This window comes from Halobaculum sp. D14 (assembly GCF_051195135.1).
Taxonomy (GTDB): domain Archaea; phylum Halobacteriota; class Halobacteria; order Halobacteriales; family Haloferacaceae; genus JBNTKA01.
On the sequence record NZ_JBNTKA010000002.1, the window covers coordinates 605,578 to 661,532 of the forward strand.

The 55,955-nt window shown below is 71.1% G+C and carries 53 protein-coding genes (2 of these 53 only partly in view); 43 read left to right on the plus strand and 10 right to left on the minus strand.

The annotated features are described in order from the left end of the window. The 5 genes from ACQUST_RS08895 to ACQUST_RS08915 form a co-directional block, all read left to right on the plus strand. Positions 1-554, plus strand: partial view of a LysE family transporter gene (locus tag ACQUST_RS08895; protein ID WP_435128160.1) — the 3' portion only. 106 nt of this gene lie to the left of the window's left edge; the window shows 554 of its 660 coding nt (coding positions 107-660); the start codon falls outside the window, past its left edge; it ends in the stop codon at positions 552-554. Between the two features lie 237 nt (positions 555-791). Further along, positions 792-1,838: an NAD(P)-dependent glycerol-1-phosphate dehydrogenase gene (locus ACQUST_RS08900; RefSeq protein WP_435127435.1), complete on the plus strand. Its 1,047-nt coding sequence runs from the start codon at positions 792-794 to the stop codon at positions 1,836-1,838. A 65-nt stretch (positions 1,839-1,903) separates the two neighbouring features. Continuing rightward, entirely contained in the window at positions 1,904-2,545 is a 642-nt protein-coding gene (locus tag ACQUST_RS08905; RefSeq protein WP_435127437.1) for a DUF420 domain-containing protein, read from the plus strand. Between the two features lie 82 nt (positions 2,546-2,627). Then, positions 2,628-3,974, plus strand: a complete 1,347-nt coding sequence (locus ACQUST_RS08910) for a M28 family peptidase (protein WP_435127439.1) — start codon at positions 2,628-2,630, stop codon at positions 3,972-3,974. Positions 3,975-4,052: 78 nt separating this feature from the next. Then, positions 4,053-4,436: a DUF5611 family protein gene (locus ACQUST_RS08915; RefSeq protein WP_435127441.1), complete on the plus strand. Its 384-nt coding sequence runs from the start codon at positions 4,053-4,055 to the stop codon at positions 4,434-4,436. A 39-nt stretch (positions 4,437-4,475) separates the two neighbouring features. On the opposite strand, the gene ACQUST_RS08920 is transcribed toward ACQUST_RS08915, so the two are convergent. Beyond that, a complete protein-coding gene (locus tag ACQUST_RS08920; protein WP_435127443.1) occupies positions 4,476-5,210 on the minus strand; it encodes an SDR family NAD(P)-dependent oxidoreductase in 735 nt (244 codons plus the stop codon). A 170-nt stretch (positions 5,211-5,380) separates the two neighbouring features. Between ACQUST_RS08920 and ACQUST_RS08925 the strand changes: the two genes are divergently transcribed. The 4 genes from ACQUST_RS08925 (at position 5,381) to ACQUST_RS08940 (ending at position 8,834) form a co-directional block, all read left to right on the plus strand. Continuing rightward, the gene (locus ACQUST_RS08925) at positions 5,381-5,821 is read left to right on the plus strand and encodes a universal stress protein (RefSeq protein WP_435127444.1); all 441 of its coding nucleotides are present in this window, start codon (positions 5,381-5,383) and stop codon (positions 5,819-5,821) included. Positions 5,822-5,925: 104 nt separating this feature from the next. Then, complete coding sequence (locus ACQUST_RS08930) at positions 5,926-6,903, plus strand: ROK family protein (protein ID WP_435127446.1); 978 nt, start codon at positions 5,926-5,928, stop codon at positions 6,901-6,903. 43 nt (positions 6,904-6,946) lie between these two features. Next, entirely contained in the window at positions 6,947-8,422 is a 1,476-nt protein-coding gene (locus ACQUST_RS08935; protein ID WP_435127448.1) for an LVIVD repeat-containing protein, read from the plus strand. Positions 8,423-8,513: 91 nt separating this feature from the next. Next, positions 8,514-8,834 (plus strand): NifU family protein, encoded by a 321-nt coding sequence (locus ACQUST_RS08940; RefSeq protein WP_435127450.1) that lies wholly within the window; start codon positions 8,514-8,516, stop codon positions 8,832-8,834. A gap of 112 nt (positions 8,835-8,946) precedes the next feature. On the opposite strand, the gene ACQUST_RS08945 is transcribed toward ACQUST_RS08940, so the two are convergent. Together ACQUST_RS08945 and ACQUST_RS08950 are read right to left on the minus strand one after the other, a co-directional pair. After that, positions 8,947-10,458 carry a DUF402 domain-containing protein gene (locus ACQUST_RS08945; protein ID WP_435127452.1) on the minus strand — a complete coding sequence of 504 codons (1,512 nt, stop codon included), beginning with the start codon at positions 10,456-10,458 and terminating at the stop codon, positions 8,947-8,949. Beyond that, positions 10,455-10,829, minus strand: a complete 375-nt coding sequence (locus ACQUST_RS08950) for a DUF7532 family protein (RefSeq protein WP_435127454.1) — start codon at positions 10,827-10,829, stop codon at positions 10,455-10,457. The genes ACQUST_RS08945 and ACQUST_RS08950 overlap by 4 nt, the downstream gene beginning before the upstream one ends. 144 nt (positions 10,830-10,973) lie before the next feature. Between ACQUST_RS08950 and ACQUST_RS08955 the strand changes: the two genes are divergently transcribed. Further along, a complete protein-coding gene (locus ACQUST_RS08955) occupies positions 10,974-12,014 on the plus strand; it encodes a PrsW family intramembrane metalloprotease (protein ID WP_435127456.1) in 1,041 nt (346 codons plus the stop codon). A 64-nt stretch (positions 12,015-12,078) separates the two neighbouring features. Here the strand turns inward: ACQUST_RS08955 and ACQUST_RS08960 are convergent, their stop codons facing one another. Continuing rightward, positions 12,079-12,435, minus strand: coding sequence for a cell division protein SepF (locus ACQUST_RS08960; protein WP_435127457.1), 357 nt, complete (start codon positions 12,433-12,435; stop codon positions 12,079-12,081). A gap of 199 nt (positions 12,436-12,634) precedes the next feature. Between ACQUST_RS08960 and ACQUST_RS08965 the strand changes: the two genes are divergently transcribed. The 18 genes from ACQUST_RS08965 to ACQUST_RS09050 all read left to right on the plus strand — a co-directional run bounded on the left by ACQUST_RS08965 (position 12,635) and on the right by ACQUST_RS09050 (position 32,735). Further along, positions 12,635-13,183, plus strand: a complete 549-nt coding sequence (locus ACQUST_RS08965) for a CDP-2,3-bis-(O-geranylgeranyl)-sn-glycerol synthase (RefSeq protein ID WP_435127459.1) — start codon at positions 12,635-12,637, stop codon at positions 13,181-13,183. 68 nt (positions 13,184-13,251) lie between these two features. Beyond that, positions 13,252-13,731, plus strand: coding sequence for a hypothetical protein (locus ACQUST_RS08970; RefSeq protein ID WP_435127460.1), 480 nt, complete (start codon positions 13,252-13,254; stop codon positions 13,729-13,731). A gap of 72 nt (positions 13,732-13,803) precedes the next feature. Beyond that, a complete protein-coding gene (gene pyrE / locus ACQUST_RS08975; RefSeq protein ID WP_435127462.1) occupies positions 13,804-14,376 on the plus strand; it encodes an orotate phosphoribosyltransferase in 573 nt (190 codons plus the stop codon). Positions 14,377-14,463: 87 nt separating this feature from the next. Then, on the plus strand, positions 14,464-15,177 hold the full coding sequence (locus tag ACQUST_RS08980; protein ID WP_435127464.1) for a phosphoribosyltransferase family protein: 714 nt from the start codon (positions 14,464-14,466) through the stop codon (positions 15,175-15,177). Between the two features lie 299 nt (positions 15,178-15,476). Then, the gene (locus tag ACQUST_RS08985; RefSeq protein WP_435127466.1) at positions 15,477-16,928 is read left to right on the plus strand and encodes an NCS2 family permease; all 1,452 of its coding nucleotides are present in this window, start codon (positions 15,477-15,479) and stop codon (positions 16,926-16,928) included. Between the two features lie 240 nt (positions 16,929-17,168). Continuing rightward, positions 17,169-18,587 (plus strand): aryl-sulfate sulfotransferase, encoded by a 1,419-nt coding sequence (locus ACQUST_RS08990; RefSeq protein WP_435127468.1) that lies wholly within the window; start codon positions 17,169-17,171, stop codon positions 18,585-18,587. A 102-nt stretch (positions 18,588-18,689) separates the two neighbouring features. Next, the gene (locus tag ACQUST_RS08995; protein ID WP_435127469.1) at positions 18,690-21,491 is read left to right on the plus strand and encodes a heavy metal translocating P-type ATPase; all 2,802 of its coding nucleotides are present in this window, start codon (positions 18,690-18,692) and stop codon (positions 21,489-21,491) included. Positions 21,492-21,599: 108 nt separating this feature from the next. After that, positions 21,600-21,932: an ATP synthase archaeal subunit H gene (gene ahaH / locus ACQUST_RS09000; RefSeq protein ID WP_435127471.1), complete on the plus strand. Its 333-nt coding sequence runs from the start codon at positions 21,600-21,602 to the stop codon at positions 21,930-21,932. Further along, the gene (locus ACQUST_RS09005) at positions 21,919-24,186 is read left to right on the plus strand and encodes a V-type ATP synthase subunit I (protein ID WP_435127472.1); all 2,268 of its coding nucleotides are present in this window, start codon (positions 21,919-21,921) and stop codon (positions 24,184-24,186) included. Before ahaH ends, ACQUST_RS09005 begins: the two co-directional genes overlap by 14 nt. A gap of 158 nt (positions 24,187-24,344) precedes the next feature. Further along, a complete protein-coding gene (locus ACQUST_RS09010; RefSeq protein WP_435127474.1) occupies positions 24,345-24,596 on the plus strand; it encodes a F0F1 ATP synthase subunit C in 252 nt (83 codons plus the stop codon). A gap of 20 nt (positions 24,597-24,616) precedes the next feature. After that, positions 24,617-25,201 (plus strand): V-type ATP synthase subunit E, encoded by a 585-nt coding sequence (locus ACQUST_RS09015; protein WP_435127476.1) that lies wholly within the window; start codon positions 24,617-24,619, stop codon positions 25,199-25,201. Then, positions 25,194-26,243: a V-type ATP synthase subunit C gene (locus ACQUST_RS09020; protein WP_435127478.1), complete on the plus strand. Its 1,050-nt coding sequence runs from the start codon at positions 25,194-25,196 to the stop codon at positions 26,241-26,243. The genes ACQUST_RS09015 and ACQUST_RS09020 overlap by 8 nt, the downstream gene beginning before the upstream one ends. Continuing rightward, a complete protein-coding gene (locus tag ACQUST_RS09025) occupies positions 26,240-26,566 on the plus strand; it encodes a V-type ATP synthase subunit F (protein ID WP_435127480.1) in 327 nt (108 codons plus the stop codon). The genes ACQUST_RS09020 and ACQUST_RS09025 overlap by 4 nt, the downstream gene beginning before the upstream one ends. Positions 26,567-26,572: 6 nt before the next feature. Next, complete coding sequence (locus ACQUST_RS09030; protein ID WP_435127482.1) at positions 26,573-28,336, plus strand: ATP synthase subunit A; 1,764 nt, start codon at positions 26,573-26,575, stop codon at positions 28,334-28,336. Between the two features lie 3 nt (positions 28,337-28,339). Continuing rightward, a complete protein-coding gene (locus ACQUST_RS09035; protein WP_435127484.1) occupies positions 28,340-29,770 on the plus strand; it encodes an ATP synthase subunit B in 1,431 nt (476 codons plus the stop codon). 246 nt (positions 29,771-30,016) lie between these two features. Then, the gene (locus ACQUST_RS09040; protein WP_435127486.1) at positions 30,017-30,862 is read left to right on the plus strand and encodes a lycopene cyclase domain-containing protein; all 846 of its coding nucleotides are present in this window, start codon (positions 30,017-30,019) and stop codon (positions 30,860-30,862) included. A 41-nt stretch (positions 30,863-30,903) separates the two neighbouring features. After that, complete coding sequence (locus ACQUST_RS09045) at positions 30,904-31,908, plus strand: Brp/Blh family beta-carotene 15,15'-dioxygenase (RefSeq protein WP_435127487.1); 1,005 nt, start codon at positions 30,904-30,906, stop codon at positions 31,906-31,908. A gap of 119 nt (positions 31,909-32,027) precedes the next feature. After that, entirely contained in the window at positions 32,028-32,735 is a 708-nt protein-coding gene (locus ACQUST_RS09050) for a V-type ATP synthase subunit D (RefSeq protein ID WP_435127489.1), read from the plus strand. Between the two features lie 106 nt (positions 32,736-32,841). On the opposite strand, the gene ACQUST_RS09055 is transcribed toward ACQUST_RS09050, so the two are convergent. Beyond that, positions 32,842-33,756, minus strand: coding sequence for a sodium:calcium antiporter (locus tag ACQUST_RS09055; protein WP_435127491.1), 915 nt, complete (start codon positions 33,754-33,756; stop codon positions 32,842-32,844). A 126-nt stretch (positions 33,757-33,882) separates the two neighbouring features. Here ACQUST_RS09055 and ACQUST_RS09060 point away from each other — a divergent pair, with 126 nt between their 5' ends. Next, positions 33,883-34,326 carry a DUF6276 family protein gene (locus ACQUST_RS09060; RefSeq protein WP_435127493.1) on the plus strand — a complete coding sequence of 148 codons (444 nt, stop codon included), beginning with the start codon at positions 33,883-33,885 and terminating at the stop codon, positions 34,324-34,326. A gap of 58 nt (positions 34,327-34,384) precedes the next feature. Here ACQUST_RS09060 and prf1 read toward each other — a convergent pair whose 3' ends face one another. Further along, on the minus strand, positions 34,385-35,641 hold the full coding sequence (gene prf1, locus ACQUST_RS09065) for a peptide chain release factor aRF-1 (protein WP_435127495.1): 1,257 nt from the start codon (positions 35,639-35,641) through the stop codon (positions 34,385-34,387). Between the two features lie 110 nt (positions 35,642-35,751). Between prf1 and ACQUST_RS09070 the strand changes: the two genes are divergently transcribed. From ACQUST_RS09070 to ACQUST_RS09080, 3 genes are all read left to right on the plus strand, one after another. After that, positions 35,752-36,099 carry a hypothetical protein gene (locus tag ACQUST_RS09070; protein ID WP_435127497.1) on the plus strand — a complete coding sequence of 116 codons (348 nt, stop codon included), beginning with the start codon at positions 35,752-35,754 and terminating at the stop codon, positions 36,097-36,099. Between the two features lie 171 nt (positions 36,100-36,270). Beyond that, a complete protein-coding gene (locus ACQUST_RS09075) occupies positions 36,271-37,479 on the plus strand; it encodes a P-loop NTPase (RefSeq protein WP_435127498.1) in 1,209 nt (402 codons plus the stop codon). Positions 37,480-37,548: 69 nt separating this feature from the next. Further along, positions 37,549-37,701 carry a hypothetical protein gene (locus ACQUST_RS09080; RefSeq protein WP_435127500.1) on the plus strand — a complete coding sequence of 51 codons (153 nt, stop codon included), beginning with the start codon at positions 37,549-37,551 and terminating at the stop codon, positions 37,699-37,701. A gap of 130 nt (positions 37,702-37,831) precedes the next feature. On the opposite strand, the gene argS is transcribed toward ACQUST_RS09080, so the two are convergent. Further along, positions 37,832-39,598, minus strand: coding sequence for an arginine--tRNA ligase (gene argS, locus ACQUST_RS09085; RefSeq protein ID WP_435127502.1), 1,767 nt, complete (start codon positions 39,596-39,598; stop codon positions 37,832-37,834). A 223-nt stretch (positions 39,599-39,821) separates the two neighbouring features. Here argS and ACQUST_RS09090 point away from each other — a divergent pair, with 223 nt between their 5' ends. The 6 genes from ACQUST_RS09090 to ACQUST_RS09115 all read left to right on the plus strand — a co-directional run bounded on the left by ACQUST_RS09090 (position 39,822) and on the right by ACQUST_RS09115 (position 45,430). Continuing rightward, positions 39,822-40,841, plus strand: coding sequence for a WD40/YVTN/BNR-like repeat-containing protein (locus ACQUST_RS09090; protein ID WP_435127504.1), 1,020 nt, complete (start codon positions 39,822-39,824; stop codon positions 40,839-40,841). A gap of 132 nt (positions 40,842-40,973) precedes the next feature. Then, on the plus strand, positions 40,974-42,005 hold the full coding sequence (locus tag ACQUST_RS09095) for a hypothetical protein (protein ID WP_435127506.1): 1,032 nt from the start codon (positions 40,974-40,976) through the stop codon (positions 42,003-42,005). A gap of 139 nt (positions 42,006-42,144) precedes the next feature. Continuing rightward, positions 42,145-42,918: a DUF120 domain-containing protein gene (locus ACQUST_RS09100; RefSeq protein WP_435127508.1), complete on the plus strand. Its 774-nt coding sequence runs from the start codon at positions 42,145-42,147 to the stop codon at positions 42,916-42,918. Next, on the plus strand, positions 42,915-43,589 hold the full coding sequence (gene ribB, locus ACQUST_RS09105) for a 3,4-dihydroxy-2-butanone-4-phosphate synthase (protein ID WP_435127510.1): 675 nt from the start codon (positions 42,915-42,917) through the stop codon (positions 43,587-43,589). Before ACQUST_RS09100 ends, ribB begins: the two co-directional genes overlap by 4 nt. A gap of 129 nt (positions 43,590-43,718) precedes the next feature. Further along, complete coding sequence (locus ACQUST_RS09110) at positions 43,719-44,414, plus strand: hypothetical protein (protein ID WP_435127512.1); 696 nt, start codon at positions 43,719-43,721, stop codon at positions 44,412-44,414. Between the two features lie 80 nt (positions 44,415-44,494). After that, positions 44,495-45,430 carry a branched-chain amino acid transaminase gene (locus ACQUST_RS09115; RefSeq protein ID WP_435127513.1) on the plus strand — a complete coding sequence of 312 codons (936 nt, stop codon included), beginning with the start codon at positions 44,495-44,497 and terminating at the stop codon, positions 45,428-45,430. A gap of 475 nt (positions 45,431-45,905) precedes the next feature. Here the strand turns inward: ACQUST_RS09115 and ACQUST_RS09120 are convergent, their stop codons facing one another. Then, positions 45,906-46,613 (minus strand): DsbA family oxidoreductase, encoded by a 708-nt coding sequence (locus ACQUST_RS09120; protein WP_435127515.1) that lies wholly within the window; start codon positions 46,611-46,613, stop codon positions 45,906-45,908. Positions 46,614-46,717: 104 nt separating this feature from the next. On the opposite strand from ACQUST_RS09120, the gene ACQUST_RS09125 reads away from it, so the two are divergent. The 3 genes from ACQUST_RS09125 to mutS all read left to right on the plus strand — a co-directional run bounded on the left by ACQUST_RS09125 (position 46,718) and on the right by mutS (position 50,749). Then, entirely contained in the window at positions 46,718-47,128 is a 411-nt protein-coding gene (locus ACQUST_RS09125) for a DUF7575 domain-containing protein (protein ID WP_435127517.1), read from the plus strand. 136 nt (positions 47,129-47,264) lie between these two features. Next, positions 47,265-47,624, plus strand: a complete 360-nt coding sequence (locus tag ACQUST_RS09130) for a hypothetical protein (protein ID WP_435127519.1) — start codon at positions 47,265-47,267, stop codon at positions 47,622-47,624. Positions 47,625-47,869: 245 nt separating this feature from the next. After that, positions 47,870-50,749 (plus strand): DNA mismatch repair protein MutS, encoded by a 2,880-nt coding sequence (gene mutS, locus ACQUST_RS09135; RefSeq protein ID WP_435127521.1) that lies wholly within the window; start codon positions 47,870-47,872, stop codon positions 50,747-50,749. Positions 50,750-50,764: 15 nt separating this feature from the next. Here mutS and ACQUST_RS09140 read toward each other — a convergent pair whose 3' ends face one another. Together ACQUST_RS09140 and ACQUST_RS09145 are read right to left on the minus strand one after the other, a co-directional pair. Then, positions 50,765-51,430, minus strand: coding sequence for a LiaF transmembrane domain-containing protein (locus tag ACQUST_RS09140; RefSeq protein WP_435127523.1), 666 nt, complete (start codon positions 51,428-51,430; stop codon positions 50,765-50,767). Between the two features lie 139 nt (positions 51,431-51,569). Continuing rightward, entirely contained in the window at positions 51,570-52,607 is a 1,038-nt protein-coding gene (locus ACQUST_RS09145; protein WP_435127524.1) for a TSUP family transporter, read from the minus strand. A 228-nt stretch (positions 52,608-52,835) separates the two neighbouring features. Here ACQUST_RS09145 and mutL point away from each other — a divergent pair, with 228 nt between their 5' ends. Together mutL and ACQUST_RS09155 are read left to right on the plus strand one after the other, a co-directional pair. After that, positions 52,836-55,286, plus strand: a complete 2,451-nt coding sequence (gene mutL / locus ACQUST_RS09150; RefSeq protein ID WP_435127526.1) for a DNA mismatch repair endonuclease MutL — start codon at positions 52,836-52,838, stop codon at positions 55,284-55,286. 143 nt (positions 55,287-55,429) lie between these two features. Further along, positions 55,430-55,955, plus strand: partial view of a type 1 glutamine amidotransferase domain-containing protein gene (locus tag ACQUST_RS09155; RefSeq protein ID WP_435127528.1) — the 5' portion only. Its footprint extends 26 nt past the window's final position; 526 of the gene's 552 nt are visible here — the first part of the coding sequence; the start codon lies at positions 55,430-55,432; the stop codon falls past the right edge of the window.

Genomic DNA, 55,955 nt, shown 5'->3' on the forward strand with positions numbered 1-55,955 from the left:
CCGCGACGGCCGACGCGACGTTCTTCGTCCTCGCGTTCGTCGGCGTCGTCAGCGTCGTCGAGCGCGCGCCGCTGCTGCGGGCGCTCATGGTCGGCGTCGGCGGCCTCTTGATGCTGTACTACGCCTACGGCGCCGCCCGCGAGGTCCGCGGGACGTTCCTCGGCGTCGACGCCGCGGTCGACGTCGACGAGGAGTCCGCCGGGTTCCGGAAGGCGTTCGTGCTGGCGCTCGCGAACCCCTACCAGATTCTGTTCTGGCTCACCGTCGGCATCGGGCTGCTCGAACCCGGGAGCGTCGACGTGTTCGCCGAGGCGGGCGTCTCGCGGTTCGCCGGCGCGTTCGTCGTCGAGACCGGAAGCCCGGCGCTCATCGTCGGGTTCTTCGCCGGCATCGGCCTGTGGGTCACCGGCTTCCCGGCCGCGCTGGTGTTCGCTCGGCGGCGCGTGGAGGCGCTCGCGCCGGCGGTCGCCGCCGTGTCGGCGCTCGTGCTCGGCGGGTTCGGCGTCGCGTTCATCGCGGACGCCGTCGGGACGCTGGCTCCGCTGGCTGGCTGAGGGCGAACAGGCGGCCCGGACCCGAACCGACGCGTGTGGCCGCACAGCCGCGGACGCGCCGGAGCGACACTCAGTTCACGCGCGGTCTGGCCTCGTCATCACTTTTGAACGTTCGTCGCCCGCGTCGACTGACTGCGCTCGGACGGATGACGCGAAATGGGGAACCGCCTAGCGGGTCGGCTGCGCACCGCGGCCGACACGGGAAACCCTTTCACGTCCGGCCGTGTCGCCGGGGACATGTTCGGGAAAACGACGTGGATCAAGCTGCCACGGAACGTCCTCGTCGGGCACGGCGTCGTCGACCGGGTCGGCGACGCCGTCGCGGAGCTGTCGCTCGCCGGCCGGCCGCTCGTCGTGACGAGCGAGACGCCGTCGGCCATCGCGGGCGAGCGCGTCCGCGACCAGTTCGACGACGCCGCGATGACGACCGTCGACGCGGCGAGTTTCGAGGCGGTCGCGCGGGTCGTCGAGGCGGCCGAGGACGCCGAGGCGACGTACCTGGTCGCGCTCGGCGGCGGGAAGCCCATCGACATCGCGAAGATGGCGGCGGACGAACTCGGCGTCGGCTTCGTCTCGGTTCCGACCGCGGCGAGCCACGACGGCATCGTGTCCGGCCGGTCGTCAATTCCGGAGGGCGACACGCGCCACTCCGTCGCCGCGGACCCGCCGCTCGCCGTCATCGCCGACACGGAACTGATGGCGGACGCGCCGTGGGAGCTGACGACCGCCGGCTGCGCCGACATCATCTCCAACTACACCGCCGTGAAGGACTGGCGGCTCGCGAACCGGCTGAAGAACGTCGAGTACAGCGAGTACGCCGCGGCGCTCGCCGAGATGACAGCCGAACTGCTCGTCGACGACGCCGACTCCATCAAGCCCGGCCTGGAGGAGTCCGCCTGGGTCGTCTCGAAGGCGCTCGTCTCCTCCGGCGTCGCGATGTCCATCGCCGGGTCGTCCCGGCCGGCCTCCGGCGCGGAGCACCTGTTCAGCCACCAGCTCGACCGAGTCGCCGACGACCCGGCGCTGCACGGACACCAGGTCGGCGTCGGCGCCATCATGACCGAGTACCTCCACACCGGCGCGAACGGCGAGTGGCGCGCCATCCGCGACGCGCTCGAACACCTCGACGCGCCGACGACCGCCGCCGACCTCGGCATCGACGCCGACACCGTCATCGAGGCGCTCACGACCGCCCACACCATCCGTGACCGCTACACGATTCTCGGTGACGGCGTCAGTGAGGCCGCCGCCCGAGAAGTCGCGTCGTTCACCGGCGTCATCTGACCGGTCGGCCGCCGGGAGCGACGCGAACCCGAAGAGGGAAGCCCGCCCGGTCGAAACCTTCGCGTATGGCTTCAGCCGACGCTGACGGGGAGGGGGGCGTCGTGAAGGCGCATCCGCGCGCCGCCGTCGCGGTGCTGTCCGTCGTCGGATACGGACTCGTCGTCGGGACGTTCGCGGGCGTCGTCCCCGATTCGGTGTTCCCGTCGCTCACGGAGGCGCAGGTGAACCTGCTCAGCCACGCCATCGCCGCCGTCAACTTGGTCACGACGGTGCTGCTGGTGCTCGGGTGGCGGTGGATTCGGGAGCGGGAAGTGCAAAAGCACGCCGCGGCGATGTCGACGGCGTTCGGGCTCATCATGGTGTTCCTCGTCATGTACCTCGTGAAGATCGGCGGCGGCCCCGGAGAGAAACACATCGTCATCCGCGAGTCGATGTTCCTCGGCCAGTACGCCGGCGCCGTCGAACTCGTCTACTTCGCGATGCTGGCGATACACATCCTCCTCTCGGTGCTCACGGTCCCGGTGGTGCTGTACGCGGTCGTGCTCGGCTGGACGCACACGCCCGCCGAACTCCGTATGGAGACGCCGCACGCCCGCGTCGGCCGCGTCGCCGCCGCCACCTGGATCGTCTCGCTGACGCTCGGCGTCGTGACGTACGTCCTGCTGAACTGGGTGTACGCCTACGAGTTCGCGCAGGTCAGCTACTGACAGCGGACGCCAGCGGCTCGCTACCCGAACCGCCGGCTCCCGAACCTCTTTCCGGCGCGCCGGGCGACCGAGACGCGGGACGATGACTGACCTCTCGACGCGGACGGAGTGGATCGGCGAGACGTTCACGAGCGACACCGGCTGGGACCACCTGGAGTCGCTCGTCGACATCGGCAACCGGATGGCCGGCCAGCCCGGCGAACGCGAGGCGCTGGAGGCGACGCGGGACGCGCTCGCGGACGCCGGCTGCCGGGACGCCCGCGTCGAGGAGTTCGACCTGCAGGGGTGGGAGCGCGGCGACGCCGAAATCGGCACCGACGCCGGCGCGCAAGACTGCATCGCGCTCCCGCGGTCGCCGGCCGGCGACGCCGCCGGCGAGTTCGTCGACCTCGGCTACGGGCTGCCCGAGGACTTCGAGGCGGCCGACGTCGAGGGCGCGGTCGTGATGGTGTCTTCGACGGTGCCGGACCACTACGAGCGGTTCATCCACCGGCGCGAGAAGTACTACTACGCCGTCGAGCACGGCGCCGCCGCGTTCGTCTTCCGGAACCACGTCGAGGGCTGCCTGCCGCCGACCGGCTCCGTCGGCACCGCGGACTCGCCCATCGGCGACGTCCCGGCGGTCGGCGTCTCCGCGGAGGTCGGCGCGCGGCTGAACCGCCGCGTCGCCGGCGACGAAGTCACGGTGTCGGTCGACTGCGAGACGCCCGAGGCGACGAGCGGGAACGCGATGGCCGAACTCGGCCCCGACACCGACGAGGAGCTGTTGGTGACCTCCCACGCCGACGCCCACGACGTCGCGGAGGGAGCCATGGACAACGGCGCCGGCACCGCCTCCATCGTCGAGGTCGCCGCGGCGCTCGCGGCGAACGAGGACGCGCTCGACACCCGCGTCCGGTTCGTCGCGTTCGGCGCCGAGGAGGTCGGGCTCGTCGGCTCCTCGGTCGAGGCGGACCGCACCGACCGCGACGCCGTCAAGGCGGTCGTGAACGTCGACTCGAACGTCTTCGGCCGGACGCTGAAACTCCACACGCACGGCTTCGACGACCTGACCGCGGCGGCCGAGCGCGTCGCGGACCGCTTTTCGCACCCCGTCGAGTGCATCCCGGAGCAGAACCCGCACAGCGACCACTGGCCGTTCGTGCAGGCCGGCGTCCCCGGCTACATGGTGTCCGGGAAGACGGAGGGACGCGGCCGCGGCTGGGGGCACACCTTCGCCGACACCTTCGACAAACTGGAGGTGCGGAACCTCCGCGAACAGGCCGTGCTGCTCGCCGCGCTCGTCGCCGACCTCGCGGACGCCGACACCGATGTCGCCCGGCAGGACCCCGCCGACGTCGCCGCCGCGGTCGAGGCGCAAGACCTCGCCGAAGGCATGAAAATCACGGGCGACTGGCCGTACGCCGACGACGGGTCGCTCGCGGAGTAACGCCGGCGTCCGTGTCAGCGGGCCACGAGCGTGGCGTCTGACGAAACTGGTATACCGCCCCCTGCCAAACGCCCGGCCATGAAGGAGTACAAGATGCGCCGAGGTGAGCACCTCGAAGACCGGATGCCGGACCTGAAAGCGGAGATCGAAGAGCGGTTCGGCCCGGTGTCGGGGACCGAGGAGTTCGACGGCCACGAGCTGTACGTCGTCGAGAACCCGGACAACCCGGTGTTCGAACGCATCGTCGCCGGCGCCGCCGACTACTCGGGGAAGAAGGACAAGCTCGCGGTCCACTTCGAAGAGCGGCCCGCCGAGGACGTCATCGCCGAGGGGAACGCCGACGCCGCCGCCGACGCGGTGGACGCGAAGAATCAGTTCCTGCTCGACGCGACGGGCCGGGACGCGAAGTCCCGCCGCGACTCGCTGAAGCGGCAGGTCGAAGACGAAGCGCCCGACTACTGAGCCGGGCCGCGGTTCTGCGGCGGCCGGGGCGGCCGCCGGCTACAGTTTCTCGGGGAGGAAGCCGCCGTCGACTTCGATGTTCTCGCCGGAGACGTACTCCGCGTCGTCGCTGAGGAAGAACAGCAGCGCCGTCGCGAGGTCGTCGACGGTGGCCCAGCGGCCGCGCGGCGCGGCGTCGGGGAAGGCGTCGGAGGTGTCGACGACGTACGGCGAGACGGCGTTGACGGTGACGCCGTCGTCTTGCGTGTCGGCGGCGAGCATCCGCGTGAACATCAGGACGCCGGTCTTCGCGATGAAGTACGGCGTGTTCTTCGGGTGGACGAGCGCCTGCTCGCTGCCGGCGTAGCCGACGTTGACGATGCGGCCCCAGCCCTGCTCGCGCATCGCTGGGAGCGCGCGCTTCGAGCAGAGGTACGTCCCGTTGACGTTGGTGTGCAGCACGGTCTGCCACATCTCGAAGTCGATGTCGGTCCAGTGTTGCGGCGCGAACGCGCCGACGTTGTTCACGAGCACGTCGACCGCGCCGAGTTCGGCCTCCACCGAGTCGAACAGCGCGTCGACGCTGCCCGGGTCGGTGACGTCGCCCTGCACCGTCGCGGCGTCGACGCCGCGGTCGCGGACGTCCGCGGCGGTCGCTGCGGCTTCGGCGTCGCTGCTGCGGTAGTGGACCGCGACGTCGGCGCCGTGGTCCGCACAGGCGAGCGCGAAGCCGCGGCCGACGCCGGACGCGCTGCCGGTGACGAGCGCCACGCGGCCGGAGAGGTCCGTGTCCATGCCGCGTCGGTCGCGCTCCGCCCGCATAACGGTGGCTCTCGCCGGCGGCCGACTCGGCGCCGCGGCCGACGCCGTCGCCGTCCACCGGGCCGCGCTGCCGGCCCGGTTCGGTGCGGCCGAGGAGGAGGACCGGCAGCATACTTTTGCGGCTGCGAGTAAACCGTGCTCGCATGGCCATCGACACAATCCTCGTCGCGGTCGGCCGCGACGACGAGGCCCGGGTGAACCGGCTGATGGAGGTCGCAATCGAACTCGCCGAGGAGACGGACTCGGACGTCGTCGTCGGGCACGCCTTCGAGACCCAGGGCGACGTCGACGACGCGCTCGACCGGCTCGACCTCGCGGACGGCTCGCCGACGGACGTGGCGCGCCGGCTGGAGTCCGTCCGGCGGGCGTCGCGCGCGCTCGACGACGCCGGCGTCGACTACGAGGTGTCCGGCGTCGTCGGGTCGGCCGGCGAGGCGATCTCCGGGCTGGCCGAGCGGGTCGGCGCCGACCGCGTCATCGTCGGCGGCCGGAAGCGCTCGCCGACCGGGAAGGCGGTGTTCGGCTCCGCCGCCCAGCGCATCATGCTGTCGTCGCCGTGCCCGGTGACGTTCGTCCGCGAGTAACCCCGACGAGGTCCCCGGCTTCTGGCTCGGCTCGGCCCGGAATTGGTACTCGGTTCCGGGTGAGAAACGGCACCGGTAAGTAGCGCGGCGGCAAGCCTCCGGTGATGGCTTCGTACGTCGGCGTCGACCTCGGCGCGACGAACGTCCGTGCGGTCGTCGGGGACGAGCGGGCCCGCATTCTGGGCCGCGCGCGCCGCTCGACGCCGCAAGGCCCGACGGGAATCGCGGTGACCGAAGCGATACTGGGCGTCGTCCGCGACGCCTGCGCCGACGCCGGCGTCGACCCGGCGGACGCGGTCGCTGCGGGCGTCGCCTCCATCGGTCCGCTCGACCTCGCGAAGGGGCTCATCGACGGCCCCGCGAACCTCCCGGAGGACGTCGGGCAGGTCCCGATAACCGGGCCGCTCTCGGAGCTGCTCGGCACCGACCGCATCCACCTGCACAACGACACCGTCGCCGGCGTCATCGGCGAACGGTTCAACAGCGACCGAAACCCGGACGACATGGTGTACCTCACGATTTCGTCCGGCATCGGCGCCGGCGTCTGCGTCGACGGCCACGTCCTCGACGGCTGGGACGGCAACGCCGGCGAAATCGGCCACAACATCGTCGACCACGACGGCGCGATGACGTGCGGCTGCGGCCGCGACGGCCACTGGGAGGCGTACTGCTCCGGCGAGAACATCCCCGAGTACGCCCGCCACCTCTACCGCGAACACGACGTCGAGACGGCGCTCCGGCTCGACGACGACCTCGGCGCCGCCGACGTGTTCGACGCCCACGGCGACGACCCGCTCGCGGACCTCGTCGTCGACCGCGTCCAGCAGTGGAACGCCATCGGCATCACGAACCTCGTGCACGCGTACGCGCCGCTGGTCGTGTTCGTCGGCGGCGCCGTCGCGCTCAACAACCCCGAACTCGTCGTCGACGGCGTCCAGGAGACGCTCACCGACACCGTGTTCACGAACGTCCCGGACGTCAAACTCACTTCTCTCGGCGACGACGTCGTCGTGAAGGGCGCGCTCGCCTCGGCGCTCACCGGCGGCACCGGCGACAGCAGCCGAATCCGCAGCGCCGACTGACCGGCGTCGTCACGGCTTTCAGCGTCCCGCCCGTTCACCGGCCATGCAGCGACGCGAGGCCCTCCGCGCCGGCGCGTCGGCGGTCGCCGCCGGCGTCGTCGGAACGGGCGTTCTCACCGGCCGCGGCTCCGCCCGCAGCGACGCCGACACCGACTCGTTCGCGCCGCTCGGCCGACTCCCGCTCCGCGGCGCGAAGGAGGCGGTCGTCTCCGCCGACGGCGACACGGCGTACGTGGCGCTCACCGACGGCTACGCGACCGTCGACGTCTCCGACCCGGCGGCTCCGACCGTGCTCGCGGAGCGCCGCGGCCTGCTCGCCGAGCGCGACGACGGCCCGCTCCGGCAGGTGTACGACGTGAAAGCGGACGGGGACACGCTCGTCGCCGTCGGGCCGGCTCACGCCGGCGCCCCGGGGCCGCGCGGCGCGGTCGTCGTCGACGTCTCCGACCCGACGAACCCGGAGCGGCGCGGCGTCTACGACACCGACTTCCCGATTCACAACTGCGACCTCGTCGACGGCCACCTCTACCTCACCGGCAACGGACTCCCCGGGAATCCGCTCGTCGTCGTCGACGTCGCGTCCCTGTCGGCAGTCGGCCGGTGGGCGCTCACCGACCACGACGAGGACTGGGCGGACGTCCGCTCCGCGCTCCGCGTCGTCCACGACGTCGTCGTCCGCGACGGCGTCGCCGCGCTCGCGTACTGGGACGCCGGCACGTACCTGCTCGACGTCTCCGCCCCGTCGGCGCCGTCGCTGCTCGGCCGCGTCCCGGCGCAGTCGCCCGCGGAACTGCGCGACCCGCCGGCGAACGAGGTGTTCGCGCCGCCCGGCAACCACCACTACGCCGAGGTCGACCCGGCGGACGACCTGCTCGGCGTCGGCGTCGAGTCGTGGGCGGTCCGCCGGGACGGGTCGCTCGTCGGCGGCCCCGGCGGCATCGACCTGTACGACGTCTCCGACCCGGCCGCGCCGCGGCACCTGTCGCACGTCGCGCCGCCGGCGAGCCGCGACGCGACGTACGGCGGCGTCTGGACGACCGCGCACAACTTCGAACTGCGCGGCGGGACGCTGTACTCGTCGTGGTACCACGGCGGCGTGAAGCGCCACGACGTCTCCGACCCCGCGGCGCCGACGCAGGAGTCGTGGTGGGTCGACCCGGACGCCGCGCGGTTCTGGACGGCGCGCGCCGCCGTCGACGGCGACTGCTTCGTCGCCTCGTCGATGGGGACCGACGGCGCGTCCGCCGGGCTGTGGACGTTCCCGGACACCGCCGGCACGGGCGGCACGCCGGACGCGCTCACCGCGCCGCCGACGCCCGAACCGGGCACCGAACCGTCGCCGCCCCCGGCAGCGACGGGCACGCCGGCGGGAACGTCGCCGGCGGGCGAGCCGCGGACCGAGCCGCCCGGCACGTCCGGGTCGACCGCCGCGACGTCGCCGGGATTCGGGGCGCTCGGCGCGCTCGGGTCGGTCGCCGGCCTCGGCGCCTGGGCGTGGCTGCGTCGTCGCCGCCGCTGACCCGTGCGGAACCGTGACACAGTTCGGTTCGCGCCGCGTCGCGACGGGGGGAACCACAAGCTTTCAATCCGTCGGGCTCCAACCACGGGTAATGAGCGACCTCGCAGAGCGCGTCGAGAAGTGGATGGTCGGGCAGATGCCGATCATCCAGATGCACGGCGGCACCAGCGTCGTCCGCGAGGCCGACCCGGAGGAGGGCGTCGTCGTCGTCGAACTCGGCGGCACCTGCTCGGGCTGTGGCATCTCGAACATCACCGCCGACAACATCCGACGCGACCTCATCATGGACTTCGACGAAGTCGAAGACGTCCACGTGAAAGTGCCGGACACCGGCGACATGGGGTCGAGCACCGTCGAGGGCGGCCGCGGCGGCGACCTCCAGTACTCCAACGAGTCCTCCGACCACTTCTGAGCCGCGCCGCCGACGTTGACGTCGACGCCCCCGTCGACGACACGCCGTACCGGACGTCGTCGTCCCCGTCGACGCCGCCGCGGGCGCTGTCGTTCGCGTTCCCCGCCCGTCGCTACAGCGCTTTTTCGATTGCGGCGGCGACGCTCCGCGCCTTCTCCGCGAGCGCCGGCGAGACGAGCCCGCGCGCTTCGGCGTCGTCGAGTTCGTCGTCGTCGACGCGCTCGACGCGGCCGTCGCCGTGTTTCACGACGTCGACGTAGAGGTCGACGTAGCGCAGCGAGTCCGGGAACGCCTCGACGGGCGTGCAGACGTTCACGTACGTGCCTTTCCGGTCGCCGTCGGCGTCGCGGTACACCGTCGGGTACCACCAGCGGCCCTCGCGGAACGTCGTGAGCGCGGTGTCGCCGGACTCCCGCCGGGCGTCGAGCGCGTCGTACGTGCCGCCGGCGGTCATCTGCCGCTCGACCGAGACGGTACCGTCGGCGCCGCGGTCGACCACCTCTCCGCGGCCGAGCGTGATGAGCCGCCCGGTCGGCTTCCCGTGGCCGATTTCGACCGTGTCGCCCTCCACCGGCCCGAACTGGTCCGTGGCGACGGCGAACGGGAAGTCGGTGTCCGCGTCGCCATCGTCGGCTCGGTCGCCATCGTCGCCGCCGGCGTCAGCGCTGCCGGCGTCGCCATCGTCGCCGCCGTCGCTGCCGCCGTCGTCACCTCCGAACTCGCACAGCGCCTCCGCGAAGTCGACGCCGGCCGAGGCCGCGTTCGACGCGGCTTTCGTCCGGTGGTGGCCCGGCATCGTCGCCGTGACGTCGCGGCGCACGTCGTCGAGCGCGAACCGGGCGGTGCGGCCAAACCAGACCCAGGCGCCGGACGACGGCGACGCGAGCAGCCCCGGCTCGCCCTCCGGTTCGTCGAGCAGCGGGTCGAGGTCGCGGGCGGTCGCGGCGGCGCGGCCGAGCGCGTCGCCGAGCGCGTCCATGTCCGCGTCGCGGGCGTCGCGGCTCCACTCGACGCCCCAGCCGTCCGGGACGTCGACGTCGAGCAGCTCCGTCATCCCGGCGAGTTCGCGCGCCGCCGCGTCGTCGGCGCCGGACACGCGGACGCCGTCGCGGCCGGGGACGAGCGTCGCCAGCCCCGCCATCGCGCGCACCTCGGTGCTGAGGGCGTGCCGGTCCCCGTCCCACGGCGCCGCCGGGTCGAGCACCTGCACGCGGACCGTGTCGTCCTCGCCGATGTAGCCGTCGGCGGCGTCGAACGGCAGGTAGCCCTCCACGTCGCCGGCGGGCGACTCCACGCCGAGGTCGACGACGGCGCCGCCGCCGAGCGTCTCCGTGACGGTGCCGTCGAACACGGCGCCGCGGGGCGCCGGGTCGTCCCACGCCATCGCGTCGACCGCGACGTCGACGAGGCGGTCGCGGACCGCGTCGACGGCCGCCGGCTCCCCGGTGAGCCCGACGCCCTGCCGGTCGGCTGTGGTGTCGACGGCGACGTCGTGGTTCGCGGCCGGGAGCGACTCGTCGAAGCGCCGCTGAATCGGCGGGGACGCCTGCACGACGTCGCGGCCGTCGTCGAGCAGCAGCCGGGTGAGCGCGGTCGCGTAGATGCCGCGGACCCGCGCGTTCATAGCGCGTCGGGGTCGCGAGCGAACCGCACCCGGCCGTCGATGGTCGGCCCGAGCGTCAACTCCACGACCTCGTCGGTCAGGACGCGGCCGTCCTCGACGGGGACGCCCCACGACGCGAACTTCAGGTAGCCGCGGAGGTCCGCCGCGTGCGTGTACAGGTCGACGTGGTCGACGTCGTGTTCGCGGGGGCCGCCGCTGCTGTGCGCCGTCTCCATGTCCGAGTAGTACGTGCCGCCGCCGTCGAAGAACGCCGCCAGGTCGTCGGCCGCCTCGTCCACGGCGTCGGCGACTGCGGCCGACGCCTCCTCCAGGTCGTCGGTGTCGAGACCGACCTCGCGGAGCGCGGCCTGTTCGCGCGGGTCGAAGTGCATACCGTTCGGTCCGTCCGCCTGCCATTTCAAGGATGCCGTTCGGCGGCCGGCGTGACGCGCCGCCGAACCCGGGCGCGGTCGGCCGCGTCGACGCCGCGGTTCCGCGACAAGAACCAAGTCGGGGGCGCCCGACGAACCAGCAGGATGACTGCGAAGGAGCGGACTGACCCGGTGGAGGAACAGGCGGGGTCGTCGATGGACCTGTACGACGTGGCGACGTGGGAGGAACGGACGTCGCTCGACGGCCTCGCGGTGGCGCTGTACGGACTGATGCGGGCGTCGGGACGAATCGTCATCGTCGGCGTCGCGGCGCTGCTGCTCGTCGGCATCGGCGGGTTCGCGGCGCTCACCGACCCGGCCGTCGGGACGCTGACGGTGCTGTCGGCGATTCCGGCGCTCGGGCTCGCCGCGTACGTCTACCGGTCCGACGTCACGTCGAACGAACCGCTGCACGTGCTGGTGGCGACGTTCCTGCTCGGCGTGCTCACCGCGAACTTCGCCGCCATCCTCAACTCGGCGTTCAAGCCGTACTTCGCGCCCATCGGCTTCCTCGGGTCGGTCGTGTTCTTCTTCGTCATCGTCGGCCCGGTCGAGGAGACCGTGAAGCTGCTCGCCGTCCGGCTGTACGCGTTCAGCGACGAAGGGTTCGACTCGGTGCTCGACGGCGCCGTCTACGGCGCGATGGCGGGGCTCGGCTTCGCGTTCATCGAGAACGCGCTGTACATCTCCCGGAACGTCGGCACCGGCGCCGGCGAACTCGACCTCGGACTCGAACTCATCGGCGCCGGCGCCGGCATCACGGCGACACGGGCGCTCGCCGGCCCGGGCCACGTCATCTACTCGGCGTTCGCCGGCTACTACCTCGGGCTCGCGAAGTTCAACCCCGAGCACCGCGGCCCCATCGTGCTGAAGGGGCTCATCATCGCGGCGCTCATCCACGCGACGTACAACTCCACCGTCGGCATCGCCTCCGGCGCCATCCACATGGTGCTGCAGGCCGTCGGCCTCCCGACGTTCGGCGGGCTGCTCGCGTTCTTCCTGTGGGTCGTCGTCTACGACGGCTTCTTCGGCCTGCTGCTCGTCAGGAAGATTCAGAAGTACCGCGCCGCCTACCGGTCCGCCCACGAGGACGACCTCGACCAGGAGGCGGCGAAGGAGTCGGAGCTCACGGAGTTCGACGCCTGAGGCGGCCGCGACGCTACGCGTCGCTGCGTCGGACGGGGCGGCTCGGAGAACCGCGGCGGCCGCCTCAGGAGTTGAGTTTCTCGCGGGAGACGGTGACGCCGGTCGGCGTGATGATGATCTGGTCGTCGCCCTTCTGGACGATGTCGCCGTCGACCTCGGAGGCGACCTGCCGGAGTTCGTCGATGATGCGCTCGACGGTCTGGTCGGTCGTCGAGTGCCGCGTGATGTCGGCGATGACGAAGTCGCCGTCGTAGACGGCGTCCTTGATGTCGATGACGTCCTGCTGGTCGCTGATCTCGGCGATGTGTACCTGCATGCCGGCGCCACCGCGGGCGCTCTCGACGTCGTCGAGGTCGAGCTCCACGTAGTCCTCGGAGCTGTGGGTGCCGCCACCGCCGAGGATTTTGCTCATGATGCCCATGTAGGGCTACTGTAGAGGCCCACGCATAAGTTTGTACGTCAGACGCACCGGCTCCGCGCGTCCGACGGGCCGTAGGTGATGGGTCGTCGCGGTCGCGGTGCGGTGTCGTCGCGGTCGCGGTGCAGTGTCGTCGCGGTCGCGGTGCGGTGTCGGCCCGGAACCCACGCTTCTAAACCGGAGCCACACGGACACCCGCGTAATGACGCCGTGGCTCGAAACCGTCGTGGTGGCGCTGTGGACGATGCTGCCGGCGTACGTGCCGAACAACGCCGCGGTGCTGTCCGGCGGCGGCCGCCCCATCGACGCCGGTCGGACGCTCAACGGCCGTCGCCTGCTCGGGGACGGGAAGACGTGGCGCGGCACCGCCGTCGGCACCGGTGTCGGCGTCGCGCTCGCGCTCGTCCTCGACGCGGCCGCGCCCGCGGTCGGCGACGCCCTCGGCGTCCCGCTCCCGTCGTTTCCGCTCCCGGCGGCCGTCGGGCTGGCGCTCGGCGCGATGCTCGGCGACATCGGCGCGTCGTTCCTGAAGCGCCGACTCGGCCGGGAGCGCGGCGCCGCCGTGCCCGGCCTGGACCAGCTCGACTTCGTCGTCGGCGCGCTGCTGCTCGCGGCGCTGCTGGCTCCCCAGTGGGTCGCCGCGACGTTCACGCCGCCGCGGCTGCTCGTCGTCGTCGTCGCGACGCCCGTGTTGCACGTCGTGACGAACGTCGGCGCGTACCTGCTCGGCCTGAAGAACGAGCCGTGGTGACCCCTTCGAGAATCGACGCTGAGAATCGGGCCGACGCGTTTTAGCCCGGTCGCGGCGCCGACTCGACCATGTGGGACCCGGAGGAGGACGGGCCGGACTACGGCTGGCGCGGGCAGACCCGGGCGATGTTCCCGGTGCTCGCGCTCGGAGCGATGCTCGTCGCCGCCGCGTCCGTCGCCGGCATCGGCGGCGCCGTCGCGACCGGCATCGGCGGCGAACCCATCGACCGCCCGGAGGGCTTCGCGTTCACCGTCGACACCGGCGGCAACGACACCGCCATCGTCATCCGGCACCCCGACGGCCCCGTCCCGTCGGTCGACCGCGTGTACGTCGTCGACGACGCCGGCACCCGCGTCCCGTGGACCGAACTCCGGACCGGGAACGGGACGGTGACGGTCACCGGCCGGAGCGCGCTCGCCTGCCCGAGCCAGGGCGCCACCTACCGCGTCGTCTTCGACGGCCGCGCCGCGACGCACACCATCTCGGCGCACGAAGTGAACGCGCCCATCCCGCCGAGCGTCGTCCAGCGGTGTGAGGCTGCCGACTGACCCGGCGCCCTCGACGTCGTAGCGCCGCCGGGAATCGGCAGACTTTCGCCCCGGCGGCGCCCCGAATCGGACATGACGAGTGACGCCTCCGGCGACCGCGCCGCCGACCTCGACGAACTGGTCGCGGCGCTCCGCGCGGCCGACGCGGTGCTGTTCGGCGAGTTCGAACTGTCCCACGGCGGAACTAGCGAGTACTACGTCGACAAGTACCGGTTCGAAACCGACCCGGACTGCCTCGAACGCATCGCGGAGGCGTTCGCCGCCCGCGTCGGCGACGCGAAACTCGCCGGCGTCGCCCTCGGCGCCGTTCCGCTGGTCGCCGCGACCGCGGTCGAGACCGGCCGGCCGTACGTCATCGCCCGGAAGTCGGCGAAGGAGTACGGCACCGGGAACCGAATCGAGGGCGAACTCGCCGAGGGCGAGGAGGTCGTCGTGCTGGAGGACATCGCGACGACCGGGCAGTCGGCCGTCGACGCCGTCGAGGCGCTCCGCGACGCCGGCGCCGTCGTGAACCGGGTGCTCGTCGTCGTCGACCGCGAGGAGGGCGCCGCCGAACGCCTCGCCGAACACGGCGTCGAACTGGAGTCGCTGCTCACCGCCTCGGACCTGCTCGCCGACCGCGACGCCGACGACGCGGACGACTGACCGCGTCCGACGTTCGCACGGTTCTGCTGGTTTCTCGGCCGTCACTGATTCGAAGTGTTCATAGTTGCACGAACGCGCACAGATACTATGAACCGAGCAGAGAAGGCGGCGCTCCAGCTACAGGCCGTCGCCGTCCTGCGGACGTTGAAAGAGACGCGGACGTACGACGAACTCGCGGAGGTCACCGGGCTCCCGGCCGGCGACCTGAACAGGTACGTGAACGGCCACGTCCTCCCTGGCGCCGAGCGCGCCCGCGAGGTCGTGGAAGGAATCGGGCGGGAGACGCTCGCGGAGGAACTGGAGGCGCGCGTCCGGTTCGACGAGGAGGGGTACGTCGACAACTCCGGCGTCGTGTTCGACCAGCCGTTCTTGGACCTCGTCGCGCCGGTCGCCGCGGAGTCGCTCGGCTTCGAGGCGCCGGACGTCGTGTTGACGGCGGCGACCGACGGCATCACGCTCGGTGCGGCGATGGCGAGTCACTTCGACGCACGCGTCGCGTACGCGAAGAAGTCGAAGGAGACCGCTGTCGAGGAGTTCATCGAGTCCCGCCAGCGGCTCGCCTCCGGCATCGAACTCACCTACTACCTCCCGGCGAGCGTCGTCGACGCCGGCGAGCGCGTTCTCGTCGTCGACGACCTCATCCGCTCGGGCGAGACCCAGGAGCTCCTGCTCGACATCGCGCTGCAGGCCGACGCCGAAATCGCCGGCGTGTTCGCGCTCATCGCCGTCGGCGACGAGGGAACCGACCGCGCGGACGTAATCACCGACGCGCCGGTGGGTGCGCTTACGACGTTCGAGTAAGGCGCGGCCGAGCGACCGAAGGGAGCGAGGGCGCGAGGACGACGGCGAGGTCTGTGGGCCGAGCCGTCGATGGGCGTGGGGGACGTACGGGAAGCGAACCGAGTGAGACCGCGATCCCCGACGGCGAGGTCTGTGGGCCAAGCCGTCGATGGGCGTGCGGAGACCTGTGGGAAGGCAGCGAACCGAGCGAGACCGCGACCCCCGACGGCGAGGTCTGCGGGCCGAAAGATATGCACGTAAGTGCATACTATTCTGACTCAGACCTCAACGCTTAAGTTAGATGTTCACAACCGTGCGATATGGCGCTGACAGACACGCTGGCGGACTACTTCGGGTTCGCGGAGCACGGCACCGACCTCCGGACGGAGGTCGTCGCGGGGCTGACGACGTTCCTCACGATGAGCTACATCGTCGTCGTCAACCCGAGCATTCTCGCAGTCGCCATCGTCAACGGCCCGGGGCCGGATATCGGGGCGTCGATGGCGGAGGTCCAGCAGATGATCGCGGTGGTGACGCTCATCTCCGCCGCGGTCGCGACACTCATCATGGCGCTGTACGCGAACCGGCCGTTCGGGCAGGCGCCGGGGCTCGGCCTCAACGCCTTCTTCGCGTTCACGGTCGTGCTCGGCCTCGGAATCCCGTGGAACACGGCGCTCGCGGCCGTCGTGGTCGAGGGGCTCATCTTCATTCTGCTCACCGCGGTCGGCGCGCGCGAGTACATCATCCGGGTGTTCCCGGAGCCGGTGAAGTTCGCGGTCGGCGGCGGTATCGGGCTGTTCCTCGCGGTCATCGGGCTCGACGCGATGCGGGTCATCGCGTCCGACCCGGCGACGTACATCCAGTTCTCGCCGGTGTTCGCACAGGACCCCGTCGCCATCGTCGGCGTCGTCGGCCTGCTGTTCACGTTCGCGCTGTACGCCCGCGGCGTTCCGGGTAGCATCATCATCGGCATCCTCGGCACCACCGCGCTCGGCGGCGTCCTCTCCGCGCTCGGCTACGCCGCCTACCCGGCGGGGGAACTCGACGTGACGCTCGCGAGCGCGTCGCTCGGCCCGGCGCTCGACTCGCTCACCTACTCCGCCGCCGGCTACGACATCTCGCCGCTCGTCGGCGCATTCCTCGGCGGCTTCGCGAACGTCGACGCGTTCGGCTTCGCGCTCATCGTGTTCACGTTCTTCTTCGTCGACTTCTTCGACACCGCCGGGACGCTCACCGGCGTCTCCCAGATCGCGGGCTTCCTCGACGAGGACGGGAACCTCCCCGACATCGACAAGCCGCTGATGGCGGACGCCATCGGCACGACGGTCGGCGGCATGCTCGGCACCTCGACGGTGACGACGTACATCGAGTCCGCCTCCGGCGTCGAGGAGGGCGGCCGCACCGGCATGACGGCGCTCGTCGTCGGCGTGCTGTTCCTGCTCGCGCTCGCCGTCGTCCCGCTCGCCGCCGCGATTCCGCAGTACGCGAGCCACATCGCGCTCGTCGTCATCGCGGTCGTGATGCTCCGGAACCTCGTCGACATCGACTGGAGCGACATGACGGTCGCGATTCCCGCCGGCATCACCGTCATCGCGATGCCGTTCACGTACTCCATCGCGTACGGCATCGCCGCCGGCATCATCTCCTTCCCGGTCGTGAAGGCCGCGACCGGCCGCGTCGACGAGACTCGGCCCGGCCACTGGGTGCTCGCCGCGGCGTTCGTCCTCTACTTCTTCGTCCGCACCGGCGGCGTCCTCTCCGCCGCGGTCTGAGCCGCGGCCGGACGCGCTTCATTCCGCTCCGTTTCGTTTCATTTCGTTCCGTTCCGCTTCATTTCGTTCCGTTCCGCTTCATTTCGTTCCGTTCCGCCTCATTTCGTTCCGTTCCGCTTCGTTCGGTTCTGTTCCCGGCCATCGTGTCGTATCTGTTCGGTCACCGTCGACGCGTCGGGTTCGGCCGATTCCCGGCCGCAAGCACAAGAGTTTCACCGGCCCGCTTCCCCTTCGGGGACAATGAGTCGTTTCTCGTTCTCGCGCGGCCGGGCGGCGCGGCTGGTCGCGCTTCTCGTCGTCGTCGGCCTGCTCGCGCCCGCCGGCGTGCAGGCGCTGACGCCCGGCGGCGGCGACACGCCGGGGACGGTCGGCCGCGAACCCGGAACCATCGCCTCCGAAGCGAACGGCACCACGGTCATCGCGATTCAGGGGTTCCACTTCCAGGGGCAGGGGTCGACGAAGAAGCCCGCGGGGCTGGTCGCCGTGAACCCCGACGGGTCGACGAAGTGGCAGTTCGACGGGTCGAAACACGGCGCGAACTGGTTCTACGACGTCGACCCGCTCGACAACGGGAACCTCCTCGTGGTGTCGACGAACCGCGACGGGACGCTCGTCTTCGAGCTGAACCCGGAGACGAAGGAGATGGTGTGGCGCGAACACCTCGACATCCACGACACCCACGACGTCGACATGCTGCCGTCCGGGAACCTCGTCGTTGCGAACATGCGGCAGTGGAACGAGTCCGCCGAGCGCAGCGACGACCGCGTGTTCGTCTACAACCGCACCACAGACGAGGTGCTGTGGGAGTGGACGTTCCGGAAGCACTACCCGAACTCGACGGACGGCGGCTTCTCGAAGGACTGGACGCACGTCAACGACGTCGACCGCATCGCGCCCGGCGAGTTCCTGGTGTCGCCGCGGAACTTCGACCAGGCCATCGTCATCAACCGCTCGACGAAGGCCATCGAGTATCGGCTCGGCGCCGACGGCAACCACGACGTGCTGCACGAGCAGCACAACCCCGACTGGCTCGTCTCCGAGTCCGGGAACCCGACCGTGCTCGTCGCCGACTCCGAGAACGACCGCGTCGTCGAGTACGCGAAACGCGGCGGCGAGTGGGTGGAGACGTGGAGCGTCGGCACCGGCCAGCTCTCGTGGCCGCGCGACGCGGACCGGCTCCCGAACGGGAACACGCTCATCGTGGACTCGCTGAACCACCGCGTCATCGAGGTGACGCCGACCGGGAAGATCGTCTGGGAGTACTTCGCGACGTGGGGGCCGTACGACGCCGAACGGGTCGCGTACGGCGGCGGGTCGAACGGTCCGACGATGGCCGACGTCGGCGTCACCGGCAGCTACCGGCTGCACGGCTCGGCCGGACTCATCCAGGGGACCGGCGACACGTCGACGTTCGCGGCGTCGGTGCAGAACACGTTCGCCGGCACGCCGCTCGCCGGCCCGGCCGCGGCGTTCGCGACGCGGTGGGCGCACGTCACGCCGTGGATTCGGCCGGTCTGGATGGGGTCGTGGGCGTTCGCCGGCGCCGTCGGCGCGCTCGCGGTCGCGCTCGCCTGGGCCGCCGCGGAACTCGTGGCTCGCCGCGCCCGGCTCCGCGCCGGCGTCCGCCGCGCCGCCGACCGCGTCCGCTCCGCACGCTGACCGGAGTTAATACTCAGTCCCGGGAAAGTTAGTAAGGATAGTTACTAGCGCCCGGGTTTCTAACAGCGGAATTAATAACCGTTCGTCGGCTAGCGTCGGGTAGTGAGCGACGAATCGAACGACGCGGCCGGCGACCCCGGCGCCGCCGCCGCACACGACGACGGCGACGGACACAGCCACGGAGCCGACGGCGGCGGCGGCGAGCACCACGGCCACGGAGCCGACGGCGGGAACGTCGGCGACGCCGGCGACGACGTCGGCGAAACCGCCGGGGCGCCGGACGCCGAACCTGCGCTCGACGCGGACCGCGACGGCGACGCGGCCGTCCAGCTGTCGGTGCCGGGGATGGACTGCCCGTCCTGCGCGGAGAAGGTGGAGCGGAGCGTCCGGACGCTCGACGACGTCGACGCGGTCGACCCGGCGGTGGCGACGGGGACGCTGACGGTGACGTTCGCCGACGGCGGCGCCGACCGCGACGCCGTCGCCGAGCGCGTCGAAGCCGCCGGCTACGACGTCGAGGACGCGGACGCCGGCACCGTGACGCTGTCGGTGCCCGAGATGGACTGCGCCTCCTGCGCCGGGAAGGTCGAACACGCCCTCGGCGACGTCGACGGCGTCACCGGCTACGAGACGCGGCCGACCAGCGGCACCGCCGTCGTGACGTTCGACCCGGACGCGGCCACGCTGGACGACGTCGTCGACGCCGTCGAGGCCGCCGGCTACGACGTCGTCAGCACGTCGATGGACGGCGGCGGCGACGCGGCGGCCGACCGCGGCAGCGTCTGGCGGAGCGACCGCGCCGTCAAGACCGCAGTGGCGGCCGTGTTCACCGTCGGCGGCTTCGCGCTCGCGAGCCCGTTCGGCGGCTTCGGCGGGCCGTCGGTGACGCTCGCCGGCCGCGAAGTGCTCGTCGGCGACCTGCTGTACCTCGCGGCGACCGCGACCGCCGGCGCCGACGTGTTCCGGAACGGCTACTACTCGCTGCGGCAGCGCAGCCTCGACATCGACCTGCTGATGACCATCGCCATCGTCGGCGCCGTCGTCTCCAGCGTCGTCTTCGCCGAGGCGCTGTACTTCGAGGCGGCGACGCTCGCCGTCCTGTTCAGCGTCTCCGAACTGCTCGAACGGTACTCGATGGACCGCGCGCGGAACTCGCTGCGCGAACTCATGGACCTCTCGCCGGACGAAGCGACGGTCGTCCGCGACGGCGAGGAGCTGACCGTGCCGGCCGACGAGGTCGGCGTCGGCGAGGTCGTCGCGGTCCGCCCCGGCGACCGCGTGCCGCGCGACGGCGTCGTCCGCGACGGCACCAGCGCCGTGAACCAGGCGCCCGTCACCGGCGAGTCCGTCCCGGTCGACAAGACCGTCGGCGACGAGGTGTTCGCCGGCACCATCAATGAGGGCGGCTACCTCGAAGTCGAGGTGACCAGCGAGGCCGGCGAGGACACCATCTCCCGCGTCATCGACCTCGTCGAGAGCGCCGAAGCCGAACGCACCGAACGCGAACAGTTCGTCGACCGATTCTCGTCGTACTACACGCCGGTCGTCGTCGCGTTCGCGGTGCTGGTCGCCGTCGTCCCGCCGCTCGCGGTCGGCGCGAGCTGGGAGACGCACGTCGTCTACGGCCTGACGCTGCTCGTCCTGGCGTGCCCGTGCGCGTTCGTCATCTCGACGCCGGTCACGGTCGTCTCCGGCGTCACCAGCACCGCCCGGAACGGCGTCCTCGTGAAGGGCGGCCGGTACCTCGAAGCGATGGGCGACGTCGACGCGGTCGCGTTCGACAAGACGGGGACGCTCACCGCCGGCGAACTCAGCGTCACCGACGTCGTCCCGCTCGGCGACAGCACCGCCGAGGACGTGCTGCGCTGCGCCCGCGGCGTCGAACTCCGGTCGGAACACCCCATCGGCGACGCCATCGTGGAGCACGCCGACGACGTCGGCGTCGCCGACCCCGACGTCGAGGCGTTCGAGGGGCTCACCGGGAAGGGCGTGACGGCGTCGCTCGACGGCACCACCCACTACGCCGGCAAGCCCGGCCTGTTCACCGAACTCGGCTTCGACCTCTCGCACGTCCACGCCGCCACCGACGGCGGCGTCGTCACGCAGACCAGCCGCGCGCTCTGCGAACGGAACAACTGCCTCGACCTGCTGTCGGACACCGTCCCGAAGCTCCAGTCGGAGGGGAAGACCGTGGTGCTCGTCGGCACCGAAGACCGCCTTGAAGGGCTCGTCGCCGTCGCGGACACCGTCCGCCCGGAGGCCGCCCGGACCGTCGCGGCGCTCCGAGAGAACGGCCTCCACACCGTGATGCTCACCGGCGACAACGACCGGACCGCGCGCGCCGTCGGCGACGAGGTCGGCGTCGACGAGGTGCGCGCCGAACTGCTCCCCGAGGACAAGGTCGCGGCCGTCGAGGACCTGCTCGACGAGCACGGCGACGTCGCGATGGTCGGCGACGGCATCAACGACGCGCCGGCGCTCGCCACCGCGTCGGTCGGCGTCGCGATGGGCGCCGCCGGCACCGACACGGCGCTCGAAACTGCGGACGTCGCGCTGCTCGCCGACGACCTCTCGAAGCTCCCGTACCTGTACGACCTCGCGCACGCCGCCAACGGCGTCATCCGGCAGAACGTCTGGAGCAGCCTCGCGGCGAAGGCCGCGCTCGCCGTCTCCGTGCCGTTCGGCCTCGTCCCCATCTGGGCGGCGGTGCTGGTCGGCGACGCCGGCATGACCGTCGGCGTCACCGGGAACGCGATGCGGCTCGCCCGCATCTCGCCCGCCGAACCCGAGCCGGACGCCGACCTCGCAGCCGAGGAACCCAGAGCGGAAGACGCTGCGGCCGAGCCGGACGCCGCGGCCGCTGCGGGCGCTGAGGCCGCCGAAGCGGACGCGGAGCCCCCGTAGCCGGCCGACGCGTAAGCGGCGCCGACTGTTCTCCCGGCTGGCTCGTTCGCCGGCGGTTTCCGCAAACACCTTATACGCAGGTGGCACAACCACGAACCGACGAATACCATGCCGAGACCCGAAGTTCTCGAACGCGTCAAAGAGGCCGAAGCCGAGGCTGAACAGATCGTCGCCGAGGCCGAGGCCGACCGCGAGGAACGCATCTCGGAGGCCAGGTCGAAGGCGGACGAGATCGTTTCCGAAGCGGAAGCCGAAGCGGACGAACTCGAGGCTGAGCGGCTCGAGGACGCCCGCGAGGAGATCGAATCGGAGCGTGAACAAATCCTGGAGAACGGCCGCCGCGAACGCGCCGAACTCGTCGAGGACGCCCGCGACCGCATCGACGAGGCCGTCGAGTTCGCGGTCGAGCAGTTCGAGGAGGCGGTGAATGCTCAGGCCTGAGCGGATGAGCAAGGTGTCGGTGACGGGCTCGCAGCGCTACCTGCAGCAAGTCATCGAGGCCGTCCACGACCTGAACCTCCTGCACGTCACCGAGTACGACGGCGCGTGGGAGGGGTTCCAACAGGGGTCGCCGATCGAAGGCGCCGAGGGCGCCGCGGACAAGCTCGTGACGGTCCGCGCGCTGAAATCCACGCTCGGCATCGAGGACGACGAGGCCGGGCCGTCCCGCATCGTCACCGAGGAGGCGCTCGACGAGGAGCTCGAGGACATCCGCACTCGGGTCAACGCGCTCGACGACGAACGCGACGACCTGCAGTCGTCGCTCCGGAGCGTCGAGGAGCGAATCGACGAACTCGAACCGTTCGTCGACCTCGGCATCGACCTCGACCTGCTGTCCGGCTACGACCACCTGCAGGTCGCCGTCGGCGAGGGCGACCCGGAAGCCATCGAGCGGGCCGTCGTCGGCGCGACCGACCTCGGCGAGTACGACGTGTTCGAGGGCGACAGCGACACCGTCGCCGTGTTCGCGCGGCCCGAGCCCGGCGCAGACGAGAGCGCGCTCGACGACGCGCTCGTCAGCGCGGAGTTCACGGCGTTGTCGGTCCCTGACGTCGACGCCGACCACACGACGCCGAAGGAGTACCTGCGCAGCCTCGAAGCCGAGCGGCAGGAGCTCGAATCCGACATCGCGGAGGTCGAAGACGAACTCGAGGCCGTCAAACACGACACGGCCGGCTTCCTGCTCGCCGCCGAGGAGACGCTCGCCATCGAGGTGCAGAAGACCGAGGCGCCGCTCGACTTCGCGACGACGAAGAACGCGTTCGTCGCCGAGGGCTGGATTCCGACCGAGCGCTACACCGAGTTCGCCTCGACGATTCAGGACGCCGTCGGCAACCACGCCGAAATCGAGGAGCTCGAACGCGCCGCGTTCGGCGCCGACGGCGAGGTCCAGCTCCGCGAGGAGGTGCCGCCGTCGGTCGCCGACGCCGGCCCCGACGCGGACGCGGACGCAGCGGACGACGACGCGGACGCGAAGCGCGCCGTCGCGGACGGCTCCGGCGCCGCCGTCGTGATGCGCGACGACGAGCCGCCGGTCGTGCAGGACAACGCCGGCATCGTCTCGCCGTTCGAACTGCTGGTGCAGGCGGTCGGCCGCCCGAAGTACACCGAGTTCGACCCGACCGTCATCCTGTTCTTGACGTTCCCGGCGTTCTTCGGGTTCATGATCGGCGACTTCGGCTACGGGCTGCTGTACACCGCCATCGGGGCGTACCTGTACACGAGCTTCGAGTCGAAGGCGTTCCGGTCGATGGGCGGCGTCACGATCGCGGCCGGCCTGTTCACGATGCTGTTCGGCGTGCTGTACGGCGAAGTGTTCGGGCTGCACCTCATCTCGACGTACGTCTGGGAGGGCATGCTCCACATGCACGGCCCGCCGATTCACAAGGGCCTCCAGCCCGCGGACATCTACTGGGCGCAGGCGTGGATCGTCGTGTCGACGCTGGTCGCGCTCTTCCACCTCGACATCGGCTACGTCTTCGGGTTCCTCGAGGAGCTCGAGTTCCACGGCTGGACGGCGGCGCTCACCGAGAAGGGGTCGTGGCTGCTCGGCATGAACGGCCTCTGGCTGTTCGTGTTCAGCCGCGTCGCCAAGGACATGAAGCCGGCGTTCATCTTCTCCGTCTTCGACGGCTCGGGCGCCGCGCCCGAGGCCACCGGCGAGTACGCCTCCGCGGCGTTCGCGCTCGGGTTCAACGGCTTCTCGCCGACGGTCGGCTACGTCGGTCTCGGCCTGTTCGTGCTCGGTGCGCTCCTGCTCGTCATCGGCGCGCCGGCCGAGATTCTCGAGATCTTCGACGTGCTGGTGAACGTGCTGAGCTACACCCGTATCGCCGCGGTGCTGCTCGCGAAGGCGGGGATGGCGTTCGTCGTCAACCTCCTGTTCTTCGGCGCGTACCAGACCCACGGCGAGTTCCACTTCATGCTGAGCCACGGGCCGGACCACTACATCGCCGAGTACGGACAGGAGGCCATCATGTTCGGCGGCCTCGTCCACGGCGGCGCCGCGTCCGTCCTCGGCGGACTCGTCATCCTGGTCGTCGGGCACCTGCTGGTGCTCGCGCTCGGCGTGACCTCCGCCGGTCTGCAGGCCGTCCGCCTCGAGTACTACGAGTTCTTCTCGAAGTTCTTCGACGGCGGCGGCACCGAGTACGTCCCGTTCGGGATGGAGCGGCAGTTCACCACCGAGGAGTGAGTTAACTTCTCGACACGTTTTTCTCGCCGCGGACCGAGAGTCGGAGGTGTCTACCCCCCGGATTCGGGGGCCTCGGTCGATTTCTTTGGGAAGCTTTATGCCCACTGTGGAACCAACGTCGCACTGTCCGGAGACTGGCAATCAGCAATCCGAAAACCATGATTGAATCCACTACCGACCTGTCCAACGTTGTACTGCAGAACAGTTCCCCCGCTCTTCTTAACGACGGCGCCGCAGCGATCGCCGTCGGCCTCGCGGCGCTCGCCGCCGGCTACGCGGAGCGCGGCATCGGCTCCGCAGCGGTCGGAGCCGTCGCCGAAGACGAGGATCTGTTCGTCACGGGCCTGATCTTCACGGTCCTGCCGGAGACCCTCGTCATTCTCGCGCTGGTCACCATCTTCCTGGTGTAACCCCGCCTTCTCCTTTCACAATGAGTTTGGACACAGTCGTCGAAGACATCCGGGAGGAAGCCCGCGCGCGTGCGGAAGACATCCGCGAGGAGGGCGACGAACGCGCGGCGGAGATCGTCGACGACGCTGAGGAGGAAGCGGAGCGCATCGTCGAACAGCGCGAGCAGCAGGTGGAACGCGAAATCGAACAGGAGCGCGAACAGACGCTGTCGAGCGCGAAGCTCGAAGCGAAACAGGAGCGGCTCGAAGCGCGACGCGACGTGCTCGAGGAGGTTCGGGAGGCGACCGAAGACGCCATCGCCGACATCGACGGCGACCGGCGAGCGGAGCTGACCCGGACGCTGGTCGACGCCGCGGCCGCCGAGTTCGAAGACGAGGCCTCTGTCTCGGTGTACTGCCGCGAGGACGACCAGGAGCTGGTCGAAGACGTCATCGAGTCGTACGACGGCTGGTCCGTCGCCGGCACCACGGACTGCCTCGGCGGCGTCGTCGTCGAGAGCGAAACGTCGCGGCTCCGCGTGAACAACACGTTCGACTCGCTGCTCGAGGACGTCTGGGAGGACAGCCTCAAGGAGCTGAGTGACCGACTGTTCACCGATGAGTAACACCGCCGGTACGTCGAACCACGAGTACGTCACCGCCCGCATCAGCTCGCGGCGCGGCGCGCTGTACGACGCAGACGACTACCGGAAGCTCATTCGGATGAGTCCCGCCGAGATCGCGCGGTTCATGGAGGATTCGGCGTACGCCGAGGAAGTGAACGCGCTCGGCTCGCGGTTCTCCGGCGTCGACCTCATCGAGTACGCGCTGAACCGGAACCTCGCCGCCCAGTTCGAGGACATCCTCGACTGGTCTGAGGGGAAGCTGTACGACCGCGTCGCCCGCTACCTGCGGAAGTTCGACGCGTGGAACGTCAAGACGGTGCTGCGCGGCCTCTACTCCGACACGGAGCGCGAGTCGGTGGAAGCCGACCTCATCCGCGCCGGCGAGTTCGACGACCGCCGCATCACGCGGCTGCTGGACGCGAACACCATCGAGGAGGCGATCGAAGTCCTCTCGGACACCGTGTTCGGGGACGCGCTCGGGGCGGCCTACGAGGACTACGAGTCGTCGGGCGTGCTCGTCCCGCTCGAGAACGCCGTCGACCGGTCGTACTACGAGCTCCTCTCCACGGACGACCTCCGCGGGGAGGCGCTCTCGGAGTACCGCGAGTTCCTCGAAGCGGAGATCGACTTCCGGAACGCGATCAACGGGCTGCGGCTCGCGCGGTCGGGGACCGACATCGACCCCGCCGAGTACTACATCGACGGCGGCGTCCTGTTCTCGGCCGAGCAGCTCCGCGCGCTCGCACAGAACCCGGAGGAGCTCGTCCAGCACATCCGCGATAGCCGGTACGGCGACGAGCTCTCGTCGGCGCTGACGGAGCTTCAGGAGGCGGACAGCCTCGTCGCGTTCGAGCACGCGCTGGAGGCAGCGCTGCTCGAGTACGCGGACACGCTCGGCCACATCCACCCGCTGTCGGTGACGGCCGTCGTGTCGTACATCCTGGAGAAGGAGCGCGAAGTCGACAACATCCGCGCTATCGCTCGCGGCAAGGAAGCCGGCCTCGAGCCGGACGAAATCGAGCAGGAGCTGGTGGTGCTATGAGTCAGGAAATCGCAGTCGTCGGCAGCCCCGAGTTCACGACCGGTTTCCGTCTCGCCGGCGTCCGCAAAGTCGAGTCCGTCCCGGACGACGAGAAGGACGACGAACTCGACGACGCCGTCGAACGCGCGCTCGGCGACGACGACATCGGTATCGTCGTGATGCTCGACGACGACCTCGACTACCTCTCCCGGCAGGTCCGGCAGTCCGCTCAGGGGAGCGTCGAACCCGTGCTGGTCACGCTCGGCGGCGGCGCCGGCAGCGGCCTGCGCGAACAGATCAAACGCGCCATCGGAATCGACCTGATGGCGGAGGACGAAGACTAACAAATCATGAGTCAAGCGACAGAACCCGACACGACCGAAGACACTGGACGCATCAACAGCGTGAGTGGTCCGGTCGTGACGGCCGTCGATCTCGACGCCCGGATGAACGACGTCGTCTACGTCGGCGACGAAGGCCTGATGGGCGAGGTCATCGAGATCGAAGGCGGCGTCACGACCATTCAGGTGTACGAGGAGACGTCCGGGGTCGGCCCGGGCGAACCCGTCGAGAACACCGGCGAGCCGCTCACCGTCGACCTCGGCCCCGGCATGCTGGACGCCATCTACGACGGCGTGCAGCGGCCGCTCGACGTGCTCGAAGACAAGATGGACAGCGCGTTCCTCGACCGCGGGGTCGACGCGCCCGGCATCGACCTGGAGAAGGAGTGGGAGTTCACTCCGGAGGTCGAAGCGGGCGACGCGGTCGAACCCGGTGACGTCGTCGGCGTCGTCCCGGAGACGGTCACCATCGACCACAAGGTGATGGTGCCGCCGGACTTCGAGGGCGGCGTCGTCGAAAGCACCAGCGCCGGCGAGTTCACGGTCGAAGACCCGGTCGTGACGCTGGAGAACGGCGAGGAGATCACGATGCGGCAGGAGTGGCCGGTCCGCGAGAAGCGGCCGACCGTCGAAAAGCGGACGCCGCGGACGCCGCTCGTCTCCGGTCAGCGCATCCTCGACGGCCTGTTCCCCATCGCGAAAGGCGGGACGGCCGCGATTCCGGGGCCGTTCGGCTCCGGGAAGACCGTCACGCAGCACAGCCTCGCGAAGTTCGCCGACGCCGACATCATCATCTACGTCGGCTGCGGCGAACGCGGCAACGAGATGACCGAGGTCATCGAGGACTTCCCGGAGCTGGAAGACCCGAAGACGGGCAACCCGCTGATGGCCCGCACCTCGCTCATCGCGAACACGTCGAACATGCCGGTCGCGGCGCGCGAATCCTGTGTGTACACCGGCATCACCATCGCGGAGTACTACCGCGACATGGGGTACGACGTCGCGCTGATGGCCGACTCCACCTCGCGGTGGGCGGAGGCGATGCGCGAGATCTCCTCGCGGCTCGAGGAGATGCCCGGCGAAGAGGGGTACCCGGCGTACCTCGCCGCGCGGCTCGCGGAGTTCTACGAGCGCGCCGGCTACTTCGAGAACATCAACGGCAGCGAGGGCTCGGTCTCCGTCATCGGCGCGGTGTCGCCGCCCGGCGGCGACTTCTCCGAGCCGGTGACGCAGAACACGCTGCGTATCGTGAAGACGTTCTGGGCGCTCGACGCCGACCTCGCCGAACGCCGGCACTTCCCGGCGATCAACTGGAACGAGTCGTACTCGCTGTACAAAGAGCAGCTCGACCCGTGGTTCGAGGACAACGTCGCGGAGGACTGGCCGGAGAAGCGCCAGTGGGCCGTCGACGTGCTCGACGAGGAGAGCGAACTGCAGGAGATCGTTCAGCTCGTCGGGAAGGACGCGCTGCCGGAGGACCAGCAGCTCACGCTGGAAGTCGCGCGCTACCTGCGTGAGGGCTACCTCCAGCAGAACGCGTTCATCGACGTCGACATGTACTGCCCGCCGGAGAAGACGTACGCGATTCTGGAGACCATCCAGACGTTCAACGACGAGGCGTTCGACGCGCTCGACGCCGGCGTCCCCGTCGAGGACATCACCGGAATCGACGCGGCGCCGAAGCTCAACCGCATCTCCACCCAGGAGGACTGGGAGGAGTACGTCGAGGAGCTTCAGACCGAAATCGCCGAGCAGCTCCGCTCGCTCTACTGAACCATGAAAGAGTACGAAACCATCACGGAAATCAGCGGCCCGCTGGTGTACGCCGAGGTCGACGAGCCCGTCGGATACGACGAGATCGTCGAAATCGAGACGCCGGGCGGCGAGACGAAGCGCGGGCAGGTCCTCGAATCCGAGGAGGGCGTCGTCGCCATCCAGGTGTTCGAGGGAACCACCGGCATCGACCGGAACGCGTCCGTCCGCTTCCTGGGCGAGACGCTGAAGATGCCCGTCACCGAGGACCTCCTCGGGCGGGTGCTCGACGGCTCCGGCCAGCCCATCGACGGCGGCCCGGAGATCATCCCGGACGAGCGGCGCGACATCGTCGGCGCCGCCATCAACCCGGTGTCGCGTGAGTACCCCGAGGAGTTCATCCAGACCGGCGTGTCGTCCATCGACGGCATGAACACGCTGGTCCGCGGTCAGAAGCTCCCCATCTTCTCCGCCTCGGGCCTCCCGCACAACGACCTGGCGCTGCAGATCGCGCGGCAGGCGACGGTGCCGGAGGAGGGCGGCGAGGACAACGACGGCTCAGAGTTCGCCGTCATCTTCGGCGCCATGGGCATCACGCAGGAGGAGGCGAACGAGTTCATGGACGACTTCGAGCGCACCGGCGCGCTCGAACGCTCGGTCGTCTTCATGAACCTCGCGGACGACCCGGCCGTCGAGCGGACGGTGACGCCGCGGCTCGCGCTCACCACCGCCGAGTACCTGGCGTTCGAGAAGGACTACCACGTGCTCGTCGTCCTCACGGACATGACGAACTACTGCGAGGCGCTCCGCGAAATCGGCGCGGCTCGCGAGGAAGTCCCGGGTCGCCGCGGCTACCCCGGCTACATGTACACGGACCTGGCGCAGCTGTACGAACGCGCCGGCCGCATCAAGGGCGAGGACGGGTCGGTGACGCAGATTCCGATCCTGACGATGCCGGGCGACGACGACACCCACCCCATCCCTGACCTCACCGGCTACATCACGGAGGGGCAGATCATGATGGACCGCGACCTGAACAGTCAGGGCGTCCAGCCGCCGGTCGACGTGCTGCCGAGCCTGTCGCGGCTCATGGACGACGGCATCGGTGAGGGCCTCACCCGCGAGGACCACGCCGACGTCTCCGACCAGATGTACGCGGCGTACGCGGAAGGTGAGGACCTCCGCGACCTCGTGAACATCGTCGGCCGCGAAGCGCTCTCCGAACGCGACAACAAATACCTCGACTTCGCCGACCAGTTCGAGGCCGAGTTCGTCGACCAGGGCTTCGACACGAACCGCTCCATCGACGAAACCCTCGAAATCGGCTGGGACCTCCTGTCGACGCTCCCGAAGACGGAGCTCAACCGCATCGACGAGGACCTCATCGAGGAGCACTACCGCGAGGACGCCGCCGCCGAGGGCGACGAGACCGCCGAAGAGGTCTCCGCCGACTGACGGCGCGGCGACCAAACCCACGCGGCCCGCGGATTCTCCCGATTTTCCATCGCTCGACAGGGCTCTGTATCCGTCACGTCGCCGCCGGGAGCGGCATCGCCGTCGACGGCGGCACGCGACTCCGTTCTCGGCGTCGATAACCGCGGGCGGGGCCTTATCAGCCACCGGCGGCACCTCCCGATAAGACGGCGACGCCGCCGGCCGAGTGGTGTTTCCCGGCCGGTTCGCGTCGCCGCGGAGTCACCGATGCCGTTCGAACCGACCTACCTGGAGTTCCACGCGCTGTTCGTGCTGCCGCCGGTGGTGGCGCTCGCGTGGCGCTGGCACCGCCGTCGGCGGGAGGGTGCGCGGCGCCCCGGTCAGCGAGCGGTCCTCGACGGCGGACGGGCGGCCGCGGGCCGCCTCGTCCGCGCCGATTTCGGCCTCGACGCGCTCGGGCTGCTCGCGATTCTGTTCGCTGCCGTCGTCTACACGGTCCCGTGGGACAACGCGCTCATCGCGGTCGGCGTCTGGACGTACGGCCCGGGCCGGGTCGCCGCGACGCTGTGGCACGCCCCCGTCGGCGAGTACCTGTTCTTCCTCGCGCAGCCGACACTGACCGCGCTGTTCCTCGCGGCGCTCCCCCGCGAGTGGTCGCGGACGGCGGAGCGGACGCCGGTGGCGTCGCCGCGTCGACTCCGTGTGGCGTCCGTCGGCCTCGCGGCGGCGATTGGCGCGGCGGGCGTGGCGGCGCTCGCGTCGCCGCCGACGCTGTATCTCGGCGCGATTCTCGCGTGGGCCGCGCCGGTGTTCGCGCTGCAGTGGGCGGTCGGGGCGCCCGCGCTGGTGGCGCGTCGACGGCTCGTCGCGGCCGCGGTCTGCGTTCCGACACTCTATCTCTGTGTCGCTGACCGCGTCGCCATCGACGCCGGCATCTGGTCGCTGTCGCCGACGTGGACGACCGGGCGCTCCGTCTTCGGCCTGCCTGTCGAGGAGGCGCTGTTCTTCCTCGTCACGAACCTGTTCGTCGTGCAGGGGCTCGTGCTGTACCGCTGGGTGACCGAAACCGGCGCGGCCGACCAACTCCGCCGGACGGTTCGGTCGTGGCGGTGACTCGCCCGGCGTTTTTCGCCGCCGTCGCGGCGGAGACCGGGGTGGACCGGCTTCCGTGGGGCGACCGGCTGGTCCTGTTCGGGTTCCTCGCGGTCGTCGCTGCGGTGGTCGCAGCCCCGCCGCTTCCGTTCGCCGTCCGGGTCGCGCCGCTCGTCGTCAGCGCGGTCGTCCTCGGCCTTCCGCACGGCGCGGTCGACCCGGTGATTCCGTGGCGGGCCGCCGACCGGTGGTCGCTTCCGGCCGCCGCGGCCGGCGTCGGCGCGGTGTACCTCGTCGCGGGCGGCGCCTACGCGCTGCTGTGGTTCGCCGCTCCGGTGCCGGCGGCGCTGACGTTTCTCGCGCTAACGTGGCTGCACTGGGGGGCCGGCGACGTCGCGGCGCTGCGAGCGCGGCGTTCAGACTACCCCGCGTCGCGTCGCCACCGCGTGTTGACCGGGGCGGTCCGCGGCGGCCTCCCGATGGTCGTGCCGCTGGTCTCGTCCCCGGAGACGTACCACCGGGTCGTCGAGTCGTGGGTGGCGCTGTTCGGCGCGGACGGCGCGGTCGCGCTCGCCGCGCTCACGGCGTTCGAGACGCGGCTCCTCGCCGGTGCCGCGCTCGCGGCGCTGACGGCCGCGTCCCTCGCCGTCGGCTACCGGGCGACCGGCGGAGGGCCGGGCTGGCGCGCGGACGCCGCGGAGACGACGTGTCTCTGGCTGTTCTTCCTCGCCGTCCCGCCGCTGCTCGCCGTCGGGCTGTACTTCTGTCTCTGGCACTCGCTGCGGCACGTGCGGCGCGTCCAGGCGCTGCCGGCGTTCGGGCCGGCCGCCGGAAGCGGCAGTCGCTCCGGCGCCGCAGCGGGGCGGGCGGCGCTGCGGTTCGTCCGCGACGCCGCGCCGCTCACCGTCGCCGCGCTCGCGCTGCTGGCCGCCGCGTGGGTCGTCGTCCCCGACTCGCCGACGACCGTCGGCGGCGCGGTGGCGCTGTACCTCGTGGTCGTCGCCGCGCTGACGCTGCCGCACACGCTGGTCGTCGCGTGGCTCGACAGGGTGCAGGCGGTCTGGTGAGCGGCCGCCGGCGACGGCCGGCGACCGCGGCGTCCGACCGGCTGGCCGCCGGTTCGCGCCGGCCGAGCCGCGGAAACTAACAACTATTATCCTGCTCCGGACGGAATCGCCTCCCAAGAATGGCCGAGGACGTCAAACCGACCCGGAAGAACCTGATGGAGATCGAAGACCGCATCGAGCTCTCCGAGCGCGGCCACGACACCCTCGAACAGAAGCGCGACGGCCTCATCATGGAGTTCATGGACATCCTCGACCAGGCGCAGGACGTCCGCTCCGAACTCGAAGCGAACTACGAGGAGGCCCAAGACACCATCAACAAGGCGCGCGCCATGGAGGGCGACGTCGCCGTCCGCGGCGCCGCCGCGGCGCTGAAAGAGCACCCCGAAATCACGACGCAGTCGAAGAACATCATGGGCGTCGTCGTCCCGCAGATCGAGTCCTCGAAGGTGAAGAAGGACCTCGACGAGCGCGGCTACGGCCTCCTCGGCTCGTCGGCCCGCATCGACGAGGCGGCCGACGCCTACGAGGAGCTGCTCGAGTCCATCATCCTCGCCGCGGAGGTCGAGACGGCGATGAAGAAGATGCTCACCGAAATCGAGACGACGAAGCGCCGCGTCAACGCCCTGGAGTTCAAGCTGCTCCCCGAACTGAAGGAGAACCAGGAGTTCATCGAGCAGAAGCTCGAAGAGCAGGAGCGCGAGGAGATCTTCCGGCTGAAGAAGATCAAGGCGAAGAAAGAAGAGGAGGAGGAAGCGGAGGCCGCCGCGGAGGCCGAAGCCGTCCCGGCCGCCGAAACCGAAGCCGGCATCGTCGAGACGTCCGACTGACGCCGCAGCGCCGCGCGTCCTGGTCCGGGTCTTTCCGGTCCGTTTCTGTCTGATTCGTTTCTCGGTTCGGTTTCCGCCGGCTCCGTCCGTCGCGGTTCCGGGTTCGTCACCGGATGAGGAACGTCGGCACGTACAGCAGCAGACACAGCGTCGCGTCGCGCCACCGGACGGTTCGCTGCCGGTAGAGAACGGCGAGTACCGCGACCGACGCGGCGAGCATGTACGCCGTCGACACCACCGCGGTGTCGGGCTGTTCGACGACGATGCCGTCGACGGCGGCGCCGACGCCGAGCGAGAACAGCGGGTCGGTGATGTTGCTGCCGAGCAGCGTGCCGACGGCGACGGACTCCTCGCTGCGCCGGACGGCGAGCAGCGCGATAGCGATCTCCGGCGCCGTGGTGCCGAGGCCGGTGACGACGCCGAGCAGGTACCACGGGACGCCGACTGCGACGGCGACGCCGCGGGCGCCGGTGACGAGCAGGTGGCCGCCGGCGACGACCATCGACAGGCCGACGACGAGCCACGCGACGGTCCGCGTGCCGCGGTCGGCGGTGTGGCGTTCGACCATCGACTGGTAGTCGTCGTGTTCGTAGCCGACCGCGAGGAACGCGGCGTAGCCGGCCGCCATGAGGACGCCCTCCAGCCGAGTGACGACGCCGGAGCGGACGGCGAGCAGCATCGCGGCCATCGCGAGCACCATCCCGGCGCCGTACAGCCGCGTCTTCTCGCGCGGCACCGTCAGCGTCCCGGCGAGCGCGACGACGCCGATGCCGAGCGTTATCTGGGAGGTCGCCGAGCCGACGATGTGCGAGACGACGAAGCCGCCGGTGTCGTAGGCGGCGCCGTACACCGACGTCGCGATCTCCGGGATGGAGCTGCCGACGGCGACGACCGTGACGCCGATGAAGAACGTGGAGACGCCGGCGTGCCGCGCAAGCGACGTCGCGCTCGCGACGATTCGGTTGCTGCCGTACACCAGCAGCACCAGGCCGACGACGAGCGCGCCGAAGTCGAACAGCATCCGAACGGGCCGTGGTTCAGCCGCGGCACGGTAAACAGATTCGGCCCGGCAGGCCCGTTCGGCCCGGCCGCGGATTCCCGGCGGCGACGGGGCACGCTTTAGCCGTCGGCGGCCCGAGCGACCCGTGTGAGCACGACCTGCGATTCGTGCGGCGCCGACGCGGTGACGTTCCGAGTGCCGGCGGCGCTCCGCGAACACGCCCCCGAGGACGCCGCAGTCGCCGCCGTCTGCACCGAGTGTCTCGACGTCGCCGCGGCACCGAGCGCCGACGCCGACGCGGAACCGGACGTCGACCCGGACGCGGAGGCGGACGCCGAGCCGTCGCCGTTCCGCCGCGTCGACGAGGCGTTCCCGAGCGGCCGCGGCGGCGTGGCGTTCGCGCTGCTGCTCGGCGCGCTGCCGTCGCTCGCGCTCCGGAAACAGTCCGTCCGCGCGCTCCGTGACGAAGCCGAACGCGCCGGCGTCGACGTGTCGCTGACGCTCCGCCGACTGGCGGAGTCGTCGTCGGTGACGCCCGCGTTCGACGTCGACCGTCGCCGTCGGCAGTTCGAGTCGCTGCTGGAGCAGTGACCCCGGCCCGGCGGAGGAAGCAGCGAGAGAAGCGTCGGTGTCGGCGTCGAAGGTGTGGTTAGACGCCGGTTTCGTACCGGAGGATGCCGGCGATGCCGCCGAAGGCGTCCATGAGCTGTTCGCCCTTCTCGAAGTCGGTGGAGATGAACTTGGTTTCGGTGCCGCGCTGTTCGGCGATGTCGATGAGGTGTTCGACGACGTCCTCGCGCTCGCCCGGCTCGGCCTCCTCGCCGCAGGTCGTACAGGTGTGTTCGGGGACGTCGTGGCGGCGCTCCACGATTTCGAACTCGTCGTGGTCGTTCGGGCAGGTGTACGCGACGACGTCGTGGTGGAGGTCCTCGGAGAGCAGCAGCCGCTCCACCGACCCCATCATGAGGTTCTGCCGGGTCTCGTCGAAGCCGTAGGTGGCCTGCTCGCCGGTGTGGAGCTTCTCGAAGAACTCCTCCATCTGCCGTTTGTCCTTGACGACCTCCTGGTCCGCGAGCACCTCCTGGGCGGCGTCGACGATGTCGTACAGGCCGGACTCGTCGGTGTAGGCGATGTCGAACTTCCCGAGCACCTTGTCCTGCAGTTCGTGGTGGAGGTAGTCGCCGTCGAGGAACTCGTCTTTCGTCGGGGACGGCCCGCCGACGAGGATGCCGTCGAGGTTGTGCCGCTCGGGCACCATCAGGTCGTTCGCCATCTCCGCGACCTCCTGATAGAAGTTGTCGATGGCTTCGAGCCGCAGCCGCGCGAACCGCTGGGCGGACTGGCCGCCTTTCCGCTGCTTCCCGGGGACGAGCGACGACGCCGACTTGACGGGCTCGACGCGCTTCCCCTTCAGCCAGCCGACGTTCGCTTCCCGCCGGTCGAGGACGATGAGGCCGAACAGCCCCTTGTCGCTCATCATCTCCTCGAGCGGCTCGGTGAGGAAGTCCGAGTCGCAGTGGTACCGGAACGACTGCACCGGCTCCGGCGGCGACTCCAGCACCCGCGTCACCATGTCCGTCTGGCCGCCGCCGGCGTCGACGGCGCCGGAGAAGATGACGATGCCGTTGTCGGGCGGGTAGGTGTCGTAGTAGCGGAGCCGGTCTTTGATGCTGGTGAGCGCGTCCTGGACGTTCGTCCGGGTCTGCTTGGACTTGATGTTGGACGCCTCGCTGTGCTCTTGGGTGACGTGGGCCACCACGTCGGAAATCTGCTTGTCCTCGGGAATGTAGATGGTGACGAGCTGAGTCCCCGACCCCTCGAACTCGTCGAGTTCGTCGAGTACCTTCCGGAACTCGTACTTCCGGCGGTCCTCGCTCGGCTGTCCATCGTCCGCGTCGCTGCTCATTACGTCACAGTTCGCCGGCCTGCGTGTAAGTACCTGTTGAATAACACGGTCGTCGCCGCCCGGCGAGAAACACGACACCGATTTAACGTTACTACAGTAACATGTCTGCCGTGCCAGACGACCGGATCTCGGACGACGAACAGCGCGGCGACGACGGACTGCTACCGGACGCGCTCCGGAGCGTGAACCCGGACGACCACCCCGACGAGCCGTCGCCGGCGACGCTCGACGCGCTCATCGACGCCATCGCCGCAGACGCCGACACCGACACCGTCCGCGAACGCGCCGCCCGGCTCCGCCGCGACCTCCGCGCCGCCACCGACGTCGACGCCGGGCAGGAACACGCCGGAGACGGCCAGGAAAACGCCGGAGACGGCCAGGAAAACGCCGGAGACGCTCCCGGTGACGGGGCCGGCGGCCCGACCGGCGAACGGGACGGCGGGCGCGACGACGAGTAGGCCGGCTGGAGGCGAGCCGCGTCGGGTAATCACACCCGAGGTGTCGGGCCGTCGCGCGGAACCGTTCGGGTGCGTCCGCGGCGACGACGCCGGTTTCGGCCGTTCCGATTCCCGCGGACGCTCGTTCGGGGAACCAAGTTTATAACGCCACCCCACCGTATCAACCGTAAAATGCCGAAACTCTACGCCATCGCGAGCGCGAAGGGCGGCGTCGGGAAGACGACGACCGCCGCCAACCTCGCGGCGACGCTCGCAGCGGCGGGCTACGACACCGTCGCGGTCGACGGCGACCTGGGCGGCGCGAACCTCGCGGCGGCGCTCGGCGTCGACGTCGCCGCCGCCGACCCGACGCTGCACGACGTACTCGCGGGGGAGGCGGACCCGGCGGCGGCGACCTACGAGGGGCCGCACGGCCTCGCCGTCGTCCCCGGCAGCAGTTCGCTCGACGCCTTCCGGAAGGCCGACCCGTCTCGGCTGAAGGAGGTGCTGACCGCCATCACGAGCGCCGAGTACGTCGTCGTCGACACCGCCGCCGGGCTCTCACACGAGTCCGCGCTGCCGCTGTCGCTCGCGGACGGCGTCCTCCTGGTGTCGACGCCGACGCGGGACGCGCTCACGGACACCGCGAAGACCCGCGACCTCACCGACCGGCTCGGCGGCACCGTCGCGGGCGTCGCGCTCACCCACGCCGACTCGGACGCCGACGCCGGGCCGCTCGACGTGCCGGTGCTCGGCACGATTCCCGAGGACGACGCGGTCGCCGAGGCCATTGACGCCGGCGAGCCGCTGGCGACGTACGCGCCCGGCAGCGACGCCGCGGCCGCCTACCGGTCGCTCGCGTCGTCGCTCACCGGCGAACCGATTCGGCCGCCGCTCGCCGAGGTCGACGACTCCACCACCGCCGCGGACGTCGCCGTCGACGTCCCCGCCGACGAGGACCGAGCCGAAGCGCCCGAAGCCGAATCCGTGGCTGAATCGGAGTCCGTGGCTGAATCGGAGTCCGTGGCTGAATCGGAGTCCGTGGCTGAATCGGAGTCCGTGGCTGAATCCGAGGCCGAAGCCGGGTCCGATTCGGCGGCGTCGGAGCCGTCGCCGGAGCCGGACGAGGACGACGCGGTCATCATCGACGACGAGGCGGAGGAGGACGACGCGGGCGCGGCGGCGCGGACGACGGTGCTCGGCGAGGAGGAGTTCGCCGCGGTCCGCGACGACGCCGTCACCGTCGAGGACGCCGAGTCCGGCGAGTCCGCGGAGCTCGGCGACGACGTCATCCCGTTCGCCGAGCAGAGCCGCGACCGCGCCGAGGCGGCGACCGGAGACGAAGAGGAGGACGAGGGCGACGACGACAGCGGCGGCTTCCTCGGCCGGCTGTTCCGGTAGCGCTCGGGTCGGTCGGTCGCGAGCGCCGGAACCGGGACTTTCTTCTTGACGGCACGACCTCTCTCGGACATGAGTCAAGTCGAGTCCCGGGACAGTTCCGTGCCGCTGTGGTGGATTCTGGTCTTCCTCGTGCTCGCGCTCGGACTGGGCGCGTACGCGATCAACGTCGTCGGCGGCTCGCTCGTCACGCCGCCGCCGGGGCTGCTCCCCGTCCTGGTCTGAGTCGGCGGCGAAACGGCCGGTGGCGTCGCCGCCGGCGACGACGCCGGTGGAAGTGAGGTCGGAACTAATCTCTGGGAAAACGGCTTCTGCGGGGTCGACGCGCGCGCCGAGCGGTGGCTGTCCGGCGCGGCTACATCGACTCCGGCGCGGCGACGCCGAGCACGTCGAGCGCGTTCGCGACCGTGTTGCGGGCGGCGGCGACGAGCGCAAGCCGGGCGTCGCGGGTCCGGCCGTCCTCGGCGCTCAACACCGGGCACTCGCGGTAGAAGGCGTTGAACGTCTCCGCGAACTCACGGGTGTAGGTGGCGACGCGGTGCGGTTCGAGGTCGTCGGCGGCGCCTTCGATGACGGCGGGGAGCCGCGCGGTGACGCGCAGCAGGTCGCGCGCCTCCTGCGACTGGAGCGCGTCCGGGTCGACGTCGAGGCCGTCCGGGTCGAGCCCCTCGGCGGCGGCCTCGTCGACGATGCCGCAGCAGCGCGCGTGGACGTACTGGACGTACGGCGCGGACTGCGCCTCGAAGTCGAGCGCGTGCTCCCACTCGAACGTGATGCTCTTGGTCGGCTGCTTCGAGACGATGTCGTACCGGACCGCGCCGACGCCGACCTGTTCGGCGATGCGCTCGACGTCAGACTCGTCGAGGTCGTCGTCGCGGATGCGGTCCTCCATCCGGGTTTCGACCTCGTCGCGGGCGCGCGAGACGGCTTCGTCGAGCAGGTCGTCGAGGTCGACGCCGGTGCCCTCGCGGGTGCTCATCCCCTCGCCGCCGGGGAGGTTCACCCACGAGTAGAACATCGAGGTGAGCCGGTCGGTGTCGTTGCCGAGGACGTCGAGGGCTGCTTCCAGCTGGCTGGCGTGCAGCCGCTGGTCCTCGCCGAGCACCGTGACGGCGCGGTCGAAGTTGTCGAACTTCCACTCGTGGTGTGCGAGGTCGCGGGTCGTGTACAGCGTCGTGCCGTCGGACCGCAGGAACACGAACTCCTTGTCGATGCCCCACTCCTCCAGGTCGAGCACCCACGCCCCGTCGTCGAGTTCGGCGTGGTCGCTCGCTTTCAGCTCCGCGACGATTTCGTCGGCCGAGTCGTCCCGGATGAACCGCGTCTCCTTCACGAACTCGTCGAACTCGGCGGGGAGCCGCGACAGCGTCTCCCGCATCCCGGCCAGCACCGCGTCGACGACTTCGCTGACGCGCTCGAACGTCTCCTCGTCGCCGGATTCGAGCCCCTGCATGATGGACTCGATTTCGGCTTCCGCCTCCGCGACCGCCTCCTCCGGGCCGTCTTCGAGGAACGCGTTCCCCTTCCGGTAGTACCGGACGAGGTCGTAGTCGGGCTTGTCGCGCTCCGGGTCGGGCAGGTCGGACTCGTCGAACGTCTCGTACGCCCACGTGAACACCGCCATCTGCCGGCCGGCGTCGTTGACGTAGTAGTGCCGTTCGACGTCGTAGCCGGCGTACTCCAGCGCGTTCGCGACGGCGTCGCCGATGATGGGGTTGCGGGCGCGGCCGACGTGGACCGGGCCGGTCGGGTTCGCCGAGGTGTGTTCGACGACGACCGACTCCTCCTTCGGCGGGAGCGCACCGTAGTCGTCGCTCCGGGCCGCTTCGAGCGTGTCCGCGAGGTACGCCTCGCCCGTGAAGAAGTTGAGGTACGGGCCGCTGGTGTCGACGTCCACGAGGTAGTCGGTGCCGTCGACGTCCACCTCGTCGGCGACCTCCGCGGCGACCTGCGCCGGCGGGGCGCCCGCCTCGTCGGCGAGCCTGAACGCGACGCTCGACGCCAGCGTCGCCGCCACGTCGCCCGGAGGCTCCTCGATGCCGAGGTCGTCCGTCGGGTAGTCGAGGTCGGCGAGCGCGTCCGTCAGCGCCGCCTCGACGGCCGACCGGAACTGTCTGAACATGCCGAACGGTTCCGCGGCCCGCGATAAAGGGGTTTCCGAACGGCGCGACGAGCCACGCCCGCCAGCGGCGAGCCATGTCTGCCAGCCGCGAGCGACGCCGGACAGGCGCCACCGCCCGAGCGCGACTGACGGCGAATCGTCGACGCGAACGAATATTTCGCGGATAAAAACAAGAATTTTGGCCAGTATCCTTTTGGAATAAAACTGCGTATCGGTCCGGTAGATGCCGCGGGGAACGTCGAGGCGCGGAGTGCTGCGGGCGGCTGCGGCCAGCGTCGGCGTCGCCGCCGGACTGTTCGCCGGGTCTGACGACGCCGCGGCGCGGAGCATCACCGACGTCACCGTGCGGCGCCGCGGCGCGGCCAACGGCTGGCGCGCCGTCGACTCTCCGACGTCGAAGCCGCTGTACGCCGTGGAGGCGGCTGCGGACGGCGCGTACGCCTGCGGCGACAGCGGCGTGCTGCTCCGGCGCGGCGCCGACGGCTGGGCGGTCCTCGACGGCGACGGGCCGCGCGGGAAGAACAAGACGCTGTACGGGCTCGGGGTCACCGACGACGGCGGCGGCGTCTGGTCCGTCGGCGCGTCCGGCACGGTCGGCGAGTACCGCGTCGACGCCGGCACCGCGCGCGACCACTCGACGCCGAACGGGTACGCGTCGACGCTCACCGCGGTCGACGTCGTCGGCGCCGTCGGCGACGAGCGGGTGTACGCGGCGAGCGGGTCGGGCGAACTGCTGTGCGGCGTCCGCGGCGACGACGGCTCGCTGACGTGGACCGTCCTCGACACGGGCGGCGCGACCACCGTGAACGGCGTCGACTTCCACACGCGCGACGCCGGCCGCGTCGTCACCACCGCGGCCCGCGTCTTCGAGACGACCGACGGCGGCGACTCCTGGACGCAGGTCGGCATCGCCGACGCGCAGAACTCCATGAACGCCGTCGTGAGCGGCCCGGACCGCATCTACGCCGGCGGCGGCAACGGCCGCGTCTGGCGGCAGGACTGCACCTGCCGGCTGTGGACGCCGACGAAGCCGGCCGCGAAGTCGTTCCTCGCGCTCGAACGCGACGGCCGGTACCTGCTCGGCGCGGGCGAGTCCGGCTACGTCTACGAGCGGACCGGCGAGGAGGCGGCGTGGACCAACACCGTCGTCGGCGCGGGCTCCGACCTCCACGGCTGCGTCATCGGGTCCGGTGGCGACCCGGACGTCGTCGTGGGAAACGGGGGCGAGATATTCGAGCGGTGACGGGCGGGGCCGCGACCCCGGCTTCTCGGACGGCCGCTGACGCTGCACGAACAGCCACGCGAACTTATTTTCATATACTCATTGGCCAAAATTACTTTGGGTGGACGCGGTGTCTGGTGGGCTGTTGGGACGATGTCTGAGAGCGCACACACGCGGCGGACGGTGCTCAGGGCGACGGGCGGGCTCGCGGCGGCGGCCGCCGGGGCACCCGCGGTCGTCGGCACCGCGCGCGCCGTGACGGACACGGGGTGGTACGAGGCGACGTCACCGACGTCGAAGACGCTGTACTCGACGGTGATGTCGAACGAGGGGCCGATGGCCTGCGGGCAGGACGGGAACGTCCTGAAGTGGACCGACTACGGCACCTGGAAAGTCGTCGTCGAGAACGGGCCGGCGACCCGGGCGAACACGCTGCGCGCGATGGCGACGACCGACGACGGCAAGCGGGTGTGGTTCGTCGGCGGCTCCGGCGTCATCGGCGCGTACGACAACGTCTCCGGGCTCAAGTACAACTACTCCGCGCCGAAGGGGAAGACGTCGACGTGGGAGGCCGTCGCCGTCACGGGCACCCGCGAGAACGAGACCATCTACGCGGCCAACGGCTCCGGCGAGGTGCTGAAGGGGACGACGAACGACGAGGGCTGCGTCGAGTGGGGGTCGGTCGCGAAGCCCGGGAGCGGCTCGAAACTGGCCGCCATCGACGTCCACAGCAGCAAGCCGCAGACCGTCCGCGCCGTCGACACCTCCTCGAACGCGTTCGAGACCGAAGACGGCGGGTCGACGTGGACCGACGTCGGCATCCCGAACTCGCAAGTGCCGCTGTACGACGTCATCAGCTACAAGACCGACTCCGGCCAGCAGCGGGCGTACGTGTCGGGCGGCGGCGGGAAGATATACCGGCTGGACTGCAACTGCAACCTCTGGACGCCGACCGACGTCGGCAGCGCGACGCTGAACGGCGTCACCCGCTCGGCGAACGACGACGTCGCGACGGTCGGTTCGAGCGGCGTCGCCTACGAGAAGGTGTACGGCGAGGAGTGGGCGCAGATGGAGACGCCCATCGACTCGGACCTCCGCGAGATGGCGTACGGCGAGAACGGCACGTACCCGGACGTCGCCGTCGGCGCCTCCGGCAAGATACTCGAACGGAAGCAGCGCGCCTGAACCGACGCCTTTTCACGCGGCCGCCGCGCAGAACCGACACAGCGACGTGAGCCGTCACGGCTGCGTGACGCTCCATCACGATTCTGGGATGCTTCCCGAATCCGTTACACTTTTGCGTGGCTGGCGCCGACTACCGGTAATGGCAGCAAGCGCTTCGACCGTCGGCCACGACGAGCTGGCGGCGCTGAAGGCGGTCGCGCTCCGCGGCGCGCTCCGCGAACCCGTGAAAGTCTCCTGCGCCGCGCTCGGCGACCGGCTGGACGCGTCGAGCCAGACCGCCTCCCGGCGGCTCCAGCGGCTCGACGGCGCCGACCTCATCGACCGCGACGTCGTCAGCGACGGCCAGTGGGTGTCCGTCACCGACGCCGGCGAACGGCGGCTCCACGCCGAGTACGCCGACTACCGCCGCCTGTTCGAGGGCGACGACGGCCTGACGCTCACCGGCACCGTCACCTCCGGGATGGGCGAGGGGCGCCACTACATCCAGCTGGACGGCTACCACGCGCAGTTCGTCGACCGGCTCGGCTACGAGCCGTTCCCCGGGACGCTCAACGTCGAACTCTCGGAGGGGTCCGTGCGCGCCCGCGCCGGCCTCGACGCCGTCGACGGCATCCCCATCGACGGCTGGGAGGACGACGAGCGGACGTTCGGGCCGGCGACGTGCTACGCCGCCACCGTCTCCGTCGACGACGCGGAGTTCGAGCCGACGCACGTCATCGTCCCGGAGCGCACCCACCACGACGAGGACAAAGCGGAGGTCATCGCGCCGGCGAAGCTCCGCGACGAACTCGGACTCGACGACGGCGACGAGGTCACGGTCCACGTCGAGGACGCCGCGGCCGACACCGTCGAGGCCGCCGAGGCGGCCGGCGTCCCCACCGAACCCGCGGCGGCCGACGCGGGGGAACAGTGAGCCGACAGGCGCCGCGGCTCGACCGCGCGGTCGCCGCGTTCCGCGCCGGCGACCCGGTGCTCGTCCACGACTTCGACGACCGCGAGGGCGAAACCGACATCGTCTACCCCGCCGACGCGGTGACGCCGCGCGACGTCGCCCGGATGCGGAACGACGCCGGCGGCCTCGTCTGCGTCGCCGTCGCGGGCCACGTCGCCGACGCCGTCGACCTGCCGTTCATGGAGGACGCCATCTCCCACCCGGTCGCCGGCGACCACGAACTCGCGTACGACGACCGATCGTCGTTCTCGCTGCCCGTGAACCACCGCGACACCTTCACCGGCATCACCGACGACGACCGCGCCCGCACCATCACGGAGCTCTCGTCGATGGCGGACGCCGTCGACGCCGGCGTCGACTACGGCCCCGCGGAGTTCGCCGACGAGTTCCGCGCGCCCGGCCACGTCCACGTGCTCCGCGGCGCCGCCGACGGTCTCGCCGACCGCGTCGGCCACACCGAACTCGGCCTCGCGCTCGCCGACGAAGCGGACCGGCCGCCGGCCGCCGTGGTGTGCGAGATGCTCGACGACGAGACCGGCGGCGCGCTCAGCCCCGCCGACGCCCGCACCTACGCCGACCGCCACGACGTCCCGTACGTCGAAGGCGAACAGCTAGTCGACGCGCTGCGGTAACGCACCCCTGCTCTCGCGTCGTCGCCGACCGTTTCTCGTCGTCGCCGCCAGCCGCTCCGCCGTCGTCGCCGCCGACGCCGAGCGTCGGCACCGAAACAGGCAAGCCGAACGAGCAGTCACTCGGCGGACGTGACCGACACCACGCCCGCTCCGCCGGAGTCGCCGGCGCGGTCTGCGGACGCCTCGGCCGACAGCGTCGACGCGGCGGTCCGACGGCTGGCCGCCGCCGGCCCGTGGCTGTTCGTCGCCGCCTCGGCGCTGTCCGCGGTCGCCTTCCTGACGAATCCGGTGCCGGACCCGTCGTTCCCGTGGGCGACGCTGCCGGCGTCGCTCCGGCTCCCGTACCGGCAGCCGCGCATCGAACACTGGCCCGTGACGTACACGCTCGGCATCTGGCTGTACGTCGCGTCCGCACCGGCGCTCGTCCTGACCGGGTACGAACGCTTCGCGAGCCGACGCGGCAGCGGCGACGCTGACGTCGGCGTCGGGGTCGGCTCGGCGTCGACGTGGCTCGTGGCGGTGCCGGCGGCGACGATGCTGGCGTTCACGACGTACTGCCGGTTCTTCTTGCCCAAGCTCCACCCGCCGACGTGGAACGCGCCGTCGTACACGTTCGTCTGCTGGGCGTACTGCTCGTCGTACGTCCCGGCGTGGAGCAACGCGGCGTACGCGGTGGCGCTGCTCGGCGTCGTCGCCGCCGCGCTCGCCGTCCGCGGGTCGTCGCGGGCGCGGTTCGCGGAGGCGGCGTTCGGCGTCCTTTCGTTGCCGCTCGGGCTGCCGGCGCTGTACGACGCCTACCGCCGCCGGCGCGCCGCGTCCGGGTAGTCCGTGGCGCACACTGGGGACGTGCGGCCCGGCGTGCCGATTCTCGTGAATTTAAGTCGTGACGGCGCGACGCTCACTCCATGACCGCGTTCGAGGAGATGGCGGAGGACGGCGTCATCTGGCAGAACGGCGAGTTCGTCGACTGGGACGACGCGACGACGCACGTCCTGACGCACGGGCTGCACTACGGCACCGGCGTCTTCGAGGGCGTCCGGGCGTACGACACGCAGAACGGGACCGCGGTGTTCCGCTGGGAGGAGCACCTCGACCGGCTGTTCGCGTCCACGAAGCCGTACGACATGGAGATCGACTACAGCCGCGAGGAGCTCACCGAGGCGACGATGGACGTCGTCCGGCGCAACGACCTCGACTCGGCGTACATCCGCCCCATCGCCTTCTACGGCTACCACAGCCTCGGCGTCTCCCCCGGCGACTGCCCGACCGACGTCGCCATCGCCGCGTGGCCGTGGGGCGCCTACCTCGGCGACGAGGCGCTCGAAAACGGCGTCAAAGTCATGGTGTCGTCGTGGCGGAAACACGCCTCCAGCCAGATTCCGACGAACGCCAAGACGACCGGGCTGTACGTCAACAGCATGCTCGCCGGCGAGGAGGCCCGCCGGAACGGCTTCGTCGAAGCCATCGTCCTGAACAAGGAGGGGAACGTCGCGGAGGGCCCCGGCGAGAACATCTTCCTGGTGCGCGACGGCGAACTGTACACGCCCGGGCTCGCCGAGTCCATCCTCGACGGCATCACCCGCGACACCGTCATCACGCTCGCCCGCGAGCGCGGCTACACGGTCCACGACGACGCCACAATCTCCCGCGGCGAACTCCACACCGCCGACGAACTGTTCTTCACCGGCTCCGCCGCCGAAGTCACGCCCATCCGGCAGGTCGACAACGTCGAAATCGGCTCCGGCACCCGCGGCCCCGTCACCGAAGAACTCCAGCAGGCGTTCTTCGACCTCGTCGAACGCGAAACCGACGACCACGACGACTGGTTCACCTACGTCTGACGCCGACCCGCCCGGGATTCCCGCGTTTTCGGCGCTTCCCGGATTTCGGCACCTCACGGAACTTCGACGTCTGCGGCTCGGCTTTCTGCTTCGACTCGGTTCACGCTGCCCACCCAGGTACTCGCGGGTCCGCTACCGAACAGTGTCGGCGTCGGCTGCGCGGTCGAACGGTCGGCTGAAGTCGTGGACGGAACGGAGAAGCGTCGCTGCTGCTGAAAGACGTCGCTGCGGCTGAGAACACGGCGACTGCTCCGGGTCGACTCGGCGGTGCTCAGACGGCGATGCTGGCGAGCCCCAGCGCCGCGACCGCCGTCACCGCGAGCACGGCGGCGGTGGCGAGGCCGAGCCGGACGCGCTGACCGGTCTGTGCGCTCATGTCCGCCGCGTCACCGACGGGGTACAAGAACGCGTCGGCGAGAGTATCGAGACTGATACCGGTGCTGATGCCGGGGCTGATACCGGGGACGGTGCCCGGTCAGTGTTCGGCTTCGACGAGCCGCTCCAGGTGCTCCGGTGGGACGGCGCCGCGGGCGGCGTGTTCGCCGTACACGAACGTCGGGACGCCCGAGATGCCGAGCCGCTGGGCCTGCTGGAACTGCTGTTCGAGCTCCGCGCTGAGGCTCTCGTCGCCCATCGCGTCGCGCACCTCGTCGCCGTCGACGCCGACCGACTCCGCGAGCTCCGCGACGACGTCCGGCTGTTCGATGTCGCGGCCGTCGACCCAGTAGGCGTCGAGCACCGCGTCGTAAAACGACAGGAACGTCGCGCGGTCGTACGACTGCTTGACGTACAGCGCGGCCTGCTGGGTCGCCCACGAGTCCACGTCCGGCACCTCGTCGAGGCCGAGCATCTCGGCGCCGTACTGCGCCTTCAGCCGCTCGACGTTCTCGCGGACCTGCGCGAAGTACTCCTCGTCCTTCCCGTCGTCGACGTCGTCGCGAATCTCGCCGTCCGGGCCGCGCTTCTGGCTCCGGAGGTCGAAGAACCGCCACTCGACGTCCAGGTCCGCCTCGACCTCGGACACGTCGGCGACGCCGTCGTCGCTCGTCGCGTCGTCGCCGTCGGCCGCGCCGGCGGCGCGGTCCGCGAGGTACGTCCGGAGCGACGCCCGGCCGAGGTAGCAGAACGGGCAGACGAAGTCGGCGTACACCGCGAGCGTGTCGTCGGGCTGCTGTGTGCTCATCGGGTTCTAGGCGGTGCTGCCGGCGGAAAAGGGTCGCGCCACCGGGCGCACCCGCCGGTTCGTGCGACCGACGGCTTTTTGCTGACCGACCGGTGGGAACTACCATGAACGAGACGCGCTCGCGGCTGCGGCCGTGGTTCGCCGCGCTGCTCGCGCTCACCGTCACCGGCCTCGGACACGCCTACCTCCGGCGCTGGCTCCGCGCGCTCGGCTGGTTCGCCGCGACGTACGCCGCCGTGCTGCTGTTCGTCCCCGACGCGGCGCTGGCGGCGATGGTCGGCGGCGACTCGGTCGACCTGTCGACGCTCGCCCCGCCGCTCGTCGTCGTGCTCTCGTCGGCCGTCGACGCGTTCGTGCTCGCCCGCGCCGACGAAACAGCCGCCGCTCGGCGAGCCGCGGCCGACGGCGCACCGACCACGTGCCCCCGCTGCGGCAACGACGTCGACCCGGAGCTGGACTTCTGTCACTGGTGTACGGCCGAACTGGACGGCGCCCGCGGCGGCGACGAACGCTGACGAACGGACGGCGCCCGCGGCGTCCGCGGCGCCCGCGGACTGGACTGGGACTGCGAACTACAGACTGCGGGATGCAGACCGGGCTGCGGGCGGTGGGCCGCTACGGTTTTCGGGGCGGCACGCGAACCGACGAGACATGGCGCTGTTCGACTCTGTCGTCGTGTTCGTGGTGAGCGCGCTCGTCGGCGGCTTCGGCATCTTCGTCGGCGCGACGCTGCTCGCCGACGAACGGGGGTTCGAGCACGCCGTCTGGACCGCGCTCATCGGCGCGCTCGTCTGGACGGTCGCCGGGGCGCTCCTCGGCTGGATTCCGCTCGCGGGCCCCGTGTTGACGCTGCTCGCGTACCTCGGCGTCATCAAGTGGCGGTACCGCGGCGGCTGGATTACGGCGGCCGGCATCGCCCTCGTCGGCTGGGTCGCCGCGTCGCTCGCGCTCGCGCTGCTGTCGTGGCTCGGCCTCGTCGGCATCTCCGCGACCGGCGTCCCGCTCCGGTGACGTCGCACCCGGCGGGGAGCGAAATCTAAAAGGCGGCGCGTCGCCGCCGTTTCACCGTCGCCGCGGCCACGGGGAACGGGTAGGGGCGTCTCCCGTGGAACGGGGCGACGTTGCTCGGAGGCGCGAACCGACCAGCCGCGGCGCCCGCCGGACGCGTCGCCGGCACCGGATTTACCGCGGCCGCTCGCCGCGTCCGCACTCGCTGAACCGCACCGTTTTAGGCGTCGACTCCCTCCGTTCACGGTATGTCGAACGAGCCGTCGGGCATCGTCGAGGAGTTCCTCGCGCTGAAGGCGGACACCGACGCCGAGGTCCTCGCGATGCAGTGCGGCGACTTCTACGAGTTCTTCGCCGACGACGCCGAACTGGTCGCGGACGAACTGGACCTGAAGGTGTCACAGAAGTCGAGCCACGGCTCGTCGTATCCGATGGCCGGCGTGCCGCTCGCCGAACTCACGCCGTACCTGAAGGCGCTGGTGGAGCGCGGCTACCGGGTCGCCGTCGCCGACCAGTACGAAACCGACGGCGGCGACCTGCGCCGCCGGGTCGAGCGCGTCGTCTCGCCGGGCACGGTCGTCGACCCGGACGACGCGGACGCCCGCTGGCTCTGCGCCGTCGAGTTCGGCGGCGGCCAGTACGGCGTCGCGTTCGCGGACGTCACCACCGGCCGGTTCCACGCGGCCGCCGTCGACGACGCCGCCGCGGTCCGCGCGGAACTCCACCGGTTCGCCCCCGTCGAAGTCCTGCCCGGGCCGGGCGTCCGCGGCGGCGGCACGGCCGCGAACGGCGACGACCTCATCGCGGCGGTCCGGGACGGCACCGACGCGCGGCTGACGCTGCACGACGCCGAGGCGTTCGCGCCGGGCCGCGCCCGGCACCGCCTCCGCGAGCAGTTCGGGGCGGAGACGCTGGACGCCGTCGGCCTCGACGCGGACGCCGCCGTCGGCGCGGCCGGCGCGGTGCTGCACTACGTCGACGAGACCGGCGCCGGCGTGCTCGCGTCGATGACGCGGCTCGGGACGCTCGACCCGGACGGCCGCGTCTCGCTCGACGCCACGACCCAGCGCAACCTCGAACTGGTCGAGACGATGCAGGGCGGCCGCGACGGCACCCTGCTCGACACCGTCGACCACACCGAAACCGCCGCCGGGTCCCGGCTGCTCCGCGAGTGGATAACGCGGCCGGTCCGCGACCGCGACGAACTCGCGCGGCGGCACGACGCGGTCGAGGCGTTCGCGGCCGCGGCGCTCGCCCGGGACCGCCTGCTCGACGCGCTCGACGGCACCGCTGACCTCGAACGGCTCGCCGCTCGCGCGTCCAGCGGGAGCGCGGGGCCGCGCGACCTCGCCGCCGTCCGCGACGCGCTCGGCCGGCTCCCGGCGCTCGCCTCAGCCATCGACGGTACCGAACTCGCCGATTCCCCGGTCGCGGACGTGCTCGCCCGGCCCGACCAGTCGGCGGCGCGCCGCCTCCACGACGAACTCGACGCGGCGCTCGTCGACGAGCCGCCGGGCAGCGTCGGCGACGGCGGCGTCATCGCCCGCGGCTACGACGACGAACTCGACGAACTCGTCGCCGAGTACGAGGAGGCGAGCGAGTGGCTGGACACGCTCGCAGACCGCGTGAAGCGGCAGTACGGCCTCAGCCACGTCACCGTCGACCGCAACACCACCGACGGCTACTACGTCCAGGTCGGCCGGTCGGTCGCCGACGACGTCCCCGAGCACTTCCGCGAAATCAAGACGCTGAAGAACTCGAAGCGGTTCGTCACCGACGACCTGGAGGAGCGCGAACGCACCGTGCTCCGCCTCGAGGAGTCCCGCGGCGACCGCGAACGGGAACTGGTCGACGACCTCCGCGGCCGCGTCGCCGACGACGCGGAGCTGCTGCAGGACGTCGGCCGCGCGCTCGCCGAACTCGACGCGCTGGCGTCGCTCGCCGAGCACGCCGCCGGCAACGACTGGGTCCGGCCATCGTTCACCGACGGCGACGTCCTCGAAATCGACGCCGGCCGCCACCCGGTCGTCGAGCGCACCACCGACTTCGTCCCGAACGACCTCCGGCTGTCGCGCGACCGCGGCTTCCTCGTCGTCACCGGGCCGAACATGAGCGGGAAGTCGACGTACATGCGGCAGTGCGCCCTGATTTCGCTGCTCGCGCAGGCCGGGAGTTTCGTCCCGGCGGACGCCGCGACGCTGCCGCTCGTCGACGGCATCTACACCCGCGTCGGCGCGCTCGACGAGCTCGCGCAGGGCCGCTCGACGTTCATGGTCGAGATGCAGGAGCTGTCGAACATCCTGCACTCGGCGACGGCGGACTCGCTCGTCATCCTCGACGAGGTGGGGCGCGGCACCGCCACCTACGACGGCATCTCCATCGCGTGGGCCGCCACCGAGTACCTCCACAACGAGGTGCGCGCGAAGACGCTGTTCGCGACCCACTACCACGAACTCACGTCGCTCGCCGAGCACCTCCCGCGGGTCGCGAACGTCCACGTCGCCGTCGACGGCGACCCGGACTCCTCGCGCGCCGACGGGGAAGAATCGGGCGCCGGAGACACTGACCGCGACGCCGACAGCGACGGCGACGACGTCACCTTCCTGCGCCGGGTCCGGGAGGGGCCGACCGACCGGAGTTACGGCGTCCACGTCGCGGACCTCGCCGGCGTCCCGGGGCCGGTCGTCGACCGCGCCGGCGAGGTGCTCGACCGGCTCCGCGCCGAGAAGGCAATCGAGGCCCGCGGCGCCGGCGGCGCCGGAGACGCAGACCACGCGGACGGCGAAGGCGGCGGCACGCGGACGCGGCAGGCCGTCTTCGACCTCTCGGCCGGCGAGTTCGTCGACGCCGACGCGGACGGCGACGCCGCGGCCGGCGACGCTGCGACCCAGACGACGGAGAAGACGGGGACTGCGGAGCGGACGGACGCGGCGGAAACGACGGCGGCGACGGCACCGGAACCGGCTGCCGCGGAGTCCACCGACGGCGGCGACGGCTCGGTCGTCGACCCGGAGGCCGCGGCGGTGCTGGACGCGCTCCGCGACACCGACGTCGCCGAGACGCCGCCGGTGGAGCTGATGGCCAAGGTACAGGAGTGGCAAGAACAGCTGGAGGAGTCGGGCGAGTAGCGGTGCCGCGGCGGGTCAGTCGGTGAGACGGACGTCGCCGAAGATGGCGGCGCCGTCGAGCACCAGGTCCGGGTCGCCGGTCGGCCGGGCGCGCCGCATGTCGCGGACGCTGCCGAACACGGCCGTAGCGTCGGTGACGACGACCCAGTCCTCCGGGACGACGACTTCGGCGTCGCCGAAGACGGCGACGGCTTCGACGGCGGCCGGCGTCGGGATGTCGAGGCCGCGGAGGTCGAGCCGGGCGTCCTCGAAGACGGCGGTGACGCTGCTCGCGTCGCCGACGCGCCCGCCGGTGCCGACGACGACGTCCGAGCCGAAGCCCCGGCCGTGCCGGCGTCCCCGCAGCAGCGACGCGCCGAACAGCACGAGCAGGAGCGGCCAGAGCTGGCGGGCCTGCCCGCCGGTCAGCACGTCGAACTCGACGAGCAGCCAGCCCGCACCGACCAGCAGGGCCGCCCCGGGCCAGAACAGGTGTTCGGCGCGCTCGCTCACCAGCCGGTAGCCGCCGTACACGACGAGCGCCGCGGCGAGGAACACGTCGAAGCCGTCGACGGCGACCAGCCCGGTGGTGTCCGCGAGCAGCAGCACGCCGAGCGCGACGACGAGGCCGCCGAGAATCCGGTGCGTTCGCGGCCGCCGGGCCGCCGTGACCGCCGATGTGTCCGAGGATGTATCTGTCATGGTGTGCTCCGCGTGAGCCCCGCTGAGCGGCTCACACACGTCTACTGACGCTCCCTCAGGGCTTAAACTGCGCCGTGATGGGTGCTCGCACGCTGCCGGCCACCGGCCGAGATTCTGTGGCGGCTCGAACCGCTCGGCGTCAGTGGGCGGCGCCGCCGAGGAACAGCGTCCGCACGACGACGAACACGCCGACGAGGAAGTAGACGCCGATGAGCATCGCCATCACGGTGGTCTCCGACAGCCGGTTGTTGAGGTAGGCGCCGGCCTGCCCGCCGAACAGGCAGCCGGTGGCGACGAAGATGCCGACGCCGAACGGGACCGTGAAGCCTTCGCCGGTGACGGAGGGCGCGAACCGGAGGAGCGCGACGTTCGACAGCAGCGCGGCGACGATGGTGACGTGCAGCACCAGCGCGCTCGTCCCGGTGGACAGCTTGAGCGGGACGCGGCGGCGGAGCGCCAGCATCGACTGGGTCAGTTCGCCGACCGCGATGCCGACGAGGCCGGCGAGCGTCCCGCCGAGCAGCGTGACGAGGAAGTCGGGGAGTTCGAGGTGGAACTCGGTCGGCTCGTCGCCGTCGCCCATCACCGCGTTCCCCGTCGGGCGTTCGTCGGGCGAGGCGGCCGCGCCCCCCATGTGCGCGCTCGGCGGGGTCTCCTCGGCGCTGTGCGTGTCGGTCATGACGCGGGTCCGCGGCTCGTACTCGTCTTCGAGCACGGCGAGCAGCGGGAGTTCGGGCTTCTCGGCGACCGTGTCGACGAGCGATGGGCCGTGTTCGTGCGCCTCGTACAGCACGACCGCGAGCACGACGAGCAGCACTCCGAACCCGACCATCAGGACGTCGCCGGGGACGAAGTACGAGCCGGCGCGGGCGACGACGGCGACCGGCACCGTGACCGCCAGCAGCTTCGCGGCGATGTTGAAGTCGATCTGGTGGCGGTACCAGTACGCCAGCACCGACGACGAGTAGCCGAACAGTTCGACGAACAGCGCCAGGCCGATGGCGGCGTTGATTTCGAGGGCCGGGAACCCGGGGACGAGCGCCGGGAACACGAACAGGAACGCGGGCGTGAACAGCACCGCAGCCTCCATCGCGAACGTGTTCACGGTCGTCGCGATGACGAAGCCGAGCAGGACGAGCGTGAGCAGTCCGACGGGCGGAATGCCGGTGCCGAACATCAGTGAACGCCTCCGCACGCGCTGGTGCCTGGGCCGGTCGCTGCCGAGTCGGCGTCGACGGGTGGGGTCCGGGTCACTGTTGGTGCCCGTCTTGGGTGGCCTGTGACAGATAAATCCTGCCGGAGCGACGCGCTGTGACATAATTTGTCACATGTACTCCTTCAACGCCGCTGCTTCCGCCGCCGGTGAGCACGGGATTGATACGCGCCGGCCGCCACACCTCCGTCAATGCCCGACGAGATCCGTGCGCTCGACGACCGCACCGTCCGCGAAATCGCGGCGGGCGAGGTCGTCGAACGCCCCGCGTCCGTCGTGAAGGAGCTCGTCGAGAACGCGCTCGACGCCGGCGCGTCCCGCGTCGCCGTCGCGGTCGACCGCGGCGGCATCGACGGCGTCCGCGTCCGCGACGACGGCCGCGGCATGCCACCCGAACAGCTCCCGAAGGCCGTCGCGAAACACGCCACCAGCAAGCTCGACGGCATCGACGACCTGGACGCCGGCGTCGGCACGCTCGGCTTCCGCGGCGAGGCGCTGCACACCGTCGGCGCCGTCTCCGAACTCACGGTGCGCTCCCGCCCCGCGGACGCCGACGCCGGCGCGGAACTCACGGTGACCCACGGCGACGTCGGCGACGTCGAGCCCGCGGGCTGCCCGACCGGCACCGTCGTCGAGGTCCGCGACCTGTTCGGCGAGACGCCGGCGCGCCGCAAGTTCCTGAAGTCGCCGGCGACGGAGTTCTCCCGCATCAACGGCGTCGTCTCGGCGTACGCGCTCGCGAACCCGGGCGTCGCCGTTTCGCTGGAGCACGACGGCCGCGAGGTGTTCGCGTCGAACGGCGACGGCGACCGCCGCTCCGCCGTGCTCGCCGTCTACGGCCGCGAAGTCGCCGAATCCATGGTCGACGTCGACGCCACCACCGAATCGCTCGGCGTGGACAGCGCCCGCGACGGCGACGTCGCCGTCACCGGACTGACGTCGCACCCGGAGACGACCCGGGCGGGCCGGGAGTACCTGACGACGTTCGTGAACGGCCGGTGGGTCCGTGACGCCGGGCTGCGCTCGGCGGTCGTCGACGCCTACGGCGGCCAGCTCGCCCCGGACCGCTACCCGTTCGCGGTGCTGTTCGTCGACGTGCCGCCCGCAGCAGTCGACGTGAACGTCCACCCGCGGAAGACCGAGGTGCGGTTCGACGACGACGCCGCGGTCGCCGAGACGGTCGAGGCGGCCGTCCGCGAGGCGCTGCTGACGCACGGGCTGATTCGCCGCTCGGCGCCCCGCGGCCGCTCCGCGCCGGACGAGGCCACCGTCGACCCCGAAGTCGTCGGCGGCGCAGGACACGGCGACTCGACGGAGAACGCTGCGGAGACGGACGACGGCGCGGGAGCCGACTCCGAGGCTGCGGCGGCGTCCGACACGACGCGCTCGGTGCTTGACGCCTGGGGCGACTCGGCGGCCGACGACGGCGACGAGGACGCCGAAATCGACGGCGACGCCGACGAAAGCGACGCCGACGGGGTCGACTCCGGCGGGGTCGACGCTGGCGAACACGACGCTGACGGAACCGACGACGACGACCCGGCTGACTCGGCCGCCGGCGGAACCGGACCGGCTGGCTCGGCAGTCGACGCCGCCGGTCACGAATCGGTCGGCGACAGCGGCGCCGACACCGCCGAACCGGACCGGCCGACGGACCACCCGCCGCGGCAGCCGAGCCACGACGACGCGTGGACTGACAGGCCGTCGCCGCGCGGCTGGCAGTCCCCCGACGCGGACGCCGGAGACGCCGCGGAAACTGCAGGCGCTACTGAGGCTGCGGACGCCGGGAACGCCGCAGACGCCGCAGACGCCGCGGACGCCGACTCAGCCGCCGGCGGTTCCGAGCCCGCCGCGAACGAGGGCGGCGCCGGCGCCGAGCGGAACTGGGGCGCGCCGACGCAGGCGACGCTCGGCGGCGGCACGACGGACGAGCGAACGCAGTACGAGTCGCTGCCGTCGATGCGCGTGCTCGGTCAGTACGACGACACCTACCTCGTCTGCGAGACGGACGAGGGGCTGGTGCTGGTCGACCAGCACGCGGCCGACGAGCGCGTGAACTACGAGCGGCTCCGGGCGGCGGCGCGGGAGTCGTCGCCGTCGCAGACGCTCGCGTCGCCCGTGACGGTCGCGTTGACGGCGCGGGAGGCCGAACTGTTCGAGACGTTCCGCGACGCGCTCGTCGAACTCGGCTTCCGCGCCGAGCGCGCCGACCCGGCTGGCAACGCGGACGGCAACGCGGACGGCGACGCCGACGGCGGCCGCGGCGAGGGGCGGAGCGGTGACGGCGCCGCCGACCGCGCGGTCGAAGTCACGGCGGTGCCGGCCGTGTTCGACGCGACGCTCGACCCGGCGCTGCTCCGCGACGTGCTCGGCGCGTTCGCGGCGGACGTCGACGCCGGCGACCGCACCGTCGCGGAGGTGGCGGACGCGCTGCTCGCCGACCTCGCGTGCTACCCGTCCGTCACCGGGAACACGTCGCTGACGGAGGGCTCCGTCGCGGACCTGCTCGACGCGCTCGACGACTGCGAGAACCCGTACGCCTGCCCGCACGGCCGCCCCGTCGTCGTCGCGTTCGGCCGCGACGAAATCGAAGACCGGTTCGAGCGCGACTACCCCGGCCACGCCGGGCGGCGCGCCGAGTGACTCCATTCTTTTCGTTTCGACACCTCGGAACTTTCGAACGAACCGTTGGATTTTACCGCCTGCGGCCCCAGACTCCCTGCTGAGCCGCGGACGGGGGGCGACGGCCTCGTCCGCGGCGGCTCGAACCGACCGAGGTGAGACTGATGAACGGACTCATCGTCACCACCGACGGTTTCGAGGACAGCGAGTTCAGCTACCCGTACTACCGCCTCCGCGAGGAGGGGTTCGACGTACAGGTCGCGACGCCGGACGGCGACGCGGCCGAGGGCGAACACGGCTACGAGTTCGACGCCGACATCGACCTCTCGGCGCGGGACCCCGACGCGCTCGCCGAGGAGTTCGACCTGCTCGTCGTCCCCGGCGGCCGCGCGCCCGAACGACTCCGGACCGAGTCGCCGCGCGCCGCCGACGTCGTCGCCGCCTTCGACGAGCGCGAAAAGCCCGTCGGCGCCATCTGTCACGGCGCCCAGTTGCTCATCAGCGCCGACGCCATCGACGGCCGCGACGTCACCGGCTACTGGACGCTCGAAGTCGACGTCGAGAACGCCGGCGCGACCTACGTCGACGAGCCGGTCGTCACCGACGGCAACCTCGTCACCTCGCGGGTGCCGGACGACCTCCCGGCGTTCACGCGCGCCCTGTTCGAGCGGGCCGAACCCGACGCCGACG

Excerpts from the sequence above, each read along its gene's own strand:
- ACQUST_RS09025 (WP_435127480.1), top strand. The coding sequence starts at position 26,240 with ATGAGTCAGGAAATCGCAGTCGTCGGCAGCCCCGAGTTCACGACCGGT.
- ACQUST_RS08935 (WP_435127448.1), top strand. The coding sequence starts at position 6,947 with ATGCAGCGACGCGAGGCCCTCCGCGCCGGCGCGTCGGCGGTCGCCGCC.
- ACQUST_RS08970 (WP_435127460.1), top strand. The coding sequence starts at position 13,252 with ATGTGGGACCCGGAGGAGGACGGGCCGGACTACGGCTGGCGCGGGCAG.
- ACQUST_RS08930 (WP_435127446.1), top strand. The coding sequence starts at position 5,926 with ATGGCTTCGTACGTCGGCGTCGACCTCGGCGCGACGAACGTCCGTGCG.
- ACQUST_RS08965 (WP_435127459.1), top strand. The coding sequence starts at position 12,635 with ATGACGCCGTGGCTCGAAACCGTCGTGGTGGCGCTGTGGACGATGCTG.
- ACQUST_RS08940 (WP_435127450.1), top strand. The coding sequence starts at position 8,514 with ATGAGCGACCTCGCAGAGCGCGTCGAGAAGTGGATGGTCGGGCAGATG.
- ACQUST_RS09050 (WP_435127489.1), top strand. The coding sequence starts at position 32,028 with ATGGCCGAGGACGTCAAACCGACCCGGAAGAACCTGATGGAGATCGAA.
- ACQUST_RS09020 (WP_435127478.1), top strand. The coding sequence starts at position 25,194 with ATGAGTAACACCGCCGGTACGTCGAACCACGAGTACGTCACCGCCCGC.
- ACQUST_RS08925 (WP_435127444.1), top strand. The coding sequence starts at position 5,381 with ATGGCCATCGACACAATCCTCGTCGCGGTCGGCCGCGACGACGAGGCC.
- ACQUST_RS09035 (WP_435127484.1), top strand. The coding sequence starts at position 28,340 with ATGAAAGAGTACGAAACCATCACGGAAATCAGCGGCCCGCTGGTGTAC.
- ACQUST_RS09055 (WP_435127491.1), bottom strand. The coding sequence starts at position 33,756 with ATGCTGTTCGACTTCGGCGCGCTCGTCGTCGGCCTGGTGCTGCTGGTG.
- ACQUST_RS08990 (WP_435127468.1), top strand. The coding sequence starts at position 17,169 with ATGAGTCGTTTCTCGTTCTCGCGCGGCCGGGCGGCGCGGCTGGTCGCG.
- ACQUST_RS09115 (WP_435127513.1), top strand. The coding sequence starts at position 44,495 with ATGACCGCGTTCGAGGAGATGGCGGAGGACGGCGTCATCTGGCAGAAC.
- pyrE (WP_435127462.1), top strand. The coding sequence starts at position 13,804 with ATGACGAGTGACGCCTCCGGCGACCGCGCCGCCGACCTCGACGAACTG.
- ACQUST_RS08910 (WP_435127439.1), top strand. The coding sequence starts at position 2,628 with ATGACTGACCTCTCGACGCGGACGGAGTGGATCGGCGAGACGTTCACG.
- ACQUST_RS09130 (WP_435127519.1), top strand. The coding sequence starts at position 47,265 with ATGGCGCTGTTCGACTCTGTCGTCGTGTTCGTGGTGAGCGCGCTCGTC.
- prf1 (WP_435127495.1), bottom strand. The coding sequence starts at position 35,641 with ATGAGCAGCGACGCGGACGATGGACAGCCGAGCGAGGACCGCCGGAAG.
- ACQUST_RS09015 (WP_435127476.1), top strand. The coding sequence starts at position 24,617 with ATGAGTTTGGACACAGTCGTCGAAGACATCCGGGAGGAAGCCCGCGCG.
- ACQUST_RS08980 (WP_435127464.1), top strand. The coding sequence starts at position 14,464 with ATGAACCGAGCAGAGAAGGCGGCGCTCCAGCTACAGGCCGTCGCCGTC.
- ACQUST_RS08945 (WP_435127452.1), bottom strand. The coding sequence starts at position 10,458 with ATGAACGCGCGGGTCCGCGGCATCTACGCGACCGCGCTCACCCGGCTG.
- ACQUST_RS09005 (WP_435127472.1), top strand. The coding sequence starts at position 21,919 with ATGCTCAGGCCTGAGCGGATGAGCAAGGTGTCGGTGACGGGCTCGCAG.
- ACQUST_RS09095 (WP_435127506.1), top strand. The coding sequence starts at position 40,974 with ATGTCTGAGAGCGCACACACGCGGCGGACGGTGCTCAGGGCGACGGGC.
- ACQUST_RS09040 (WP_435127486.1), top strand. The coding sequence starts at position 30,017 with ATGCCGTTCGAACCGACCTACCTGGAGTTCCACGCGCTGTTCGTGCTG.
- ACQUST_RS08955 (WP_435127456.1), top strand. The coding sequence starts at position 10,974 with ATGACTGCGAAGGAGCGGACTGACCCGGTGGAGGAACAGGCGGGGTCG.
- ACQUST_RS09140 (WP_435127523.1), bottom strand. The coding sequence starts at position 51,430 with ATGACAGATACATCCTCGGACACATCGGCGGTCACGGCGGCCCGGCGG.
- ACQUST_RS09075 (WP_435127498.1), top strand. The coding sequence starts at position 36,271 with ATGCCGAAACTCTACGCCATCGCGAGCGCGAAGGGCGGCGTCGGGAAG.
- ACQUST_RS09100 (WP_435127508.1), top strand. The coding sequence starts at position 42,145 with ATGGCAGCAAGCGCTTCGACCGTCGGCCACGACGAGCTGGCGGCGCTG.
- ACQUST_RS08905 (WP_435127437.1), top strand. The coding sequence starts at position 1,904 with ATGGCTTCAGCCGACGCTGACGGGGAGGGGGGCGTCGTGAAGGCGCAT.
- mutL (WP_435127526.1), top strand. The coding sequence starts at position 52,836 with ATGCCCGACGAGATCCGTGCGCTCGACGACCGCACCGTCCGCGAAATC.
- ACQUST_RS08960 (WP_435127457.1), bottom strand. The coding sequence starts at position 12,435 with ATGGGCATCATGAGCAAAATCCTCGGCGGTGGCGGCACCCACAGCTCC.
- ACQUST_RS08950 (WP_435127454.1), bottom strand. The coding sequence starts at position 10,829 with ATGCACTTCGACCCGCGCGAACAGGCCGCGCTCCGCGAGGTCGGTCTC.
- argS (WP_435127502.1), bottom strand. The coding sequence starts at position 39,598 with ATGTTCAGACAGTTCCGGTCGGCCGTCGAGGCGGCGCTGACGGACGCG.
- ACQUST_RS09080 (WP_435127500.1), top strand. The coding sequence starts at position 37,549 with ATGAGTCAAGTCGAGTCCCGGGACAGTTCCGTGCCGCTGTGGTGGATT.
- ACQUST_RS08985 (WP_435127466.1), top strand. The coding sequence starts at position 15,477 with ATGGCGCTGACAGACACGCTGGCGGACTACTTCGGGTTCGCGGAGCAC.
- ACQUST_RS09120 (WP_435127515.1), bottom strand. The coding sequence starts at position 46,613 with ATGAGCACACAGCAGCCCGACGACACGCTCGCGGTGTACGCCGACTTC.
- ACQUST_RS09125 (WP_435127517.1), top strand. The coding sequence starts at position 46,718 with ATGAACGAGACGCGCTCGCGGCTGCGGCCGTGGTTCGCCGCGCTGCTC.
- ACQUST_RS09010 (WP_435127474.1), top strand. The coding sequence starts at position 24,345 with ATGATTGAATCCACTACCGACCTGTCCAACGTTGTACTGCAGAACAGT.
- mutS (WP_435127521.1), top strand. The coding sequence starts at position 47,870 with ATGTCGAACGAGCCGTCGGGCATCGTCGAGGAGTTCCTCGCGCTGAAG.
- ACQUST_RS08900 (WP_435127435.1), top strand. The coding sequence starts at position 792 with ATGTTCGGGAAAACGACGTGGATCAAGCTGCCACGGAACGTCCTCGTC.
- ACQUST_RS09145 (WP_435127524.1), bottom strand. The coding sequence starts at position 52,607 with ATGTTCGGCACCGGCATTCCGCCCGTCGGACTGCTCACGCTCGTCCTG.
- ahaH (WP_435127471.1), top strand. The coding sequence starts at position 21,600 with ATGCCGAGACCCGAAGTTCTCGAACGCGTCAAAGAGGCCGAAGCCGAG.
- ACQUST_RS09030 (WP_435127482.1), top strand. The coding sequence starts at position 26,573 with ATGAGTCAAGCGACAGAACCCGACACGACCGAAGACACTGGACGCATC.
- ACQUST_RS09090 (WP_435127504.1), top strand. The coding sequence starts at position 39,822 with ATGCCGCGGGGAACGTCGAGGCGCGGAGTGCTGCGGGCGGCTGCGGCC.
- ACQUST_RS08920 (WP_435127443.1), bottom strand. The coding sequence starts at position 5,210 with ATGGACACGGACCTCTCCGGCCGCGTGGCGCTCGTCACCGGCAGCGCG.
- ACQUST_RS08915 (WP_435127441.1), top strand. The coding sequence starts at position 4,053 with ATGAAGGAGTACAAGATGCGCCGAGGTGAGCACCTCGAAGACCGGATG.